Origin of the sequence: Brevibacillus centrosporus, from assembly GCF_003710815.1 — a bacterium.
Classification (GTDB): Bacteria; Bacillota; Bacilli; order Brevibacillales; family Brevibacillaceae; genus Brevibacillus; species Brevibacillus centrosporus.
Genome location: NZ_RHHP01000008.1, coordinates 1 through 57,671 on the forward strand (window position 1 = coordinate 1; position 57,671 = coordinate 57,671).

At 42.4% G+C, this 57,671-nt stretch carries 32 protein-coding genes and 1 pseudogene (1 of these 33 running past the window's edge); 3 read left to right on the plus strand and 30 right to left on the minus strand.

All coding sequences use genetic code 11. The annotated features are described in order from the left end of the window. Positions 1 to 471: 471 nt before the first annotated feature. Both EDM55_RS09130 and EDM55_RS09135 read right to left on the minus strand, forming a co-directional pair. Complete coding sequence (locus tag EDM55_RS09130; RefSeq protein WP_122960143.1) at positions 472 to 1,026, minus strand: cupin domain-containing protein; 555 nt, start codon at positions 1,024 to 1,026, stop codon at positions 472 to 474. Positions 1,027 to 1,221: 195 nt separating this feature from the next. Next, positions 1,222 to 2,205 carry a LacI family DNA-binding transcriptional regulator gene (locus EDM55_RS09135; RefSeq protein ID WP_092267499.1) on the minus strand — a complete coding sequence of 328 codons (984 nt, stop codon included), beginning with the start codon at positions 2,203 to 2,205 and terminating at the stop codon, positions 1,222 to 1,224. 123 nt (positions 2,206 to 2,328) lie between these two features. Here EDM55_RS09135 and EDM55_RS09140 point away from each other — a divergent pair, with 123 nt between their 5' ends. Further along, positions 2,329 to 2,961, plus strand: coding sequence for a YczE/YyaS/YitT family protein (locus EDM55_RS09140; RefSeq protein ID WP_092267327.1), 633 nt, complete (start codon positions 2,329 to 2,331; stop codon positions 2,959 to 2,961). A 129-nt stretch (positions 2,962 to 3,090) separates the two neighbouring features. Here the strand turns inward: EDM55_RS09140 and EDM55_RS09145 are convergent, their stop codons facing one another. The 6 genes from EDM55_RS09145 to EDM55_RS09175 form a co-directional block, all read right to left on the minus strand. Then, positions 3,091 to 6,300, minus strand: coding sequence for a coiled-coil domain-containing protein (locus EDM55_RS09145; RefSeq protein ID WP_122960144.1), 3,210 nt, complete (start codon positions 6,298 to 6,300; stop codon positions 3,091 to 3,093). Further along, entirely contained in the window at positions 6,297 to 6,995 is a 699-nt protein-coding gene (locus EDM55_RS09150) for a hypothetical protein (RefSeq protein WP_092267331.1), read from the minus strand. The genes EDM55_RS09145 and EDM55_RS09150 overlap by 4 nt, the downstream gene beginning before the upstream one ends. Further along, positions 6,952 to 8,358, minus strand: a complete 1,407-nt coding sequence (locus EDM55_RS09155) for a hypothetical protein (protein WP_122960145.1) — start codon at positions 8,356 to 8,358, stop codon at positions 6,952 to 6,954. The genes EDM55_RS09150 and EDM55_RS09155 overlap by 44 nt, the downstream gene beginning before the upstream one ends. Beyond that, positions 8,334 to 9,659, minus strand: coding sequence for a DUF2399 domain-containing protein (locus tag EDM55_RS09160; protein WP_092267335.1), 1,326 nt, complete (start codon positions 9,657 to 9,659; stop codon positions 8,334 to 8,336). Before EDM55_RS09160 ends, EDM55_RS09155 begins: the two co-directional genes overlap by 25 nt. A gap of 227 nt (positions 9,660 to 9,886) precedes the next feature. Then, entirely contained in the window at positions 9,887 to 11,842 is a 1,956-nt protein-coding gene (locus tag EDM55_RS09165) for an elongation factor G (RefSeq protein WP_122960146.1), read from the minus strand. A gap of 221 nt (positions 11,843 to 12,063) precedes the next feature. Then, on the minus strand, positions 12,064 to 12,771 hold the full coding sequence (locus tag EDM55_RS09175) for a DNA alkylation repair protein (RefSeq protein WP_092267341.1): 708 nt from the start codon (positions 12,769 to 12,771) through the stop codon (positions 12,064 to 12,066). Positions 12,772 to 13,180: 409 nt separating this feature from the next. Here EDM55_RS09175 and EDM55_RS09180 point away from each other — a divergent pair, with 409 nt between their 5' ends. Beyond that, positions 13,181 to 13,576 carry a VOC family protein gene (locus EDM55_RS09180; RefSeq protein ID WP_122960148.1) on the plus strand — a complete coding sequence of 132 codons (396 nt, stop codon included), beginning with the start codon at positions 13,181 to 13,183 and terminating at the stop codon, positions 13,574 to 13,576. Positions 13,577 to 14,001: 425 nt separating this feature from the next. Further along, positions 14,002 to 14,469, plus strand: a pseudogene (locus EDM55_RS09185) (alcohol dehydrogenase catalytic domain-containing protein); the annotation flags it as partial. A 31-nt stretch (positions 14,470 to 14,500) separates the two neighbouring features. On the opposite strand, the gene EDM55_RS09190 reads toward EDM55_RS09185, so the two are convergent. The 22 genes from EDM55_RS09190 to EDM55_RS09295 all read right to left on the minus strand — a co-directional run. Further along, positions 14,501 to 15,343, minus strand: coding sequence for an aldo/keto reductase (locus EDM55_RS09190; protein ID WP_246070854.1), 843 nt, complete (start codon positions 15,341 to 15,343; stop codon positions 14,501 to 14,503). 515 nt (positions 15,344 to 15,858) lie between these two features. Next, positions 15,859 to 16,218: a hypothetical protein gene (locus tag EDM55_RS09195; RefSeq protein WP_218033688.1), complete on the minus strand. Its 360-nt coding sequence runs from the start codon at positions 16,216 to 16,218 to the stop codon at positions 15,859 to 15,861. 182 nt (positions 16,219 to 16,400) lie between these two features. Further along, complete coding sequence (locus tag EDM55_RS09200; protein ID WP_122960149.1) at positions 16,401 to 17,150, minus strand: DUF6904 family protein; 750 nt, start codon at positions 17,148 to 17,150, stop codon at positions 16,401 to 16,403. A 259-nt stretch (positions 17,151 to 17,409) separates the two neighbouring features. Continuing rightward, positions 17,410 to 21,867 carry a sacsin N-terminal ATP-binding-like domain-containing protein gene (locus EDM55_RS09205; protein ID WP_122960150.1) on the minus strand — a complete coding sequence of 1,486 codons (4,458 nt, stop codon included), beginning with the start codon at positions 21,865 to 21,867 and terminating at the stop codon, positions 17,410 to 17,412. Between the two features lie 638 nt (positions 21,868 to 22,505). Then, positions 22,506 to 22,817: a hypothetical protein gene (locus tag EDM55_RS09210; RefSeq protein ID WP_122960151.1), complete on the minus strand. Its 312-nt coding sequence runs from the start codon at positions 22,815 to 22,817 to the stop codon at positions 22,506 to 22,508. Positions 22,818 to 22,820: 3 nt separating this feature from the next. Further along, complete coding sequence (locus tag EDM55_RS09215) at positions 22,821 to 23,237, minus strand: hypothetical protein (RefSeq protein ID WP_122960152.1); 417 nt, start codon at positions 23,235 to 23,237, stop codon at positions 22,821 to 22,823. Continuing rightward, on the minus strand, positions 23,227 to 25,071 hold the full coding sequence (locus tag EDM55_RS09220; RefSeq protein ID WP_170184337.1) for a dynamin family protein: 1,845 nt from the start codon (positions 25,069 to 25,071) through the stop codon (positions 23,227 to 23,229). The genes EDM55_RS09215 and EDM55_RS09220 overlap by 11 nt, the downstream gene beginning before the upstream one ends. Continuing rightward, complete coding sequence (locus EDM55_RS09225) at positions 25,068 to 26,897, minus strand: dynamin family protein (protein ID WP_122960154.1); 1,830 nt, start codon at positions 26,895 to 26,897, stop codon at positions 25,068 to 25,070. Before EDM55_RS09225 ends, EDM55_RS09220 begins: the two co-directional genes overlap by 4 nt. Before the next feature lie 12 nt (positions 26,898 to 26,909). Further along, positions 26,910 to 27,551, minus strand: coding sequence for a hypothetical protein (locus EDM55_RS09230; protein WP_122960155.1), 642 nt, complete (start codon positions 27,549 to 27,551; stop codon positions 26,910 to 26,912). 30 nt (positions 27,552 to 27,581) lie between these two features. After that, a complete protein-coding gene (locus EDM55_RS09235) occupies positions 27,582 to 30,113 on the minus strand; it encodes a dynamin family protein (protein ID WP_122960156.1) in 2,532 nt (843 codons plus the stop codon). 268 nt (positions 30,114 to 30,381) lie between these two features. Then, positions 30,382 to 33,474 carry an AAA family ATPase gene (locus tag EDM55_RS09240; protein WP_122960157.1) on the minus strand — a complete coding sequence of 1,031 codons (3,093 nt, stop codon included), beginning with the start codon at positions 33,472 to 33,474 and terminating at the stop codon, positions 30,382 to 30,384. Next, a complete protein-coding gene (locus tag EDM55_RS09245; RefSeq protein WP_122960158.1) occupies positions 33,431 to 34,627 on the minus strand; it encodes an exonuclease SbcCD subunit D in 1,197 nt (398 codons plus the stop codon). The genes EDM55_RS09240 and EDM55_RS09245 overlap by 44 nt, the downstream gene beginning before the upstream one ends. 187 nt (positions 34,628 to 34,814) lie before the next feature. Next, a complete protein-coding gene (locus tag EDM55_RS09250; RefSeq protein ID WP_122960159.1) occupies positions 34,815 to 38,024 on the minus strand; it encodes a DEAD/DEAH box helicase in 3,210 nt (1,069 codons plus the stop codon). Between the two features lie 51 nt (positions 38,025 to 38,075). After that, on the minus strand, positions 38,076 to 38,786 hold the full coding sequence (locus tag EDM55_RS09255) for a hypothetical protein (protein WP_122960160.1): 711 nt from the start codon (positions 38,784 to 38,786) through the stop codon (positions 38,076 to 38,078). Between the two features lie 12 nt (positions 38,787 to 38,798). Beyond that, positions 38,799 to 40,679, minus strand: a complete 1,881-nt coding sequence (gene pglZ / locus EDM55_RS09260) for a BREX-3 system phosphatase PglZ (protein ID WP_170184338.1) — start codon at positions 40,677 to 40,679, stop codon at positions 38,799 to 38,801. A gap of 13 nt (positions 40,680 to 40,692) precedes the next feature. Continuing rightward, positions 40,693 to 43,452 carry a DNA methyltransferase gene (locus tag EDM55_RS09265; RefSeq protein ID WP_122960162.1) on the minus strand — a complete coding sequence of 920 codons (2,760 nt, stop codon included), beginning with the start codon at positions 43,450 to 43,452 and terminating at the stop codon, positions 40,693 to 40,695. Beyond that, entirely contained in the window at positions 43,445 to 47,125 is a 3,681-nt protein-coding gene (locus tag EDM55_RS09270) for a DUF6079 family protein (RefSeq protein WP_122960163.1), read from the minus strand. Before EDM55_RS09270 ends, EDM55_RS09265 begins: the two co-directional genes overlap by 8 nt. Positions 47,126 to 47,145: 20 nt before the next feature. After that, positions 47,146 to 47,604 carry a BREX-3 system P-loop-containing protein BrxF gene (brxF, locus tag EDM55_RS09275; protein WP_170184339.1) on the minus strand — a complete coding sequence of 153 codons (459 nt, stop codon included), beginning with the start codon at positions 47,602 to 47,604 and terminating at the stop codon, positions 47,146 to 47,148. Positions 47,605 to 47,746: 142 nt separating this feature from the next. Next, complete coding sequence (locus EDM55_RS09280) at positions 47,747 to 50,968, minus strand: UvrD-helicase domain-containing protein (RefSeq protein ID WP_170184340.1); 3,222 nt, start codon at positions 50,966 to 50,968, stop codon at positions 47,747 to 47,749. After that, positions 50,961 to 53,870 carry a PD-(D/E)XK nuclease family protein gene (locus EDM55_RS09285; RefSeq protein WP_122960166.1) on the minus strand — a complete coding sequence of 970 codons (2,910 nt, stop codon included), beginning with the start codon at positions 53,868 to 53,870 and terminating at the stop codon, positions 50,961 to 50,963. The genes EDM55_RS09280 and EDM55_RS09285 overlap by 8 nt, the downstream gene beginning before the upstream one ends. Before the next feature lie 586 nt (positions 53,871 to 54,456). Continuing rightward, positions 54,457 to 55,407 (minus strand): helix-turn-helix transcriptional regulator, encoded by a 951-nt coding sequence (locus tag EDM55_RS09290; RefSeq protein ID WP_122960167.1) that lies wholly within the window; start codon positions 55,405 to 55,407, stop codon positions 54,457 to 54,459. A 119-nt stretch (positions 55,408 to 55,526) separates the two neighbouring features. Then, positions 55,527 to 57,671 carry the 3' portion of a pPIWI_RE module domain-containing protein gene (locus EDM55_RS09295; protein WP_122960168.1) on the minus strand. The gene runs 333 nt beyond the window's last position, so the window shows 2,145 of its 2,478 coding nt (coding positions 334-2,478); its start codon lies off the right edge, out of view — the gene reads right to left on this strand; the stop codon is at positions 55,527 to 55,529.

Here is a 57,671-nt window from a genome sequence, read left to right on the forward strand (position 1 = left end):
TCCCAAATACAGATGGTAGCTTAATTCAAATCATTTTTCCGTTCCTCACTAGAGTTTGGGAATAAACCAACAACAGAAGCACGGAGCAGCCGCAGGATCTATTCCGTAAGGGCAACGACCCAGTAAAGGAGCAAGAAGCGGCGTCCACACCTTGAGAGGCAGAACGAAGGAATGTAAGGGCGAAGACCCAGCGTGACATGGGAGGGTAAGCCGTCAGGGGAATGGAGTGGATATCCAAATGTGCGGTCATACGATTCATCCACAGATTGGAAAAAAGATTCGAATCTCTATTCCCGCAACCGGCTTATACAGAAAAATATTCCATAATTACATACTTCACCCACCTCTCTGGAATGTTGATGGTTGAAAATCTAAGAATGAGTGAGTAAACGCGAGAAAAAATTAATTTATAGTGGGAGGGAAGATGTAAAAAAGCACCCTACCCGGGTGCTTTCAAAGGAAAACGACAACTTACGTATGGTTTCTTTCTGAAGCCATAGCAATGGCCTTCGTTTCATGAACGGTGCCAAAGGGATGCTCGGGTGGCGCATAGATCGAGTAAACCTTCAATGGGGTATAACCCGTGTTGATTACATTATGCCATGTACCTGCAGGAACCATAATGGCATCGTCGTCACAGACTCTTTGTTCAAAATCCAATCGATCTTTACGGGGGCCCATTTGCACAAGCCCTTGCCCTTCTTCAATGCGTATGAATTGATCCGTCTCGGGATGGACTTCCAAACCGATGTCATCTCCAACATCGATACTCATGAGCGTTACCTGCAGGTGCTTTCCAGTCCACAAAGCAGTGCGGTACGTATTATTTTGTAGAGAGGCCCGGTTTATATTCACGACTGCTGGCTGTGGCCCATAATCTCTTAATACGAGGCTTCCACCGTAAGAGCTCTGGCTATAGCTCCCATGGTAATAGGGTTGCCCCCAATTGTAGCTCCAGCTACTCGGGCTCCAGCTGCTGGGCATCAGATGATACCACGGGTAGTGGTAATGGATAGGTCGATACATGTCTAAGCTCCTTTCTTCATACCTTGCACGTCATTATCCTATGCACCTGCCCATGAGAAGGTAACCGATTTGGGCATGAGTCCAGTAGCAAAAGAGACGGACCCGACATGTGTCAGATCCGACTGAAAAGATTCTATGAATATCCATGCTCCCTACTTTGTCTGTGCCAATAGCTTGGGTCTGTGCAGACAAACTTTACGTCGATTTTCTCTCTACCAAAACCGGCAGCAGCACCTGCTCTTCTTTCCCCCATACTTTTCCCTGGTTGATGATCCGCTCGTGCAGCATTTCAAATGCGTACTTGCCCATCTGCTTGCTGGAGCTGGAAACGGTCGTAATCTCCAGCAGCTCGCCGATGGGCTGATCATCACAGCCGATGATCGCGATGTCTTGGGGTATGTTTAGGCCCAGCCTGCTTGCCTCTTTGTACAGCCCAGCTGCGATGTGATTACAGGAGACGATCATCGCGGTCGGCCGATTCTCCAGCTGCATGAGCTTGCTGGCGACCTCCATCCCGTCTTGGATCGTCACGCAATCCTCAAAGGCCCACTCAGGGTCTGGAGTCATGCCAATCGAGCGCAGATTTTCCTCGTACGCACGCTTGCGATGCTGGCTGTTGAAGCTGTTTTTTCGTCCCAGGCAGTACCCGATCCGGCGATGTCCCTTCTGGATCAGATACTCCATCCCGATGAGAAACGTCTGGTAGTGGTCGATGTGCACACTCGAGACTGTCGTCGTATCATTGGCTTCACAGGTGATGATCGGTCCGTATTCCGCATACTCCGTGAGCGTATCGCAGGAATTGGCCCTGGAAAACATGATCAAGCCGTCGATTTTTTTATTGGTCAGCAGCTGCAAAATGCTGCGTTCATGTTCAAGACTGTTGTTTGTCTGGCATACCATCATCTTGTAATCGTGAAGAGCCGCTTCCGCCGCGATCCCCTCGAGAATGGTGCTGTAATACTGGTTGTTTACCATCGGAAGCGTCACCCCAAGCACCTTCGTTTTTCCCGTCGAGAGGTGGACAGCGTTACTGTTTTGTATGTAATTGTGCTCCTCGATAATCTGGAGGACCCTCGCTCGTTTTTGCTCGTTTACGTATTTGTGGTTGTTTAGTACACGTGAAACCGTAGAAACCGAAACACCAGCCAATTGCGCAATTTCTTTTATATTAGGCACTCGGATAACCCCTCTGACTTCTCTTTCATCAAGTTCTATCACCATCAAAGCATATTCCGCTTGCTCTGAAAAGCGTTTCACATGGTATGCTCGCCTTATGTAGAAGGAAAGGAGTCATTTATTGTGATTCGCTTAAAGTTTGAATACGTTTTGTTTCTAGTCGGCTTGCTGATTTTGGCGCTCGGCATCAACATGATGACGACCATTACCTCCTTTGGTCTGAGTCCATACGATTCGCTCTTTATTGCCCTCTTTCAAAACTTCGGGATCTCCATCGGCTTCTGGATGTTTGCCATTAACTTTACCTTTGTCTGTATCGTCTTTTTCATGGATCGCAGCTATATTACGGTGGGGTCCCTTTTGGTTATGATTTTGATTTCTGTCTTTGTCGATCTGATCGGGTCGATCGATACGCTCATGGCTGGCATCCGCACATTACCCCCGCTTCTGACGATGGCGCTCGGAAACATCTGCATCGGCAGTGGCATCGGGCTGTATGTATGTACACAGGTGTGCACTGCTCCACAGGAATCATTTGTGCTCGTCATGTCGAAGCGATTGAAATGGACATTCAGACGGACGGAAATTTTGCTGGCTTGCCTGTTTTTGAGCGCCAGCTTTCTGTTAGATGGCCCCATTTATTACGGAACGATCGTCCTGTCCTTTACCACAGGGTACATTATTCAAGCGGCGATTAATGTGGGGAATAAGCTGCTTCAACGGGTAAATGGCGCAAAAAAAGTGCAGGCAGCGTAAAGGCTAGTCTGGAATCTAAAAGCAATGAAGAGAGCCCAAGCGGTTGAAATAGCGATCGCTTGGGCTCTTTGTGTACGTTTTCCTATCCAACTGGATTTTCTCGCTCATTTTCGTACATAGCCAAAGCAATTAGACTCCCTCTACTTTTGCAATCCCTATTACTTTACTTCTTGTTTCAATCGGATCATGGTGCACAACAAATGCCTTCGAAAAACGATTCATATACGATTGTTCATGTGACTTTGGAGTCAAAACGATCATTTTCCTTCCCAGTTCATGCACGTACAAATCAAATACCTTTGATTTCCGATTTTCGTCAAGCGCGCTGTCAAATTCATCGAGAACAATGAACCCCGGAGCTGTCTGGATATTTTGTAACAGCGCCAGAGCAAATAAAAGGGAGCTGAGCGATTCTTCTCCTCCAGATACCCCTTTTCCTACTTTTCCTCCGCGCGCTTTAATGCTGACATCCTCCATAGATCCGCGATGCCCTTCCTTCCGAACCTTTATATACAATTTGAAATGGACACGCTTTTTATGGTCCTCATATGATTCCCAGTTGATGTCCCCTTCAAATTGGAAATGTCCCAAGTACGTCTTGAAGCGCTGCTGGATTTCCAAAACACGCATGTTTATCATCGTCTCCATTTTATCACGGAGTTGTTCAGCTCGTTCCTTGTCTTGCTCAAGCAATATGCTTGTCCGCTTGAACTCGTTATCCAACCGTTCATATTCGGTATTGGCTGTCTCATAATTTGCCGGAGCTGCCGGATCAATGCCGTCTTCCATCCTGGCTTGATTCCAAATCACCTTTCCTCTTTCACGGTCATTTTGCCATTGCTGAAAGGATCCCTTCCTTTCCTGTGGGTTTTCTGCCAGTACCATGGAATACACATCCGGCATCAATCCCTTCATGTCGGTTACTTCTTTGATGATTTGAACAAGCTCTCCTTCTGCCAGCTCTTTTTCATGCTCACAGTTTTCCTTTTGCTTCTTTCTCGAACGAAGACTCGCGTCAATGCTTTCCAGATCGTCGGACATTTTTCTGATTTTACGTTCGGTCTGTTTGAGCTTCGAATCCAAAAGTTCGATTTCTTGCTCCAACATTAAATTCTTGTCGCTTTCTTTCTTCTTTTGTTCCCTTTTCGCATCCGCTTGCTTGTCGAGTTCGTTTCGTTCCTCGTATTTATCTTTCAACTTCCCCAGTTCCTTGTAGAACTGTTCTTCTTCGTGCAATTGCTCCTCCAAAACTCCATGCTTGTATTGAAGGCGTGTATAAATGCCTATTTCTGTTTCCAGCCGCTCTATCTCCTGCTCGAGTGTCGCTTCGTTGTTTTGTTCCTCCTTCCATTTCTTCCTCAATGCTGTCCGCTCATATTGCTTCGTCATGAAGGCTTCCGATTCCCTGACTTGATGGACAATGCTATTTAACTCCTGCAAAGTCTTCGTATCAGCCACAATCTGCTCCTCTAACCATGACAGCTTCTGTGAAAGCTGTTCGCTCATTCTGTGTACTTCCTGTTTTCGGACAGACAACGCTTTTGCGCTCAGGATAAACCTTTCCTTCTCTTGTGGTCCTCGCATCCCTAACGAATCGATCAAGATCCCATTTTGAATGGAAATCCTTTCACCCTTGAAACATTGCTCTACCCACCAGAGCGCTTTGATTGCATGCGGAATCTCTTCCTCCGTCAGCCCTTCCCTGACCCTAATATGAAGATCAGGCAGTTCCGTAACAGAACGGTCCGGCACAAGTTTCATCAAAGGCACATGGTACAGGTCATTAGGCGGATTCACATCGACTCCGTTGAAAAACACCGTGTATTTGATCGCCTGAAACAGCTGCTCGTCTTGTAGCTTGGCTGTTTCGGTCATTTCAATGAGCTCGCGCAAAGGGTATGCCTTCACTTGTCTTGACCGAAACCATTTCATTGATTCCGCTTGACGGGTAGACAAATCGCGGCCTTCTTCAAGTAACACCTGTTCATCTTTTAGCTGACGCAATTCTAGGGACATGCTCCTTTTGATCTCTTTATTCTCGTCGATCGTTTTATCAAGAGCGTCCATTCGCGCCTGCACCATATGGCTGCTTTTATACTCCCGAAGCCTTTCCTGATGCATCGCTTCCTGCCGCTCAGCAGACATCACTTTTTCTTTCAGTTCGGCAATTTGCTCTACCGTTCTCCGCCAGTCCTGCTTTTTCTCTTCTAATGCAGTCTTTACGTGGACATAGGCTTTGTTCGTTTCCTCCTTTTCTATCCACAGCTTTTGCAGGGCAGCTTTGACTTCTTCTTCTGATCTCGTGATTTTGCTCTTGCGTTCGGTAATATCCCTCAGCTCTTTATCCAGCTCTGCCATTCGCTCCAGAATCGTACGGAGTTCCGTTTCGACATGGTCGATATTTTTTCTCGTCTCTTCCATCCATTCTTCCCTTGATTTAATCTCTTCGTTGATCGCTTCCATACTTTCTGCGGTACTTTCTTTTTGACTCAACTTTAATGCTTGTTCTTCGCGCATTTCTTCCATCTCTACTTCCAACTGCTGCATGATATCAAGCAACCTGTCTTTCTCCCTGTAAAAATGGCGCTCTAATCGCAGCAACGATCCAAGATAAAGCCCTCCTCCTTCCCGCAGCCTTTTTTGATTGTCCACATACCGGTCGAGAGCCACCCTTTTCATGGATAGCTCTTGTTTCATTCTCTTTACATTCATTTCAGAAGACCGCAGCGTTTCTTCCGTCTCCTTCAGCTTTTCCATGCTCTCTTCCCAGTCTCGCTGAACCTTGTCGATCCCATGCATTTCACTAAAAATACGAAAGCGTTCCTCCGGGTGCATAACCGCGAATTGATTGACCTCCTGCTGATACCAAATCAGGTAAAATAAATCAGGGTCTATTTTGTATTTTTGCTGCAAGTCTTTTTTGTAAGCCGTAAAATTGTAATAGCGATCCCCTGACGTGTACGAAACCGTCTCTTCCCATTGATCGATATGATCCCCTTTTGAAATCGAAAATTCCTTTTTAACAGGCTGACCCGGTTCCTGGACCATGTAAAGAGTAAATTCGATAAAGGCGGGAGCATCAATCTTCATCAAGCCATCGTTTTTAAGAAGAAAGGATATTTTCGCTCTCCATGTTTCATTAGCCTGCAAATTTCGGGATCTCAGCCCCTCTGCATCTACTTTGGACGAATACAGGACCGCTCCCATGCAAAAGGAAATGGTGGATTTCCCTGCTCCATTCGGCCCTGTAATTAATATGTGACTATCAAACCCAGATAAATCCAGCAAGGTTGGCGGGTAGTCTCTTACCCCAGAAAAAGTAAGCCTCCACGGAATCATTCCTGTTCTCCTTTCGGGTAAAGATTATAGCGCCGGAAAAACTTTAAAACTTCTTCTTTGTTCAGCTGGTGCGATTGGCTGAACTCCACTGTACGACGCAAAAAAGAATCAGAGAACAGGTTCGCCCCTATAGCCGTAAGCTGGTATGCCTTTTCCTGAGAATTGGTGTCGTATTCTTCAATTGCCCCGATCTTCTTTAATGGATCAATGTTCAATAAGATTCGCTGGTTCGCTTTGGTAGTTTCATGCCCCAAAGCGTTCAACAGCTGATCAAACAAAGTAAACTCATGCTGCAATACTTCCTGCTGGTAAAACATGTAGAGGAGAATCGCCAAGCTTTCTTTTGTCAACGTGTTGCGAGCCGCTCGTGCTGGTACCCGCATTAACGCAACAACTTGATCACGCTTCTCATCATAAATCACTCGAAAATACCGACTAACCGCTTGATTAAGCCTGATTAAAAAGGAGTGAAATTTTTCCCCGTCATCTTGGATTTGCAGCTGTTTTTCCACTTCTTTTCGAGAAATACCAAAATTCCCGGATCGAATGGAGGCAGAGGAAGAGAAGAGGATATTCATAAAGGTTAGCTCTTCAGCCTCCGTTAGAACGCCTTTTAATGACTGCATGACATTTAGTGGATTTACATTGATTTCAGCTCTTGCTTCGCTTTCGGATGATATTGGCTCGATCTTCATGATTCATCCACTCCCATTTTCTTTCATACTCACGTAATCCTGTCTCTTCTGTTTTGGTGATTGTCATTTTTTTATTGCCGACTAATGCAGAAATCGCTGTGAGAGCATTCACGGCATCGCTCCACTGGTCGGTCGTTGCTTCTATAACCACCTGTTCAATCAGTGCTTCTTCATGCTTGTTCATATAAGACTCGATCTGTTCCGTTTCGATCATGGCTTTTGTGAGCATCCATTTCGAATCTCCCAGCAATGCTTCCATCTCCTGAATGGAAATTTCTTCTGCAAGAAATATTAATTCCTCTTCGTCATCGACCAGTGGTTCCACATAGGGTTCGTATGTCTCTAAATAGGAGACCGCTTCCTCAATCGCAGCAGCAGAAAGGGGCGCAGCAAACTTGACAGGAAACCACATACCGTCGACTGCCTCTTCTTCATACTGATTCTGCTCCATGAAACTTAGCATCTGATACACATTAGGTACATCAGATTCAAGCGGAGGATCAAACATTTGAATGATAAACTCGCGCACTTTTTCTGGTTGGATCGAGGAAGTTAATGGCGTTTTTTGCATATGAGTAAACTTCAAGTACTTGTTAATCATTCCTAGGCTTAGATTCGTTCCTTCTGCTAGAACGGCTGTCCCGTTTTGCATCAGGTTAGCCAAAACAATACTGTCTTCCAAGGTTTCAAATTGCCGAAGTCGTTCTTGCAGTTTTTGATCAAGCTCCTCCATTAGCTGATGAATCAGCTCGAGCTGCGGGAGGGCATTGCGGTCAGCCAGCATTTCCAGCTCACGCTCCTTCATCAGCTGAATGGCATTTTCGACATTGCGAATCATACTGGCGATCTTGTTCCCACCGGAAATCCCATGATCGTCGTATGCTTCACTGATTTCCGCATCTCGTTTCGCCTGGAAAAGAGAACGGCCTATGTCATCACGCATGTAATACGCCAACGAATCGTTAGCCAGGCGAATCAACGCATCCATCATCCGCTTCCCCAGATCTCTCATCTTCAACTGCCGCGACTGTTTGGAAATCCAGTTGTATTTGACCAAGATGTTAATGACCTGCTCCACACTCTTTTTAGAAGGCGGTTCTGGGTCTTTGTAACGATTCCGATAGCGGTAATAGACAGTCTCTGCATTTTCAATTGGGTCATCTAGACCAAGAGCCTCTTCATTTAATAATTGAATGACACGTAAAAAACGCAAAATTTGACCAGGTACGTGAAACGAAGCATGTGAACCTAACTCGCTTAATATTCCTGACAAAGACGCGATATCCCGCATCGACTGCATGATCTCAGGTCCAGACTCATCAGAATGAAAAATGGAAATCAAAGGGCGATCCACTTTTTCCAATCCTCAGCACCTCCCAGAACTTGTTCCTGTTCTGCTCTATGTTGTTTCAAAAATGCTTTCATGTATTCTTCGTAATCCTCCCAGGAGGTCATTACTTTAAAATCATGGGTAATCCATTTGAAAGCAACCCGGTGATGATCCACAGCTAAATATAGTTCCTTTGCGATAATCAAACCATCAGGATCATAGTCACTCCAGATGATGATTTGCTCCGGTGTTCCGTTTTTCACCAGTTGCCGAATGCAAAGTCTGTGTGAGCTCCTGAGATGCCCATCAGCACAGAGGACGATAGAGTTTGTCTCCTGCAAAAAGCCTTGTTCGGCAGCCATTCGCGTCAGTATCGCCCGATTTTCAACCAGCCAAATTGTCGTTGCTTCCGTCGTGTACTCTTCTTCGACAATTGCCAAATCTGTCAAAGCATGTACGGGTCCAAACCGATAAGCTGAAAACTGTCCCGTAATCTTCCCAGAAAAATAAAGAGGCGTAATCTTCCCCAAGCTGGTCATTCCAAGAGAATCTGCTGGACATTGTGCCCACTCTTCTAATTGAGCGAGAAATTCCCCCTTATAGGAATCAAATGCCTTCGATCCCCCAATCTCCCGATAATAATTGGCCCCAATTTCCTTCCAATCAAAATTCGCTCTTGAAAAGGCTAGACGTATGAATGCCACGATAAAGTGAAGAAAATTCATACGTTTGGAAACAGACCATCTTGCCGGAAAATGAGAGGATGTCCCTAGCTCGCTATGCATTTGACCCGCTATTTCCGAAATCAAGCAGGTCAATGCGTGCAACCCCCTTTTTCTATGAGTCGCATAGGGGATTTCAGAGCTGTCTCCAAAGGTAGCCGCACTCTCTCTCAAGGTTTGAAGCAGCTCCTCAACCGCATATTTTCTCTGCAGAGCTTTCTCGGATTCGTATTTGTAAAAGCGATACCCCCTTCGATATTGCATGGAATCCATTGTTTTTCCATCTTTTTTAAACCGGACTTCCCTGATCACCCAGCCAAGCTCCAACCATCGCATTGTTTTAGGTTCCCGGTCATCTAATGTAATTTTCCTTTTGGATGAGAAGAGCTTTATTAGCTCTTCGTCAGGATGCTCATCTGAAGAATCCGGCTGGCTCGTCGATAGTGTAAGCACTCCTACTACCCGATAAGTTCGTTCTGTCCGTTTGATTATATTTACATCGATAAATGGCAATTCGAGTTGGTTGCTGCCCGTATTCATTTCGAGTTGTTCAGAGCTTTTCAGTATAAATTTTTCAATATAGGATATGAGTAAAGGATCTAGCTTGTCCATGGTTTCCTCCTATTCTTCTATTCCTTATAGTAACAAAACAATTCATTCCCGTTGGGTGGAATATCAGGGAATTTTATGAATACATAACCAAGCATTTTCGACCGAGCCTTGTTAACAGGCAGTGAAGACAAACCTCCTTTTCCCAAATGAAAAAGACGGATCGAAACATACGTCCAGATCCGTCTGAAAAGATTCCTACTCTTGGTTTCGCCATTTCCAGCCTTCTCTCAGAGCAGATGCATCTTGGCCTCCGCTTCCTCCCACGGCACCGAGTAGCCGGCCCCTTTGGCGCAGAAGATCGAGGATGACGTATAGAGAGGATCGGCGTCTTTCTGGTAGCCTTTCCACTCGATCACTTCCTCCGCGTTATGGCAAAGATCGTAACCGCCAAACACGCAGCGGATACTGCCTCGCCCATGCGTAAAGGAGGCGAACTCCGTGCTGTAATTCATGAATGTGGACACTGGGACCCTCCCGGTAATGACTGCATGCGTATCCGACATCTGTGGTGGCTCAAACGTTCCTGCTGCCCGCTGTATATCAGACAGCACTCTTCCCATCTCGTCCATGCCCACCTTGATTTTGACGTCATAATAAGGCTCCAGCAGGAGGTTTTCCGCTTTTTCCAGTCCCTGCCGCAGCGCACGGAAGGCAGCTTCGCGAAAGTCGCCCCCATGGGTATGCTCGTTATGCGCGCGACCTTTTAGCAGCTTGATCTTCACATCGGTGACCGGCATCCCGGTTAGCAGCCCATGATGCTCCCGTTCGTAGAGTTGAGATTCAACCAGATTCTGGTAGCTATAACTAAGCTCGTCCGGATGACAAACGCTCGTGAACTGGATCCCGCTGCCCCGCTCCCCCGGCTCCAGCAGGAGATGCACTTCTGCATAGTGCCTGAGCGGTTCGAAGTGTCCATACCCCGTCACCGCAGACTGGATCGTTTCTTTATACAAAATCTCCGGTTGGCCGAAAGAGACTGCGAAACCGAAGCGCTCCTTCACTACCTGCTCCAGCACTTCCAGCTGGATCAGACCCATGACGCGAATGTGGATCTCTTGCAGGCTCTCTTCCCAAACGACATTCAAAGATGGGTCCTCCGCATTCAGCAGGCGAAACGCACCGAGCACTTGCTGTACGTGCAGGGAGCTGTCGAACTGTACTTTCGACTGCAGCGTTGGCTCAGTCTCATAAGCAAATTTATCAGTGAAAAGCCCCACCCCGTGCCCAGCCTCCGCTTCAGACAAACCAGCGACTGCAAACAAATCTCCCGCTGCCACTTGCTCCACCGGCTGCGATTTGCTTCCGTTAACCAAGAGGATTTGGGTAATCTTCTCTTCATAGGGAACCCCGCCGCTCTCGTAGCTGAGCAGCTCCCTCACCTTTAGTGTGCCACTCACTGCTTTGATAAACGTTAGCCTTTGCCCGTTTGCCGCATGCCGAATTTTATAAATGCGCCCCCCGAACGGAGCCGTTTCGTCATACGACACGGTCGTCAGCAGATGCAGCTGATCCAAAAATTCTACAACGCCCTCATCCTGCAGCGCCGAACCATAGCTGCAGGGAAAGAGACGCCCCTCTCGCACCATCCCCTGCATCGCCTCCAGCCAAAAAGCGGAATCGTCCCTTCCCTCCAGAAACGCTTCGAGCAAAGACTCGTCCCGCTCCGCCATCAACTCCCGGAGCCCTTCATGGATGCTGCCCTCGAGCAAGCTGCCCTTGATAGAACAGACATCCTCCGTCAGCTGACGGCGTATTTCTTCCTCCGTTCTGCCTGCATCCGCCCCGGTCCGATCCGTTTTGTTGATGAAGAAGAACGTCGGAATCCGATGCTTGCGCAGCAGCTGCCAGACCGTCTCCGTATGACCTTGGACGCCTTCTACCGCACTGACAATCACGATGGCGTAGTCCATGACCCCAATCGCCCGCTCCATCTCGGAGGAAAAATCGACGTGTCCCGGCGTGTCGATCAAATAATAAACGTCGCCTTTGTAGTTTATAACCGCCTGATCGGCGAACACGGTAATGCCCCTAGTCCGCTCGATGTCATGGCTGTCCAAAAAGGCATCCTGATGATCCACCCGCCCCCGCGACCGGATGCTGTTCGTATGGTAGAGCAGCTGTTCCGCAAAAGTCGTCTTGCCCGCATCCACATGGGCAAACAAGCCGATTGTTAGACGCTTCATGTTATCCCTCTTCCGTAGCTATTCTTTTACCATTTAAGCATAAGAATCGAGTCGGCAGGTAGAGGTACCCTTTCTTCGATCACGATGGAACGCTGAAGCGTCAGGGAAATGCTCAACGAAAGCTTGAAAAAAACAGGGAAAAGATTGGAGGCAGCTGGTTCCCGTTTTCCTCGATCTTTTCCCCGGAATGAAATTCGTCTTTGCAGCCATCCGTGCATGTATTAACACCTTACATGCTTGCGCTTGAAACCCAGCTGTTTTTTCTCTATCGCCTTTTGAATATTATCTGCAGCAGAAAGAAAGCTGCTTTTTCCCTTGATTCGTTTGCCTTCTACTTGCCCTACTGCTTTTGCCGTTTCTACCGCCAGATCATGGAGCGGTAAATAAGAAACCGCTACGGTGTAAATGAATTGATTCATCGCATACCTGGCTCGTAGGGGTGCTCCGTGAATCGTGTTTTTCACCTTATCTAGCATGTCGGCTATTTTGCTTTCGGAAAACTCACTGTCCGGGCGATTTCCCAAAAGCCAGCAGTAGCAGCTCCATCCTGCTGACATTCGCAGCTCTTCGCCACTCGCAATCCATTTATCGGCAACCTCTTGCGCAATATCCGCTTCCGCCAAGGTGACCGCAACCACATAATCGGACAGCATGTAAAAGTAGGCCCCATCCATCCAGCGATCAAAATCCGCCGCAGTCATCGCCTTTGGATCCGCGATTATCCCGGCAAAGTACATGGCGTCGTAGTTCCCTGTAGCGTAAAGCTCCTCTGCCAACGGTTGATTGATCTTAATCTTCCTCACGATCGGCTTCATTTCACCAGTAGCCACACCAAAAAGCGGTTCGTGCGCGCCGTTGGCCATGTACATTTTCTTTAAGCGTTCCTTGCCGAGTGCTTCCAGCTCCTGCATGACCGTTTCTGCATTCATGGTTTTTATCTCCTTTCTACTTACAGATTGTACGTATATCTCATTGTGGATCTTTCTCATCAGTTTAACACTGGTGGGAACAACAAAAACAGCTGCTGTCGTAGCAACTGTTTTGGAAGGAAGGGCCTTTTCTCGTGTCTAGCTGAGTATTGGAACACAATGAAGACCGGTATGCAGGCTTGCGCCAAACTTTACGGATGAACCAAATGGGTGATGCGGATACCCAAAGAGCAAAAGGTTGCAGAAAACCATAGATTTGGACTTGCTCATATCCATTCCATCCCCTATTAGATACGACCATACTCTTACTCCGTGCATATCGAATTTGTAAAATTGACTTGTAGGAGTATCAAAACTAGAAGTAGAATACACAATAACAAATAAAGGAATAAAAAATCAGGAGGGAATCATGGGAAGATTAGTTCATTTCGAAATTCATGTAGATGATATGGATCGCGCTAAAAAGTTTTATGGAGAGGTGTTTGGGTGGGCATTTGAAGATTGGAGTGAGTATGCCGGAATGCCTTATTTTGGAGCTGTGACTGGTGATGCAACAGAGCCTGGAATAAACGGAGCTTTGATGAAGCGTCAAGGCTCTTCCCCAGAACCTGGCAAGCCTCTGAATGGTTATGCCTGTACAATGGGAGTGGAAGATTACGATTCAACAGAAGCAAAAATCCTGGAAAATGGAGGCAAGGTCGCCCTTCCCAAGTATGCTCTGCCTGGAATGGCGTGGCAAGGATATTATATGGATACCGAAGGCAATATTTTTGGTGTTCATCAGCCAGATGTGAATGCAAAATAGAATTCTCCTATGTTTGAAGAAAGAGAGTACTTCAAAAGAGGTACTCTCTTTCATGTAAGAATGAACATCATTTTGCATGGCAACACCTCACCTCCTTCTTTCTCCCTACATCAAAAACCATAGTGGTCTGAACTAACAAAATTTCAGCTGTCAATCTAATTAATAAGTATCAAATACTTTTGGTGAAGGGTTTGCTACGAATTGAAGTGTCTGGTCGTAATAATCTATAGTTTACATGTTTGAAAATTGCATAAAATAACGGCTTATCTTGTTTCTCCTGCCGACGCTTGTAGCCGTGTGTCCGTTTGTCGATCGAAATCCAGAACAAAAAGGTAGTGTCGGTCAAGTTGTTGACAAAGGGTATTAAGGCATGTCATAGCAGGAGGGCGATTATGAAGGCTGTAACTTTCCATGGTATGTAGAACATGCAAGTGACGCAGGTCCCGGATCCGACGATTCAGAAAAAAGACGGGATTATCGTTAGGATCACCTCGACCGCCATATGCGGTTCTGATCTCCATATATACCAGGGGGCGATTCAAGCCCAAACTGGATACGTGGTCGGACATGAACCGATGGGCATCGTCGAAGAAGTGGGCCCTGAGGTGACAAAGGTCAAAAAAGGGGACCGGGTCGTGCTCCCGTTCAATATCTCGTGCGGCAGCTGTCATTACTGCCAGCATGAAATGGAGAGCCAATGCGACAACTCCAACCCCAATCCCCAAGTAGATACGGGAGCTTACTTTGGGTTTACAGAACGTTACGGGAATTATTCGGGCGGACAAGCCGAATTGCTTTACGTGCCGTACGGCAATTTCATGCCGTTCGTTATTCCGGAGTCTTGCGAATTGGAGGATGAGAATCTCCTGTTCCTATCCGACGTGCTGCCGACGGACCTGCGGAAACTTTCATGTGAAGGCTTTCTTAAATAATGTCGAGCTGAACCTTTCTAGTCGGTTTGGGGAACGCCTCATCCAACATCCCCAAGTCTTCCTCGGTAAGCTTAATCCGTTCCGCCTCCGCATTCTCTTCGACATGCGCTACTGTCGACGCCTTAGGAATGGCAATCACGTCACCGCTTCTAATGCACCAAGCCAAGAGAATCTGAAGCGGCTTCACGCTATGTCGATCGGCAATCTCCTTAACCGCTGGATGCTCAACCAACCCTCTTCGTAAAGTGCCCGCCTGGGCGAGTGGACTGTAGGCCATCGTCGGGATTTTTCGCTCTCTCAACCAAGGAAGCAGGTCGTATTCTATGCCGCGGGAACCGAGATGATACAGCACCTGATCGACCATGCAATGCGTCCCTCGCGCCGCGTCGAACAGTTCTTTCATATCGTCCGTGTCCAGGTTCGAGACGCCCCATCGCAAAATTTTTCCCGCTTCGACCAACTGCTCCATCGCTTCTACCGTTTCACTCAGAGGAATGCTTCCTCTCCAGTGAAGAAGATAAAGGTCGAGGCGGTCCGTCTTTAACCGCTTCAAGCTTTGTTCGCAGCTGCCGACGATGCGATTCAGTCCCGCGTTGTGCGGGTATACTTTGGATACCAGAAACACTTGATCTCGTATCCCTTCGATCGCTTCTCCAACCAAGGACTCGGATCTGCCGTCGCCATACATTTCAGCCGAATCGATCAGGTTCAATCCAAGCTCCACACCGCGTCTTAACGTGCGAAGCTCTTCAATTTTCTTGGACGGCTCATCCCCCATATACCACGTACCTTGACCGATTCTGGGCAAAGTTGTCCCATCAGGAAGGGTTACCACGCGCCCGCCCCCTTATTTTTTATAATATTTTTCCCGCAGCCCCCCGTCCTATTCTCCATAGAGAATAGATTGGGCGATGTTTTTGCAGTGGTCTCCCATATATTCTAAGTTGCTAATATGACGTACAATTGTTTGTATACCATGATCTGGAGTCTTAACAGACAACAAAAAAAGTAGGATATCCTCGGGGTTACGACACCACCAAGAAAGGAACCTACTCGATGACTACTGTACCCAAAACTTGCTTGCCAATCTACGATAAATCTTGGTTCCCCATTATACCTCTCACTATAAAAATTAACTACTGAGAGAGAATTAAACATCTTTACGTTTCCTCGTCCGTATTGACCGGAATTTTCTTTATTCGACAGTGATTTTTCACTATTATACATCATCTTGAAGACAAATTGATGTCAACGAGTATATTCTGCCCTATAGCTATTGACATCCCACAACCATGCTTCTTCACTATGAAACTCACTATCGTATTGTAACCAAATTAATTGATCCCAATGTTAGTTTGTAGCCTTAGGAACCGTAGTGATTTTACTGCCTTTTTTCCCTGATGGACGACAAGCCTTCACTTGATATCGGATTTCAGTATAAATAAAATCATAGCCCTTTTGAACGGCTGTCATCATCTTAATTTGACTTGAATACTCTGAGCATGGACATCCTACTAATCGTGCTGCATCATATTCAGATATCACCGTTGTGATGTGGGGAATAATACCAACTTTTCTTTCCCATTCCAATGCCATTGAAACTAACCGGCTGCGCAATAATTCGCCTGCATCATAAGAAGCTATGCACCTTTCCGGGTCAATATCCTGTTCCTCTACTTTACAAATTTCAATTCCATGTAAATCAAACAAAACTCTTGCCGATTTATCTGCTTCATTAACTCATGGAGAGCGTCAATTGTTGTTCGAGCTTGAACATAGGAGACTTCGGTTATTGAATCGCCATGATAGTCCAACTTATGCTTTATTTTCCACCAATACATTAAATTTCAATCCCCACATGCCTCAAAAGAGCTACTATAATTTCCAACAAACTACCAATCAATAATTTCTGGATACTCAATCGCCGCTTTAATATTATCTACATGCGTGCCATACACTTTAGCGGCTGTCTGAGCCTCTTTCTTAATCTGATTATATTCCTCTCCACGTTCGGCAAGCCTTTTTGCAATTGTTGGTATACTTTTTAGTCGTTTTTCATTGTCCCATTCGAGAAATCGACAGTTTAAGATATCAAGGTATTGCCATGTATACCTCTCAAACCAAGTATAGTCTTTGTTCATCGAATTCATCATACGACTAAATGAAGCTGGGGAAACGGTATCTTTAATGCAAGAAGCAATTGCTGCTTGAAAACCCCGAACCATTGCCAGTGAATGATCCCATATTAACTCTCTACTCAGATAAATATCATATTTCTTTTTGGCTTTCTTTGCAGCATATAACCTTATGAAATCATTTAGTGCCATCGTTACAAATAGAATCTCCGGCCACAAAGCATTAATCTTCAAGTAAACGTTCTTTTCTGGAGTCATGACAGACATTAATTTCATTTTATCCCTGTTCATGCCGTTATCAATAAACTCAATTTCGCGATCACCCATAAGAGCATGGCGAAGATCAAAGCAGACCCCAAGTATTCTTATTCGAGCTGAGCTATAAGAGACAAACTCATCTTCATCTCCAACAACCTCGTGTAATGCATCGTAAAGGTGTTCAAAGTCCAAATGATCACCGTAGATGGCAACTCCAGTGTTATTGGGTGTATTTTTTACAAATATCACGGCAAGCAATCCTCCCGATATATTACTACCACGCACTCCACATGCCCCGTATGCGGGTTAATACAGCTTTACGATACAATCTGTTCTAATCCGCTGAACCCTTGGTATAACTAGATTTTTTGTGTCCACACTCCGTTTTTATATGGTGATTTAGGATGGTTGGTGTTACTGTTTTTCACCAGTTTAACACCAACTCAACACCAATCGTTCTTTAGTTTATTTGAAGATTCATCTTGAGCATAATTTCTTAAAAATGAGCCTACTGCATAGCATAGGAAAATTTATACTGGGTTGCCGTTTTTGACTCTTCAAATTCCTCAATACTATGTGGTCCGTCAATATGCTCGTTTTCCAAATTAACTAAATATATCTCATATGATTCTGCGTGTTTATGTGCAAAATCGTACTCAGCAGATGACATATAAAAGTTATTAACAGCAGCTTTGACTTCAACATAGACAATCTTTCCATCTCTTTGATATTCCATATCATATATAGACGATTGATTTCTCTCCGCTGGAATATCCGAGTTTTCCGATGTCCATCTTAATGTATCGTATATACCTTTTAATTTGTTACGCACTAACTTTTCAGCATCTTTACCATTTTTGCCCTTTGAAGCTTCACTTCTTTCTATCGAGGATCTTGTTTGAGGTTGAGTAAGTTGATTCGTTTTTCCTTTAGGTTTGTTTGGATATACAACGCCTTTCGACAGAGTTGGCTCACTATCTACAGTAGTTGTTATCAATGTAGATACTGAATTGTACGTATTATTAACTAGATTTTCTTCAAATTGTTTTTTGACGTAGTTCACATACTCATCATTCAAGAAGTAAACTAATGATTTTAACTCTAAATGTTCATCAATAAAGTCATTAAAATTTGAATCATGAATCTTACTACTCAATAGACCAAAGTTTTTATTATACACTTCATCTACATCTATTGCGGCATTAATCATTGTAATCGCAGGGAATTTACTCGCCATATATTGGTGTACATCAAAGTCAACAGAATTTAATATATTATCCTTTTGTGGAATAAAGTTTTTAAATTTGTTAATATCCTTCACGAAATTTTTCTGTTCGCTTTGACTATACTCAGTGTATTTTCCAAATAAGTTTGCTTTATAGTTATGTAAATTATTACGGATAAATGATCCTATCGTTTTTGTCCAATAATCTCTTATATCAATATCGTATTCAAAACCTCTTTCTTTTAACGTGTCAATATCTAGATCATGCTTCTTTAACAGGACAATAAATCGCTCATAATTATTGATATTATTGAACTGATTGTAATCAATATTGGCTAGTTCTTCTGAGTCGTAATTCAATTTAAGCACTTCGGCAAAATTTGTGCGTATTGGATTCTTTGATATTTGATTTATTACATCAACGGAACCAAAGTGCTTTTCAACTAAGAATTTTCTACCTTCGCTATCTCGATACAACTCCCCTAATTGATTAGGAATTTCATTACTTGTCGTGTTTGCAATTTGAGCAAATAGTTCCTCTATACATTTTGAAATTTGTCGCTGATCCATCTCTTGAGAAGAGTCCAAATAAATCAACCAGTTTTTCATGCCCTTAATGAGTAAATAATTAGTTGATACGGAATGTTTTGTTCCGTTATCCGCTAGCATAACGTGGGAAACTAAACTCACTCGAATATTATCGATTCGCGTTTTAATATTCGCATTTTTTTCGCCCCACGCTCTAGCGTAAACAATAAAATCAATAAAATTACGTTGAAATAGAGCATCTTCATCATGAGTTTTAATGCTTTCTTGAACGACGTGATAACGCTCCTTAAACTCATTAACCCCAAAGACGCTATTGAATATTTTAAAACTTCCGTTTCTCAAAGGAGTTCTCATAATGTTATAATTCCCGACGTTAACTTGGATACTACTGCTAAAATACGATTCCTTTGCTAAATGATAACTTTTCCCATCGTGGTTTTGTGTAAACACCATTCCTTGATTGACAAACTTCTGATATTGCATTGAATCTTCAAAAGGATCCTCATCTAACTCCGCAATTTCACGGTAAATTTTTTCAGATATTTGTCCACTATGATCTACTTGTGGCAACTTTAGTAACACGCTGTAGAAGTCATTTGATTGCAGTTCTGTTATTTTTTCTTTCACACCAATTTTAACCAAGAATTCTCTCAATTCTTTTTGTTTTATTCCCAACTCATCAGCAAGCTCTTTGATATGTTGGTTCGTGATGGTTGATGACACACTTGAAATATCTAAACCTGAATAAGCAAATACACATTGATTTGGAGCAAATTTCTCACCATCAATTTCAAACCACTTAGTATTCTCAAAAATGAATTTGATATAGCTTTGCATATAATCCGAATAACTTTGAGATCTATCCGCTTGTATTCTTGCTGTAAAATAAAATAAAACAGTCCCCGCATGCTTTAGATTTAGTTCGTCTCGTAATTTAGCGTCTGATTTTATCCAATACATAATATCTCTTATAGACATTTTCTCCAATATTTCTTTTAGATTGTCTACGGTGTTGAATTCAACATTGACGAGTCTCGGAGATCTTTCATCTACATCATTTCCCGGGAGCTTTTCAGATAAGTATTTTTCAGTAAAATTTCTTTTGAATTTATTGTCACTGATACTTTTTGTGCTTATTTCAGGAAAATTAAGCACACCAAGTTTTTCTACAAATAATTTCAAATCAACTTTGCTATCCTCATCGATTCCGATTTCACTAACTTTCACAAATGCTTTATATTTGTCGTCATTAAATAATTTATCACCAATTGCATTGCCGTAATGTTTATCGAAAAATAAATGATTTGAACGTTCAACTGTTTCTTGTTGACTAGGTAAATTGAATCTAATATCTTCAGGAGGTTGCCAATCCGTGTTTGAGGAATAATTATCCCACAACCATTTAGTAAACTTTTTAGCCTTCTCATAATCATCAACTGAACTATTCACTGGAGATAAAATAGTCGATGAATCCGCATCTCTAAATTTTAACTGTGGCATCAAACTATTCCAAACGTTTCCTGAGTTTCGCGCAATTACCCTCTCAAGAATATTTTCATCTGCTAAGTCCTTTTTGATCTTTTCGATTTCCTGTAATTGTCTTTTTAACTCTTCTTCAAATTCTATATCCAGTTGACTAATACTAGCCCACTCAGGAATATCGAGCTTTCTACCACGCACAAAGTACACTGTGTCATTTGCTTTTACAAAACTTTCTTGTGTACTCTTTAATAAATCTGGCAACAACTTAGAATCCTTATATTCTTGCCCCCACCAGATAAATGTTTCAACCTTTTCTGGTGTATCCCAACTTCTTGCAGCCTGATTAATTCTTTGGCACAATTCTTCATCACTAAATTCCAATTCAACATCATTTTTCTCAGCAAGGACTTTTAATAAATCATCATTATCTGTCGTAGGCATATATTCTAATAATTTCCCAAATTCATCACCAATAAAACAATTAGGAAAAGCTGAAGTGATCAATTTTGGGTTATCAGCTATTGAAACAAAATCTCCATTTACTGTTGGAATAACTTTACAATCCTTCAGTAGTTCCAAGTAATAATTGAATAAATCAAAGCCATTTTCATTCCATAATTTGCTTTTCTTATCAGTAGGTGTCAAAGTCTTGATGGGCAATATTCTATCATTTTGAAATATAAGTTCCTTCTCACTTATTGTTTTAATAAACGTTAATAAATGCTCAAATACCGCCTTGTTAATATTATTCAAGGGAACGTCATCCCTACTTGTATTTAAATCAAAAGTAGCGTGCATCAAACAATTCAATTGTGTGGAAAAGTTTCTAATTGGGAAAAAGCAATACAATGAATCATTAGAATAGTCAACTTCTTCGTTTAAAGAAATTGCAACCGAAGACCTGATTTTTCTTTTCTCATTTTTTCCTACATCAAAATATGGCTCATCTGGATTTTGATAAAACAGGTAATTTTCAACGCTCTCTCCTCTATGTATTTCTATTTTTCCATTTTCTTTATTTACCTTTTCCACGACTTTATCAAACTCGTCTGTTCTTATAGTTATCTTTGTAATATTCGGAAGGAAAATCAAGGCTTTATAATCAAACCTTTTAATCTGATTCAATATATTCTGCTGATCACTTTGAAAGGATTCATCGGTTATGATTCTTATGACAGTGTCATAACTTGTTTCAATACTTTCTGCTTCAAATGGGCAATGGAGAACTGGGATAGAAAGGTTTGGAACGTTACGTTGCTGTTCTTTGACAATTTCGGATTCTACAAGTAATTTGCTAAATTCTTTATCAGCAAACTCTTGAGAAAAGCCAACATGGAATTCTCCAGAGTGAATTTCGATTTGCTTCCCCCAGTTTAATAATGATCGAAAACCTGTTCCCTTATTTCCGATAAAATCATCAGATTTATTGCTAGCAGAACCATGACACAATCGTTCGATAGTTTCTTGTGTAAATACTGTCCCATTATTAGCTACTGTGAAAACATTATTTTTGTATTCGAGTAGGACATCAACTTCACTCAATGTTGCATTGACTGCTGCATCATCTACGTTCTGCAATAACTCAAGCAACTCTCTACCATGATAGTCCGTTTTTCTTTGCTCATCTTCTTTGAAATCTGATTCTAGTCTATATTTTGACGTTTTGTATTCATCGAAATATCGGTTTCTTATTTCCTCAACCAAAGTCATCCAAATATGCCCTCCAGAACAAATATTATGACTCTCTATGCTTTGATGGCTTGCCGAAGGGTCGCCAGCAACTTTTTTTCATTGGCAAAGTAAACTCTTCGAAAGAATTAGTCTGCTTCCTCACGTATTTCTGCTTATCGTTCTGCCAATTCCATGAATTCCGGAAGGTTATGAAGAATATCATATGTCTACCCGGTTAAAGTTGCCACGTACTTTTCTCACGTAAATAACCACGGTCACTTATAAACTCCTGATAATCCCAACCACCTTGCGTTGAATTTGCTTCTTTTACTTTAACCCGAATCGTCTATTCCGCTTCATTAACGTGCCCGTCTGGAATAAATATTCCTCCTGAGCAGGCACGTTTTTTCGCCAAACAAAAAATAATTCATCAAGCTACTCGTTAATGGACATCGCCATAAGCATCAATCCCTCTTCAACCGTAATTGCCCGAATCAACAATTTTAAGAGTGATTCTTCTACACAGCTTTACATCTTCAACGTACTTCAAGGCATTGTAAGTCCAAATGGAATATTAAAATGCCCCTTGAAAAATTAAAGAACACCTTTTTTTTGTAAAGCAAAGACTTCAACTAGAGACTTTCTGTTATCCATTCAACATCGTGAAAAACCTGAAATCAATACCTTGCCAATCTCATCTTTTCCATCACGAGCTCTTGACGCTTGCTCGCAAACTTTCCAATGATCTCATCTTCAATCAAATTTTGCTGGCTCACTGTCAACTTCATAAGCTTGCTCTTGAAGATCACTTTTCGGATCACTCTATCGATTTCTTTAATCTGCCTAGTAATTTCTGAAATTTTCTCGCGAGCACCCTGCGTTCGTTTACGCTGAAGCTCTTGAAACGCCTTCTCCCGTATTTCTCTGCACTGTTCCAGAGAGTCTAATCTAATAGTTTCCAGTAGCCCATCAATAACCTCGTCAAACATAGGCTATACCTTAGAGATGAGGGTAGTCATCCAAATATGTAAGTTAGCAGCGTACGTTTCCTTTGCACCCTCTGGCACATTCGCATTCGTCAAAATATCGTTCGCCTTGTCCATGACTTGCAAGATCAAATTGCCTCGCTCGCTTATGGAGAGTCGATCCTCCTGCGCTTTCTTGACATAAGCATCTGCCTCTAATAGCATTTTATAGCCTTCCGCTTCCAAATACTTAACTGAATTATTCGTATCTGCGTGTGTCTTGGCTATATACTCAATCGTGGAAATTACATCGGGTATTTTCCGAACGAGATTTTGTATAGCTTCTTGCTTAAGCGCATTCATATCCCAATCAGTCTGTATACTTTGTCCCGGCATGATGACATCAACCTTTAAATCACTCGGCTTCAAGTTTCTATCTGTCATGGATGATGACTCCTTCACTCAAAATATCACGGAGATGTTCTCGCTCTTGTTGAATCGTTTTGATTAATTCCTCAAAACCTTCAAGCTGTTCTTGATCCTTCTCAAGATGTGCACTTAGCATCTCTTCATGCTCCATACACGTTATATCAAAATGCTCATTCACAAGAACCAGCGTTTCGTCTAAAGATAAATCAAGTTCTTCAACAATTTTTGGATTAAGCTCCTTCGTCCAATTTTTCAGAGACTTATCAATGGTAGCTTTCAGTTTTCCTTGCCATGTGGCGACCCCCCATAAATAAAAGCCAAGCTCTATGAGAACTGCAATCACATTGCCAATTGCCTTGGTACTGGTAGCCCCTAGCTTTGCTAAGATATGAGCCAATTTATTATGAGTTGCTCGTGAGAATGTTTTATTAAATACGTTACCTATTCGCTTTAATGCCATCTTACCAAAATTAGCAACCCCGGCCCCCGCTCCACCTCTGCCTCCAAATCGCTGAAAAAATTGAAAAGCTACATTTTTAAGGCCTTCGTTTAATATTCCCTTCAGAGCATTAGTCCTCAGCTTCTCAAACTTATCCATTATGAAATTTACTTCTTTGATATAGTTACCGATGGCTGTATTCGCAAGCTCCTCGATCTCATCGTTCAATTCTTCTAAACGATAAATCAGTAGCTCCCCTGTACGCTTGCAGGCAAGGTTGGCTTCTTTTGGAAGCACATGTGATTGGATAAAAGCATTGCAATCCGCTGCTTGGGTCCATCGATTAGATGTGGTAATATGCCCATCACATGCTTTAGAGATCTTACTTTGCTCTTGACTAACATGTACTTGCAGTTCTTCAATCATTTCATTCCTGCGGCGTATTACGAGATCCTGTATTTTCTTTTGGTTATCCCGTAACTGTGCAATTTCTACACGTAACCTTTCCCTTTGCTCCGAATCAAGCTCCGCCATTTGCCATTTTGTCACTGTAGCGCTTTCCAGATTTTCATAGATCGATTGCAGAACCAGCTTTGCTCGTTCAAGCCATGCTTTTGTTCGTTCCTGTCTAACCATCTCCTGGCCTAACCATCGCCATACATGCTCTGCTTGGGGAACCGGTGCCCCCGCTTGCTCAGCTACAAGAAACAGCTGAACTTCACTCCCAATGAGAGTCTGTACATGTTTACGAATCTCAGCAACACGACGGTCTGATTCATCCGCTTCGTTAGGAACGCGATTGATGACAAGTAACAAGGGGGGAAGATCGTTCTCAAACACTTGGTATAATAGTTCTAAAAATTGTTTATCCGCTTCTACGATCCCACTTCGGTACATCACGCAAAAAACGAGATAATCCGCTTCGGGGATAAAGTTATTCAGTATCTCCGTATGCTGTTCATAGATAGAATCATAACCAGGCGTATCCAAAATATGGGCCTCTACATCTATGCGCGTAGAAGTCTTAAGTTGTAACCTCCGCAGCGTAGGCAAAGGTTGGACGAATTGTTGGTCAAATTGATCTTTAGATATGTCTTCCCTTTTCCCATCTCGATGTACAATGCCATACGACTCTACATAATCCCTACCGCCAATTACCTCAGTAACAATAGGAGTCGTAGGAGCAGCAGATACTTTTAGCTTCTCCCTACCAATGAGACTATTAATTATGCTCGTTTTCCCAGAGCTTGTTCGTCCAACTAGTGTCATATAAAAAGAAGGCTGCTTTAGCTTTTCTAAAAGAGCAGCTGCCGATCCTTGCATCGTTGAAAAGCCAATTCTCCGAGCAAGCTCGTAAGCTTGCTCAGCCGAGTCTATTAGCAGGCTACGTTCATTTTCAAACGGTTTCACAAAGCGTGCTCTCCCTTCCACATCAGGCGCACATTTTCCCATTCTACTTTACTGTTTTTGATGATTTGTAAAAGTTCCTGTGTGTCTTCATAGAGCTGTTCACGGTAATCGAGACTTTTCTCTAAGATTACCTGACGTTGGGTAAACTCACTTTCAATATGATTCAGTTCTTCCATAAGTAGTTTTTCAAGATCTTGGATAATTTGCTGTTCATAAAGACCTGTTTCCCTCTTCACCAGTTCTTGAAGCTGTTCGATCACCTCTATAACAATAGATTTTGCAGCTTTTCTTGCCCCGGCCCTCCGCTGTTTTTCTACTTCAGATTTAATAGAAAAACCAAGTAGATTACCGATCACTCCAGCTACTACAATCGCTCCGCCGACCACCCAACCAACAGGATTCGATACAATGAGAGGAACTAAAGCTGGAGCAACTGCCATCAGTCCTAAGGAAAGTAGCGCTGGTACTGCACGCTCAAACTTAAAATTTTCTTGACAATCGGCATCAATGGCAATATTCGGGTTCGTTTCATGCACATGTTTGAGGATCGATTCAAAATCCACCAGTATCTTCTTAATTATTTCTCGAATCTGATATTGGAGCTCATTTACGATCAAAAGCTGGGCCTCTTGAAGTTGCTCTGTCACAACTGTCTCAAAATAATGGCCGTCGTATATACCGCTAGATATTTTTTCGTCAATATGTTTCACAGTACCTTCTTCTACTTCTTCAATGAAACGACTCATCTTTCTACGGGCTTCACGGAACAAAGTCTCTGCCTCTGCTTTTAACTCATCAAATTGACTTATAGTCTTTTCTTTTTCCTCATGAAACTTTTGTATTTGATTCCCAAGCTCCAACTCGGCTGTCTCCCTATCTTTATCCAAGTCCTTCAAAATGGACTCATACATACGTTCACTTTCTAGTATCTTCTGCCCGATCCATTCAATATTAACCTTCATGATCTCTTCGGACCACGTCTTCATACTCTCTTCTAGCCGATTTTCAACCAACCTAATACCAGACTTCTCACATAAACTCATATCCTTTGTGTAGGTCGCTTTCACTGCATCTTTTACTTGCACCGGTATAATCTGTTGCTCGTAGCGCACACCCAGCTCCAGAGAAATTTTCTCCAGCGCATCCTGGTTGTGCTTCATGCCACTTTCCAGCTCACGCTCAGTCTCATTCTCCCACCAATTTTGCACAAAATAGGCGTTAGATATTTGTGGCCATACAGCTTTAAGAAACAACGACTCTATTCGAGTAATTGGGGGAATTGTGCGCAAAAGGAAAATAGCACCCGAGCAGGACATGATATACTTCATCGTGGTTTCTTGGTTTGCGGAGCTTAAACTAGCCACCCCGGGCAGGTCGACAAATACGACATCGGGTCGTAGAAGATGCGAATGAATATGTAGCTCAATATGATGGACCCCTAACGCGTTGTCAGGGTTACATTCATGATTCACAAAACGGTTCAATGCTTCTCGCTCAACAGCAACGCTTTCTGTTCGTCCATCCTTATAATGAACAATACCGCGATGGCTTCCATCTGCACTTTTGTGTATTTCAACCGGAATGCAAGTCGTTTCATCCGCTTCTACAGGTAAAATGTCGTCACCGACAACAAGCGCATTCAGAAGAGAGCTCTTCCCCGCCCCCTGAATACCAAGTACCGCAATTACAAATTTCTGAGCGGTCACACTTTGCTTTCTGCTCGCAAGTGATTGGTCAAAAGCGGATTTGACAGACTCCCCTGGAAGGATGTGGCGTATAGCATGAATAAGTCTCTCATCGTTTAGTAAGCGAATGATTGAGGGCATCTAAAAAGCCTCCTATGGACTTTGTTTTTTTCTTGCCTTTTCAAGAGCTTTCTGTTTTCCGAAAAAAAAGGATACATACCCAGGAACAGATTGTATAAGAGCCTGCTCTTCTAGGTAGGCTCTCCATTTCTCTTGCTGTTGTTCGATACGATTAGACATCCGGTCAAGACGTTCTTCTAATCCATTTTGAAGAGAGATCATCTGCTCGTCCATTCCTGAGAAGTGCCCCTGGACTGAGACAGCCGCTTCTTGCATTATCTGAAAGTGCGTTTGATGGCTATCTTTTATTGCTGTTTTTAAATCCTCCAGTTCGTTCAGCAGATGAGCCTGATCGTCCTCCGCTTTCAGTTTAAGCTGCTTGCTGGCCTGAAGATTCTCCTCAGCCTTTTGTAACGTCAAGGTTTTCAGTTGCTCAGTGGTTTCCTGAAGAAGCATTTTTATCTTCTCCATCTTTTTATCGATCGCTTGATCCGTGGTCTTCAAGGTATGAAGCAACGTTTCTTCCAGCTCATCGATTTTAAGTTGCTTCGCTAGCTTGGCCTGTTTTAATACATCTTCCATCCCGCCTTGAACAGCCTGCTGAAGCTCCCCTAAAATCCGTTCTGTTTCCTCATCTACATATAATGTGATCGTATCATCGCTTAGTTTGCTCATCGTGTACAGTTCCTTTCTTTGTCCAAACTTTTAGCTACGGATTGTCAAGGAAATTTCCTTGAAAAATTGACCTGCCTCGTTCCTATTTTTTGCATGATCTAGCCGTGGGAACTGGGTGAAAAGTTGTCGAAGTGCATCCTGCTCTTCCCCTTTACCTGCTTGCCAAGCAAATTGATCAGCCGTGTGAAATAAAGCTGTGTAGAGTGGATTATCATGAATCACGATGCTGGAAGGGTTCTGAATGGATGCGAAGTCCATAAGCTGACGGTAGCTTTTATAAGCCATTGCAAGCCCAGCATCCTGGATATACTCTTGTATCGATTGAATCACGAAAACAAAAGGCATCGACTTCATAATAGTAAGAAACCATTGTCCTGCTAGTAACTTTTGAGTTACCCCTAATTGATGAATATCCAGCTGGATCAATGCAACACCTTGCCTCTGAATGTTCTCATCTACTTCCTGACTAGTGGTCAAAAACGCGTGTCTGATTGGAAGCTTGGTTTCTTTAAGACGCACATGAACCGTTTCGTTATCGGTAAATTGAGGTTGAATCCCAAATATGTTGGTAAAAGCTTGTTCCATCCATTGCTGGTCCTTTCCAAAAAACCAGAGGTCATTTGCCACTTCAACCCCAGAATGGGACTTAAGATGGTTCCAGATGATCGCCTGCGCGTATATTCGTTTCTGCTCAGTTGCTAAAGCGAACAAGGATCTGGACATGGAAAATTGAAGATAGCTCATGGTCATTGTATTGAGTGCTTGAACAGGATGCTCAACAAATGGGAGCTCGAAATTTAGCTCCGGCTCCTCCTCTTTCCTGTCCCGACGTCCATACCCCTTCTCTTCAATGAGTTCAAGATTGTGAATAAAGTCCTCTAGCACTTTTGCGTCCTTAGGCTTGTTCCTTCTCGCGGCAATGATCTCATCTCTTCTCATTGCTTCTTCTTTTATAACAAGGCAACCCTTTTCTTTTTGTTGCTGCCAGGTAATCCGGAAGGCTTCGAGAAGTTTGTCAAAGCGATTCAAATACACTTGGAATTCCTCTAGCGTCTTACGGATGTTAACGACTGAAATCTCCTCTTCTGTCGTAATCGTCTCATAATCACTTTCACTGAATATCCACCGCTTTAATTTTCGCAGGCCTAGAAATCCATTCGATTTTTTCTCTGTTCGAGTCGTGATCTTCGTTTTTGTTTCTTTATAGACTTTAAGAGTCTCGTCCGGAACAAGCTGACCACGATGAGAACGAACATCTTCCAAAGCAAGATTTAATACGTGTAACAGCTTCTTTTCCTTGGAATCCCAAGTGTCCATTAACTGAAGCACATTTTTTTGAACTTGCAACGCGATATCCTTGAGACTTTTTCCAGATGAATGTACCTCATTCTCGCTTATACGTTCCGCATCTAACTTAATATATTGGTTTCTGATCTGCGCAAATTGATCTGAAAGCTGTCTTCTTCCCTTTTGTATTTCCGCATCGAGATGAGCACTAGCCTGTTCAGCTTCATCATGGAAGGCCTCGATCTGTTTTCTTGTTGCGTCCCAGCTTCCGATCACCTCAGTGGTAATTTGTTTATCCTGATTATAAGTAGCTAAGTCTGCCACAGCTCTCTCTTTTATTTCATTCAAATGCCTTAACAGCTGATGTAAGCGTCTCTGAGAACGCTGCCCTTCCATCTGCTCGCAAATCGAATGGATAGAGAGGAGGAGAGGCTCCAAACGGGATTTTTTCCAAGACTCCCCCTGCTTACTTCCTTTCGATTTCAAACCTTCTAAAGCAGAGATTTGAAATACAGGTGCGTTTCTCAAGCTCTTATTGGATGTTTCCTTCAATATCTTTTCGATTCGCTGACGTAGACGTTGCTCTACCTCTTGTGATGTTCGACGTTCACTCCCACCCGATGTAAATTCAGGGGTAACACAATCGATAAAATTTTGAGCGATGATAACAGGCTTATGTTCTGAGGCTATCTGGTTTAAGGCTTGCAAATTAGCTTGATCACTGTTTGCTTTTGTAGTTGTAAGATACAGGACGAGATCAACTGTTGGTACCAACTGTCGTAATGCAATTTCTTCATGACCCTCCAGACCAAAAGCATCGAGGCCAGGAGAATCGACAATTTCGATGTTATTCCCTACTAGAAAGTCAGGAAACTCAAGGCAAATCTCGTCAACTTGTTCCTTATTACCTGGATTGTTTAATTCATCTGCATATTTAGCGATTATTTCTTTGTTTAACTGATGTTGATTAAAATAGCTCGTGCTTCCATTTTTGCGAATAAGGGTACCTTTGCGCATTTTACTTTTCTTGCATGATACTAATACACCAGATGTTGGCCGTGCTTCTTGCGGCAAAATTTCCTCGCCGCAGAATGCGTTAATAAGAGTAGATTTCCCGGAACTGGTTACGCCAAGTACTCCAATGCGCCAACTAGATCTTGTCCAGTTCAAACTTCGCCTTTTAAGCCACTCTAGGTCGCCTTGAACATAAATTGCTGGTATTTGTGGATGAGTCAAAGTCCTCTCTAATTGTTGAATTATCTCTAATTCCTTCATATGTCACTTCCTTAAAAAATGAAAACGGTTCGTTTCTTAAATTTCCGCCAAATAATAAAAACAGCCTCTGCAAAATGACAGAAGGCTGGGAACAAGCAATGCTGCAGTATAATCCCGACTGTCATGGCACGCTTATTTCACACTATTTTTAGCCCTTTTGGCTCATGTACTTTTTTATTTAGATTACGACAAAAAGACTACAATGTCGACAGATTTCTTCCAATCTATGGTAGTAAATAGACTTACCCCAGGAATGAGTTGCCCGAAATTAACTAACACAAAATTTGGTGTAACTGTATCCCTCTCTTGTCTTTTTCACTTCCAGAATGGCCGGAATAGCTTGTTTCAGCTCCTGAACATGAGAGATAACACCGATCATACGTCCGGATTGCTGCAAATCGATCAAGGTATCGATGGCCTTGTGCAAAGACTCTTCATCGAGAGAGCCGAAACCCTCGTCTATAAACATGGTCTCCAACGAAATGCCACCTTCATAGGATTGAATCACATCTGCCATTCCAAGCGCTAGACATAGTGAGGCATTGAACTTTTCTCCACCAGACAATGTTTTCACATCCCGCAGCTGGCCTGTGTAATGATCATAGACATCAAAACCGAGCCCGCTTTGTCTGCCGCGTTTTTCCATGCGATCACTACGAACTAAATAAAATTGCCCACCTGAAATCCGTTGCAAGCGTTGGTTCGCATTGAAAATAATTTTTTCCAGGAATTCAATCTGTAAATATCGTTCAAAGGAGATCTTTTTGGTATTTTCTCCTCGAACAACATCATACAAATCTTTCACGAGCTGGTGCTCATGTTCGGCGTCCTGCCAAGTCTTCTCCGCTTTGAGAATATTAGCCTTGCCTTCGGTACCCTTCCCATAGTTAAGTTCCACTTGAATGTTTTCATTGCGGATGATTTCAAGACGTTGTTCCATCTCACTAAGGCGTTGCTGCATCATGACAAGATCTTGACGTTCTTTGCCAGCAAGTGCTTCTGATAATTCCTCTATTTGTTTCGCTACTGTTTTTGTTGCTGTATGATACGTTTCTATTTGTTGTTTCAATACTGATCGGGCATCATCTGTCATCTTTGCTGCTTTGTAGGCTTCTTCTGTCTGAAACCCTGCCTGTTTCAACTCTTCGAAGTAGCTTCGGTGCGCTTTATCCTTTTTGTCGATGGTCTCCTTTTTCATACCCTCCGCATTGTTACGACTTTCAAGGGCCTTAATGTTTCGTTCATTCGTCTCTTGATATAGTACCTGGGCTTGCTTCCAGGCGGCATCTAACTTCTTCTTGTTCTCTTCTGTGTCTCGGATTTGCTGTTCAAGCTTCTCTAGACTTCGCACCTCTTCTGGTAAAGCTGCTAGCGATTGTTCATAAACTGCCTTCTCTGTTGCAAACACAGTCTTCGTGTCATTGAATAAGGTGGAAGTACGTTCTTTCTGTTTGCGTTTCTCTTCTAATGTAAGATTCAACGCTTCAAGTGCTTGCTTGAGTGGAGTGAGCTTGGCATGATCCTCCTTCAACTCCTTCTCCTCTTTAGCCAGCGCTTTTCCTTCTTTCACTAACTCAGCAAAGACATCTTGAATCCCTTCCATATTGCAACCCTGTTCAAGCACTTGCTGCTGTTTCTCCTGGATCTGCAGTTGAGTTGCATTGTATTTCGCCTTCGCTTCGAGGTGTTTTTTCTCTGCCACAGATTTTTCCTTACGCAACCGTTCAAGTTCTTCTTTCGTAGGAATCTCACCGATCGTAGCAGCCTTTTTCGGATGCTCCACGCTACCGCAAACCGGGCAAGTATCACCGTCATGAAGATGGCTCGCTAGTAAAGCAGCTTGACCTTCAATCCACAGATCCTCTACTACAGAATAAGCTCGGTCCGCTTGCTCGAATGTCTCCAAAAGTTCTCTTTCTTCCCCATGTTCTTCCGTAGATCTTTGTACGAGGGTAAGGTACTCTTGAATGATTGTTGCTTGTTGCCTCAAAAGATTAAGCCTCTCAGTCCTTGCTGGAAGGTGAACAACTTTATCCTCCAAATCTTTTACTAGAACTGATTTTTCCGATCGTTGAGTCTGTAACGTTTCCAGTTCATTCTGTGCATCTGCTACTTGTTTTGTTATGGCTTCCACTTCTGCCTCAAGCTGAAGTACCTTCTGTTGTTTCTCATCAATATCCTTTACTGTTGGCAAATATCCCTGGAGTCGTTCCAGCTCACGCAAGGCTTGCTCTCTTAACTTTTCTTTGCCCTCTTCCTGCTTATAATTCACTTCGGCCGATTGAAAACTTAACTCTGCTTGTTCGCATTCGATCAAAGCATCTTCTAGAAATTTGCTTTTGCGGGTGAGTTCTTCCATCATCTCCACGTGATGCCGCTCGTATACATGCAGGTGAACAGCTTTCTCGGCAAGCGAAAGCCCCACCGTTTTTTGTTGAATATCAAGCTCTTGCGAGGCAAGTTCTTGTCTTGCAGCAACCTTCTGATCCAAAAGGTTAAATTGGTCATTCACATGTTGTGCTTGATGATATGCCGCAGTTTTTTCTTGGTGTTTTGCTGTCTCAGACTGCAGCAACTGCTTCTTTTCTACCATTTGCCCAGCATAGTAATCGATCTCTTTATCTAGCGCTTCCACGACTTGATGCGTATTGTAATGCTGCTGCTTAAAGACGTTATACAGATCAGAACCTTCACGTCCAGCTAGGGAGCCCTTCACATTGCTGATATGATACTCCCGCATTTTGGCCAACTCCGCACAAATTTGCTGCATTTCCTTTCGCTTCTCATTCAATTGGTCTACGACAACCTTATACAAATTGGTCTTGAAAATACGACGCAGAATCTCCTCCTTGTTTTCCGTTTCGGAGGTAAGCAACTTGCGGAATTCCCCCTGCGGCAGCATGACGATTTGACTGAACTGATCCTTCGTGAGACCAATGATTTCACGAATCTTTTCGTCCACTTGCGACACGATAAAGCGGTCAGTTATGGGAATCTCTTCTCCACCCGTGATTTCAAATAACTCATATCTGTCGCCCGTCGCTCCTTTATTCCCTGCTTTCACATGAGCCAACTGCCGGAATACACGGTACGAACGACCTTTCAGCTCAAAAACAAAATCAACAGAAGTGTGCACCTGATCATCAGCAAAATGACTGCGAAGCATTTTACTGTCGTTCCTGTCCTCCCCGCTTGCATCTCCATATAATGCAAAGCAGATCGCATCAAAGATAGATGTTTTTCCAGCTCCCGTATTCCCCGATACGACAAACAAGCGATTGTCTTTCAGTTCAGAGAAATCAATTACTTCTTCATTCTTATACGGCCCGAACGCCGTCATCGTAAGCTTCAACGGTCTCATGGCGCTCACCTTCTTTCTTGAAGATCTCTTGCATCGTTTCAATAAACAGCTTCTCCGTTTCCGGCGAAAGCTCCGTTCCCTTCACTTCTTGATAAAACGCTTTGAACAGCGACAGTTCATCCATCTGGGCCCGTCCGTCTACTGCCAGCGTTTCTCCGAGTAGTCCTGCAACGGCCATTTTTCGTTCTACGTGCATCGCATTTGGATAAACGGAACGAACCCTTTCCATCGGAGACAGCACTAGCGCCTCGTCAAGCAAACGAACAAACACATAGTCCTCATTGATCGGATGCTTCTCAATATCGGCAATCAGCCCTTCTACCGTTCGCATGTCATGTCTCGGCGTAAGGTCTCTTTTCTCAATCGTTGCATTTCCGTTCCCATCCAGTTCGACGACAAGATAACCTTTGTTGTGATGTTCTTCCGAAATGGAATACTTGAGAGGCGAGCCAGCGTATCGAATCGTTTCATTTCCAACATGGTGTGCCTGGTGCAGGTGCCCAAGTGCCGTGTAATGAAATCCATCAAAATGCTTGGCACTCACATGCTCAGCTCCACCGATGGATAGCGGTCTCTCCGAGTCGCTGGTATTATCCTGCGCTTCACCACTCGGTGTCACGAAAGCGTGGCCGACGAACACATGACGGGCATTAGGATCCATGGATGCTTTGATCGCTTCGGTGATTTTGTACATCGCGTCATCATGCGTTTTGATCGTGTCATCGCGGAGCAAATAGCGTACTTTTCCGGGCTCAGCATAAGGAATGAGATGAAAATGAACTTCTCCATGCTCATCGTGCAATACGACAGGCTCAAATGGATGAATCAGTTCACCTGCGATATGTAGCCCCGAAGCTTTCATAATACTGCTGCCGAAATCCAGACGGCTTGGGCTATCGTGATTACCTGCGACTGCTACTACTGGAATTTTCAATTGAAGAACAATTGTCTCCAGCACACGGTCTAGCAATTGCACAGCTTCAGTCGGCGGAACGGCACGATCATACAAATCTCCCGCAATAACGATGACATCTGGTCTCTCTGATTCGACGTCCTTTATGAATTGTTCAAGGATATATTGCTGATCCTCCGTCATGTAAACACCTTGAACCAATTTGCCTAGATGCCAGTCGGCTGTGTGAAATATTTTCATTGCATCACTCCGTCCTTTCTTTTTTTCACCGTATTTACCCCTGTCACCGGTGTCTTCTGTTCTGTTAGTCCTATTATGACAAAAGTTCTCTGACAGCAGGTTGTCAGAGAACTTTTGTTCGCACAATATTTTATTCACGATTCTCGTTACAAACACCCATACTATAGGAGGTAATGCCTTTACAAAATCATACAAGTAATCGTGGCGGCAGTTTCTTTTCACTCACTACAATATTATCTTGTATATAATATATAAATGTATGTTGAGCAACATCTGAAAGATCCTCAAGATAAGCCTCCGACGGAAAGAAATCCTTATTATCAGTCAAAATAATATAACGGGGCTCTCCATTGAAGCGTTCGCTATAGAAATCAAATTTCGCTAATTGAGCGAACATTTTTACATTTATTCGACCATGTTGACGTTCGTAAGCTTCTACGATTTCTTTGTAATCCACGGAAAGAACTCTTTCCTTATTTCCTTTAGGAACAACCTCTAATTGCATGATTAGCTTTGGCGGCCTCATTGTAATGTTCTTCTGTCGTTCAACTTGAGCTAATCGGTTTTCTTTGCGTAATTCAATGTCAATCAAGTTTGCATCCAGTTGATTAATTAATGCACTGTTGCGATTATCGAGATTACTTTGTTCATATTCCGCTCTTCGATCCATAAGTTCATTCATCTGTCTTATAAATGTTTGATCGAGATACAGAAGAACGCGATTTAAGTAATGTTCACGTTTAAGCTTCGCCCGATCTCTAATTGCTATAGTTTCTTGAATTGCAGCAGACCTCATAGACGCGTCTTCTTTAACATCCAAAGTAATAGGTTCTCCAATAAAGTGTTGATGAAAAAGCCAATAATTATCAAGCCTAATAATTAGACCGTCTTCTCTCTTCGCAATGCAAATGATTTCACCATCCAATTCATTTCCTGTTCCATCTACTACACTGGCTAAATAGACATCGACGGTGATAGGCTCTTGAATTGGATAAGAAAACATAAAACGCTGAACTGTCGATTTCTCCTGATCTTTCTGAGCAAATAGCATACTCAGACGAAATAAAGGGTGATCATCAGAGAGAAGCGCTACATTTTCATCACAATACTCAGAATATGCTGTAAAACGAATAGCCTCATTCATCTGGCTGTAAGGAATATGGTGAATTCTGCAAAAGTCTCTTACATGCTTAGGCATTCGATCGATCCGCTTTACTTTGTCGTAATTAGATAAATAAATCCGAATGTTGTTCTTTACTAATGTCTGTTCTGCAAACTCTGCATAGCAGCGGTGAGACAATTTCGATATTGCCATATCGTGTTGCTCACGTCTCATTTTCGGCAAATCAAATACATCTTCTGCCAATCGCTCTTGTTTGACAAACTCTAACAGTCTCTTGTGTTCTTCCGATATCGTTCTCTCCATTGATGCCATTAAGTCATCTAAATTTTCGCGTTCTAATATTGCGGCTTGCATAAGCGAAGGTAGATCGTGATGTTCGCCGTTAAATATTTCACCAATAAAATCATACACAAGATCCGAGCCAAGGTCACTGCGCATGCGTTCCATCTTATCCAGCAAGCGAATCATGACATCGCCTTCACGAGTATTCGTAGCAACGAGATTAAAGACAGCAACGTCATTTTTCTGACCGATACGATGAATTCTACCCATGCATTGCTCTAGCCTATTGGGATTCCACGGAATATCATAATTAATCATCTGATTGCAGAATTGCAGATTGATTGATTCACCACCAGCATCTGTTGCAACCATAACTTGACATTCATTACGGAATAATTCCACTTGTTTTCTTCGCTCATCCATCGAAAATTTACCCACTATTTTCGCAACCCTCGGAAGTCTTTCCAACAACTTTTTTTCCAAATACTCCAACGTATCTGCAGATTCCGTAAACAGAAGAAGTTTCTCTCCTTGGTTAAGCAAGCCGTTTTGTCCAAATAATGTTTGCTCCAACTCATCATACTTCCGTTCAATCGCATTTGTTTTTAGATGGGTTGTCTGTTTAATCAATCTGTGAAGTTGGTCAATCTCAATTTGAAGCTCTTTGGGATCCACTAGATCTACAGATTGTTCTAGCTGTTGCTCTATCTTTTCTTGCAAATCTAGTGCTTCTTCTGAATACTCATCGAGATTCATTGTTTTTGTTTTCTCTATAAATTTCCTACGCTCTATTATCGTAAGCTCTAATAAGTTTTGCAACCGTTTCCTACGACGTCTTAAAGACAAATCAATAGCGGCGATGGATGAACTGAGTCGTCGTTGAAGCAGCATCATGGCAAACGCAGTACTGTTGCTTCCCGAATTGATTGCCCTATTAAAATGATGCTGAACATATTCCGTTACATCCCGATATAATTGAAGCTCTGGCTCGGAGAGTTCGTATTGTACCGTTTTCACAGTACGCTTTGGAAATAAAGGAGTTCCGTCAAAATTCTTTAGGTTCTCTTTCAATCTTCGAATAATGAAAGGATTGGCTTTCTCTCTCAATGTTTCATTGACAGATAAACTAGAGAATATATCCCCATCTACTAGTTTCATCAAGTGACGGAAATTTTCCATGTCTCCCTTATGCGGTGTTGCTGTAAGCAGGATACAATGTTCACTGCGACGCAACAAAAGCTCACCAAGCAGATAGAGCTTGGTCTTGGACGTTTTTTTATTGCTTGTACCGTGCGTATATGCAGCCATCTTGTGTGCTTCATCCACGATAACAAGATCGAAATCTGCTTCGCTTAACATACTTTTTACATCTTCTCGTGCTGCCCAGTAAACAGAAGCCAGACAGTAGTTATGCTCGAGAAAAGGATTTTTGGATACATATTGTCTAACGGTTGAACGATTTATAATAAAGAACTGTTCTCCGAACTTTTCACTCAGCTCCTCTTGCCATTGCTTTAATACAAGTGGCGGTACGAGAATAAGCACTCTTTGGATGCTATCACGAGCCTTCATTTCTTTAATGAGCATACCAGACATAATCGTTTTTCCCGCCCCTGGGTCATCTGCAAGTAAAAATCGAACTTGTGGAGTTTGAAGCATACGACTATATACTGCTTCAATTTGATGAGGAAGCGGAATCAATTTACTATTTCCTAAAGCTCTTTTAGAAGAATACTTGGTATCCATCGAGAAGATATAATATTGTAAATGCCGCTGTAGTTCTTTCGCGTTTGTTATAATTGATACACTGTTTTCATTAAGCTTTTTAATCCTTTCAATACCATGCAGTTCGATCATCAACTCGTAATATTGATTAGATTCTCTACCCACCGCCGAAAGACTAACGAAATGCTCATCTACCCTCTCTAAATGTTTGATCTCCACAGTTTCTGGAAACTGTGGACCACGTACGATATCACCTTTAGTTAACATACTCTACACCCACCTTGCAAAAAGACTCTGTCGCAGCGCGCGCAACAGAGTTTATTTAAGCCCAACCATTAATCGTCCAACGCCTTGACGAGTAATTTCCAATTCATTACCTGAAAGTTCGGATTCCAATACACTCAATTCAAAAGGAAAAATACATGGCTCTCCAGCAATGTGATTCAGTTCAATTACAGACTTGCCCGTAACGATAAGCATGACTTGAACTAGCCATTTCTTTATATCAGTCGAAAATACGTTAATCTGTACCGCGATGGTATGAGTATTACGTTTCTCCATTTCAAGGACACCCCATGAACGAATGGAACTGAGTACTGCATTAACAGACACCTCAACCCGCCGCCGCTCACCATACAGCCCTTTCATCTTCCGACCGATCTGTTCGCTAGTGACTTCATCTTGCAAGTGAAACAAATAACCAAGCTGCTCAATCGTATCCTTGAAGAAAGGGTATGCTAGAAGACACATGCCCCAATGAAGAACAAGCTTCTCTTCCGGGGTTGCTCTTTGAAACATGTCCAATGCTCGATCGCGAAGTTCCATATGCTCATCCGGGACTAAAAACCAAATTTTAAACAAAATCGTACGTGCATTTGCACGCGATTTAGCGCCACCAATGTCCGCCATGAGCTGTTCATCAACCTGCTGATATAATACATCCCTAGATGACATTCTAGATATTTCATTAGCGATAAAATCAAGCTGATGAAGCTGAATTTTTTGATCGAAACCGACTGCTTTTTTCATCGTACACCTACACTATCTTTTTTGAATGTGAACAAACGGAACAATTACCTCTTCAATACTTGTGCCACCATGACTAACCACAATCTCCCCTTCACGAACGAATGCTTCCCCGGATCGGGCGATGAGGACGTGATAATCATCAGGCAAACCAGTACCCGACCATTGCCTACTCGAGTATTGTACTGCAGCTTGATCCCTCAGGACAACATCTCGATATACTCTTACGCGTTCCCCGCGAGTTTCAGGCAAAGTGCCATCACTTGCTCGCCCCACCCCTTTACTTTCCTTATTGCCATGATCGGAGGTAAGATATACATCGTAGTCTGCGTCTAACAAATCTGTAAGTAGAGAATGCAAGTATCCTTGTTTTAACCAGACGCCAATTGCTGCATACAAGCCTAACTGACCTTGTATCGTATGATGAGTGAGTTGGTCAATTGTATCGACGACAAGCCCAGCAACTTTCGTGTTGGACTTGGTTAATGCAGCGATATTCGAGCGTTCATAAACTCCTTGTCCTAATCCCCGTTCGTATGAAACATAACCAGAGGGAACACCATTTCTTTCCCAAGTCGACTTCCATGATTTTTCTTCTTTGGCGGTTGTATTAATGGAATCATAAAAGAACCTCGGTATTTCACCAGAAAAAATAGACTGTCTAGATACAGAGGTTAGTGTAGGAATCCAAGCATAAGAACCATAGACCTCATATTGATAATCATCTGCCAATGTTTGCTCAATTTGGGCCCATTGTACAAAACTCATTCCATCGCAAACAATCAGTGCAACCTTGTCTTTCTCCTTTAGTCGAAGCACTTCAACCGCTTTATGTACCATAACCGGCGAATTTCGATCTGTTAACGTTGCTAATGCTCCATAGTGATCCACCAACCACTGTTCAAAACGCGCTTCAATTTCTTTCTCCATCGCCACTGAAAGGCAACCGTCGTCTTCCTGTAGTTGTAATTCTAACGAGATACATTTAGCCTTCCCATAAGTCCGTGCAATCTGTATCCAAGTACGGCGATCTATGACGGCAGAAAGTAAAGTCTCCAACTGCTTCTCTAACCCTTTCACTGTATCTTGTTTCTGCATCTTACTATCGTAATAGAGTCCCCAGGAGAAAACATTAGGGAAAGAATCATGTTTTATTGAAACCGGTAACAGTACGCCTTCCAAGAAGAGCAAGCTTAGAGCGGAACGTACACTAGGATCCCAGAAAGTATGCGATTTTGGAAATTCTTCTTCTACGAAACGATGCCATTCCTGCTGTAGATATTGACAAAAAGCGTGATATGATGTTATCCACTCTTGAACCGGAATATCTGTTTTTCGACTTTGTAGATATTCAACCAAATATTGTTTAATAACCTCTGGAACATCACAGCGAAGCTCATGCCAGCGCATGATTAGCAATAAACAGTCGGTAAGAGAATGAACAGAATCATAAGCTAATCCGTAAACATGTCTTAATATAAGGTCTATCGTTGCTCGCTCGTAAGATAAATTCCCTTCCATGGATACTCCAGATAGTAAATCCAATGTTCGGGTATCAAGTTGGCGAACAACGTTAACTGCTAGTTGGGGAAACAAATTGTTTTTCCGCAACTCTACTTTCTGAGCGCTGCTCCATAGATCAAATGGAAGGTCTACCAAGTCTGCCGAATTGCTAACAATGATGAGATTCATGCTTTGATCTGGTTTCTTATAATGGCTTTCGTATTCAAAGCGAAAAGAAGCCCGATCCTGAAACTTTATAATTTCAAGCCCATGTTCCTTTATTTTGGAGATGATAATTTCATCATCAAGTAGTTGATCCGGATCGCTAACCAATGTTAGATGGGAGAAAGGTGCTTGAAATAAATCAAGCACCTTTTGACGCCAATGAATCAATATCTTCACTTCCTTACAGCCCAAGCTTCGTTTGTGCATTATCGAAGTATCGAAGAAGTTTCTCATCTTCTTGTAATATAGTTTCCGGTAATCGATTTCCAATCTCGACAATCGTTTGATAGTTTTTCTCACTCCATGCCTTATAAAACCCAACACGAATGGCTTCCGTACGAAACTGCTTTATCCTCTTTTTGCTGTTAGATAGTCCCTCAACATATTGATTAAATTCTCTCAAAAGCGACTTCTCGCGTAGCTTTTCCAAATCCGCTTGCTTGTTCGGATCTGGAACATACCAACGATCCTTCGCTTTTTCTACCAAATCGGGATCATTTTTAGACAAATTACGTAAGTCCTTATAATCTGTGCTTAAATATGTGTGTATTTGACTTGGCACTTCTCCATCACCTTCGTACTTCAGAAAATTTTGCTCAAGAAGAACATCTAGTTCCGGTAATATTTCATGTTTGGCAATATGTTGAATTTCTTTCATGAAGTTTGGATGCAGATCCTGCCGCGTTTGTGGCTTCTTTAGTAACTGCTGACGGAGCCAATCAATAGCACTGTTTTCATCTGAGACAAATAGACTGAGTTGGGTGAACTCCTTAACTAAAATTCGTTTTTTATCATACTCTGCTACTTGTGATTCTAAGAATGCCATACCATCTCGCATAGGGAATCGTTGTGCAATTTCACCTTGGAACTCTGAAGAAGAAATAGGAACAGAAAGCCCTGCTTGTACATAGTAAGCAACCATTCTATCGAAAAGTACTCTTGGGGTCCTTTCGATAATTACAGATGCACTTCCTTTCGAACCCAAAAAAGTTGGAAGTTTTGTTAAGTGCTGTTTCAAAAATGTCCAAACCGATTGGGCATCTTCTTGATTGGAAATCTCAATGATAAAATTCTCATCTGGTTTATAAGCAGAAATTACGAGATCCTGTTTGACCGCGGTAGTTGAAGTGATGGCATTAAAACTACCTTGTTTTTTGTCTAGTACCGCAACATTGGCAACAATAAATCCCGCTCTACTGACAGCTTCCTGAATAGCATTCCAGACACTTGCTTGAGAATTGCTAAATTCGATCGTCATCCATTTTCCAGGCTTTAATAATCGATAAGCTTCTTTAAAACAATCTATCATCAATTCTTTATACATATTTATATTTTTGTTTTGCGATTTATTAACAATCGCCTCATCCCCAGTATTGGTAAAAATTTTAAACCATGATTCCCAAATATAGTTTAATTCCGAGTACATCAAATTCGCTCCAAAGGGGGGATCGATAAAAATATAATCAACAGAATTATCAGTTGCATTATTTATATAAGTCGTACTTTGAGTAGAAATAACAAAACTACGCTTTTCGGTTTTAAGATGATTTTTTAGGACTGATTTGGACTTGTTTTTAATTGCATCAATTAAACTTCTCTCTCCTTGAATACTTGGAATGTAGAAAGTTCCGCTAACAAACCCAAAAGCATATATCCCACCTTTATCTAGAAGCCTGGGAATGTTAACCTTCACCATTTTGTTCGAATATGTCAAACTACTTCTCAGTATATTAAGGTGGAGGTTTTTATATTTGCTTTTTTGTATTTTTTCATTGAACGAAGCCATGACATACAAATTTCTTTTACTATAAAAGTGATGTGCATGGGTAATACCAAGCCTAATAGGTTCTGAAGTCTTATCACCATCAGGTAATTCTTGTTCAGGAATCCAATAAGGTATGCTATGATCTTTTATCTTTAGAAGTAGCTCTTCGTCATAAGCATCTGGTTTCTTATCTTTTTTTGCCTTTCCGGAGCCATAATTAATTAGAATTGGCACTTGTTTGGGTTGTTTGATTACAGAATTTAAGACTTCATCATAAGTTGATTCTAGTACCCTTTCGAGCGTTCTTTTATTAACATTCGAATTGCATTTCGAGCAAAATAAATCATCCCTGATTTCCTTATTTTTCTCATCGATGGCTATATCCCAATATACAATTTCCTCTTGACAATATGGACAAGCAAACACATCACTCCAAACAGCATAGTTAACAGGATGTTCAATACCATCAACCTTTGTTTTGAACATCCAATCTAATTCTTCTTCGACGAGGCCTATTATTTTTCTGAATTCTGTCATGAACTCATCAGCATTAACTGGATTGTTGTAGTTGTATGAAACAAAACTAGCAGTCGGAGACAGATCATTAAGTATTGCCATTCTTGGCCCAACTTTTGCCGAATCATAGACTTCACCTAATAGCTCCTTTACAGTTTGTTTATCCCCGCATAAAGTTGCCGCCACACCAGTCATTCCTGTTCCGGAAAAACCATCAAAGACGATATCACCTGGATTTGTATAATGCAATATATAACGCATAATCGCTTTATGAGGAACTTTTGTATGGTAACTATACATATTGTAAATAGGATCATTTTTCCCTTCGCTCACGTCAGCTACAAAAGGTTCTCTATGGTACAGATTATCGTTGTGGATGCCTGGTTTACTTGATTCCCATTCCCTAATGAAATCCGTGATCCAAGGATTCGGACATGCTGTATAATAAGGCGGGTCAGACAAAGCCAATATATCCTCATCCTCACCGATCGGAAATCCTTCTATTTTTCTAAGCTCCGGTAGCTTTTTCTTCAATTCTTCTGTAAAATATGCACGGCGAGCCGTATCATTTTCAAAAGTCATTCCCAAGCAGGTCACAGGACCTGCTTGGGCTGGTTGATTTTCATTTTGGAACTCAAGTTGCTCTACTTTATCAGCCATTCTCTTCATCACCTTTCTGCAACAAAATCCTTACTCTATTGCCCTGCCCTGTTCCTACATAATCTCTCACTAGTGCCTCGAATCGATTTCGCAACTCATCCACTGTCAACGGGTGCCCATTTCCAGCCATCTCGAATAATTGATCAGCGGAAAGTTCGACTTTATGAATGCCTTCGAATAATTCCTTCAATGTCTGCACTAATTTCAGATTAATAGGTGAAGAGAACTTTCCATCTTTTACGAATTGATCGAGCAATTGTCTTTGATCGTTACCAAGCAAAGTAATACTATCTTTAATCTCGTCATCATTCAATGTGTTGATTACAGTATCCGTCCATGAAGTAGTTAACTCCTCAAGTTCTTCATTTAATTTAGCAATACTAACTTGTTGGACGTATGGTTCATCCTTCGGGCGATAGCGGCAATGAGGACAGATTACAGCATGCTCCAAATCATCTCTCTTAAGGTTCCAGCAGAACTTAAGCTGTTCAAGCTTTGCTTTCCATTCCTCTAACTGTCTTGAAGGTAAGATAGATATGCTCGCGAGTTGACGTAACATTGCGTACCTTCCATCTTGCAGCAGTTGATCCTTCTTATTCTCATCCGAAATACCAAGTCGCGCACTACTATGCATAGCGTAATACAACTCGACATATTTGTCTTTGAGTTTATGCAAGCCTTGAATTTCCTTCTGGCAATCCTCTCCTGCTTTTAGCGCCTGGAGGATGTCTTCCAGCGCCGCTTCAGCTGCAACATGCCACTCATGCTTTACTTGAACGTGATTAAGCGCGTTTACAATATACTGTGCCCTTTGCGTTACTTGGGCAGCCTTTTGCTCCCAACTCCTTAACTGTTTAGCCAATAGAATATGTTCCTGCATAGCGTCAATATCAGGAATCGAGTACTTGAAATTCTTTAATCGAGCAGGCGTGTTATATACATTCAAACCTTGTAGGAACTCGTTAAGCTTCCGTAGTTTCTGCTGATTATCTCTAATGTCAGTATCAGATAATAGGGGGAAATCCCATGTTGGAATTCCAGATCTAATATCCTGTTCAAGCTTAACAATTTCTTTCAACAACTTATCAACTTCCACTTGTAATTGTGCAACCCCGTTAGTTTGGGATTGAGGCTGAAGCAGTCCATGACTGATATTAAAAAGATCAAACAAAGCTCGCAGTTCTGCTAACGGTAAGTCTGAAGGTTTCTTAATGTGACTAAATTCCATGATCCCTTCCGCTTTCAGACGAATTAACTCATCCAGCTTCATCGAATCATAAGTACTACCGTTAATAGTAATGACAATATCTCCACTGTATACGAGCGCCACTAATAATACAGCTAAGAGTTCCGGCTCTAATTTGAACTCTATCGTTCTCTTAACTTCCATTCCACCTGCAATACGATCAATGTGTAGGATTTCGGATGCATTGACAACCTGGTTATGATCTTTGGCATTGATGAGTCGCAATAACCACGCGGCATATCCCGATTTCTCGACATTAATTTTATCGCCATCCAATAACACAAGTCCTTCAAGCAGCGCTCTAGCTGTTTTGGTTCTATTTGCTGAATTAATTGAGCTCAACGCTTCTGGGATATAGGTGGTTTTCATCACATCCCATTTGATGCAGGTCTTATCTGTTCGAAAGACTGGGTAATCTGGGTATTTCTCTTCGAACCATTCTTTCAAGCAATCATCTGCCGCAGTATCCACAATTTCTCGAACGGATGCTTGTGCCGGTGCAGCAAAGCTCCAATCTACCAACTTTTTCGTAATACCTTTATAAGTCATTTTATACGATGTTGGCATGTTTAATTTAAACCACGTCATCAGTTCTCTAATATAATAACTCGCTTTCTCTTCATACAAATTTTTCGTAGCAGTCGAAGCGGTTGATGCCATTTCCTTAGCTCCAGCATACAGCTTCAGATTGTGATACAGCGCTTGATCTTTGGTATCCAGCACAAAGAATACTTCATCCAGCTTCTTCTCGTCCTTAAACTTAGGAACATCAAAGGTTTGTAGAAAATAAATATAAAAATCCCGTTCTGGCTGTGCCGTAGATCGTTCGTTTGGTGCGCCAAAGAATAAATAGCCAGGTCTAGTTGCTTTATGGTTGTACCAATCAAGCTCATGATGCCAAATACGATAACCGGTTACATAGGTAGTAGGAGAACACTCGAGCACTCGCTCCAATACTTGGAAATAATAACGATCTAATTGTTCTCCGCTTAGTGTTTCAGCTTTACTAGCAATATGATCATCTACGGGAACGTCCTTGTCTAAATCAAGATAATACTGTCCATTTTCTTGGTTCATAGATATAAACTGATAGCTAACAGACTTTAATATCTCTTTCAGTGTGGACTCAATCGTTGCATCCAGAAACTCCACATCCATATCACAATTCTTATCAAACAAAAATAGCTGATCCCGCATTTCCAAAGGTGTCATCCCAATTCGAACACGAAGGTCGTCTGTTGTAAGGCGAAATACAGACAGCGCTTGAACAATACGCCTTGCCATTGGTTTGTACGTTGGTTTTTGGAATGAAAATTCGACCCGATCCAACAATACATCAGCTTTCTCCATCACTTCTCGCACATCTGGATCTGAACGCAGTGTACTATCCGATTGGATGTATGTCCAATAGTTATCATATGAGACAACTCCAGGACTTTCCTCAGGGACATCTTGGTCGAGAAGTTTATCGATCTCATCACTAATGGTAGTAAGAGCAACTCGCTTCTCTGCAATCTTGACTTTCTGAAATGCAGATAAATATGCTGGATGAACAGGGAACAACTCAACATGCTTTTCAAGCTGTTCTCCTAACTTGTCATACAATGGAGCGAACTTTTGCAGATGTTCACGAATATAGGCTTTCTGCTTATCGTTCTTCTTAAGAAGTCGCTGTGAAACAACAAATTCAATATCTTCTCGAGCAATGATGGCCTGGACTGTGCGCTCCTTGACCCGTCTTAATTGCTCTGCTACAAAGGCAAAACGCGGATTATCAAACAGCATTTCTTGCACACCTGTCATAAAACGAAACCGTGTTGTCTGCGTAATCTCGCCCATTGCTCGTAAAAAGTTAAGGTCAAGCATGAGTTCTTGTTCTTTCCTGCTACGTAAGTAATCCAACAACTCGTCAATCATTAGAATAAACCCTTGATCTGGATGTACTTCATGGAAGGCTGACATCAGCTTTACCAGTTCATCCTTGTTACTAAGTACTTGAGAAAGTTCAGGCATCTCATAATGAACACCGATGCTCTGTAAGTATGCTGTCATTTCTCTAAACAATACTTCGCGGAATGGCATATCGATGCCATCAAATTCAATTCGCAACACCTTAAACTTACCTTCGATCTCTTTTGCTTTAGCAGCCACTGTCTGATTTTGCAATCGATCGCTTGTACCAGAATGTTCGGCAATAGCAGCAATGACACTCATCAAGTGGGATTTACCTGTTCCATAATTTCCGACAACCATAATGCCTTTATGATCAATAGGACGATCAAATTGTAATTGTTCAATAATGATATCGTTCAATACATCAGCCATACGATCCGATACCACATAATTATCAATGATGCTATCATCTGCTGTTCTTAGTTCAATAATAGATCGAATAGGTTCAAACTGAACAAGCTCACGATACTTCATAGTGCTGAGACTCCTTTATTTTAAATTTCGACTACATAATTCTCGTACGAATTATCGCTCTGATAATACTCGTGATGTTCAGGTGTAGCATATTTTAGAGTACCGTTCTCAAATGTACCTGGCCAGCGGATAATAATGGTCTTATTTCCACTCAAGTTTTCGAAGAGCCTAATGGGATTCTGTTTTAATTCTCGATCAAACAAATACTCGATATGATCCAGAAAGATTTCATCTTTATTTTTTTGTATGACAAGTGTTCTAAGTACTTTTCCAACTTCAAGAGGTCGTCTCTCGGGTGGAAGTTGTCTTATTTTTTCAGATAATAACAAACCAACGTTTACTATCGGAATTTTCATATGATCGATGCTTCCCCGTAATTGATTTAGTGAAACATCTTTTGCTACGATAAATATCATCTTATTGCGTTTTGCTTTCGACGCATCAATTTCAGAGCTAAGTATCGCTTGAATATCTGACATCCGGTCTACTCCGATCATTTATCATCAGTCAAAATAAAAATGAACCCAAAGAACTATATTTCGATTGAACTTGGTCATTTCCTGCCACAAAAGAAAGCTAGTCTACTCCGCAATTATAACAAATTAGAGACAATCCTTGCTTTTATAGTATTACATACTCATTCCCATCCAAAAAATACAGTCCTATCTCTTTCACACGCAAACCAAATGCCCGCTCTAGCTCTTCCGCATACACCTCAACCTGTGGTCGATAGAAATCAACAAATGCCTGCTGTTGACCATCCTCGTACACATCCGTCTTAAAATCAACGATCACCCATCCGTCCTCTTCCTCAAACAAGTAGTCGATAACACCCTTTAGCAATACTATTTTCTCTGTCGCACCTTCTACGCCTACATCCGTACGAACAGTCCTCAAGGGTAACTCATGAATTCTACGTTTTGCCATTAGAGAACGTCTCCATAGAGGATGCTCCGCTACCGCTTGCAGCATTTCCCGAACATCTGGAATCAAGTTGGCATCCATGCCTTCTTCTTCACCAATCATCCGAATTTGCGACTCTAGCTCATCTAACTTTTTGCCCGAACCAAGCAATTCAACACAACGATGCACAGTGCTTCCAAACGCCATTCCTCTGCCTTTAGCTGGTCTAGGCGGTTGTTGCGCTCCGATTTTTGCTAATTCTGTCACGGAAGACGTCTTGTACGTCGGCTGCGCCAGTCGGTTTCTCCATTCACGGCTCACCGCTTCATCTACTGCCTCGTCATGAACCTCTTCGTAATCAGAACGCAACACGGGAGACACCTCAGGAACCTCTAACTCAACCCCTTCCCGGATACCACTCTCAAAACTACTCCAGGGATCAATCGCTGGTCGATCTGGGTATCTACTGATGATCATCAGTTGCTTCGCACGGGTAGCCGCAACGTACAGCAACCTTTCCTTCTCTGCATTCAAGTACTGCCGCTCTTTTTCTGTGAGCTCTATCCAGCCGGGCGGGTGAGCAATCATTTCATCCTGAAATAGCTTTCTTCGCGTAATACTGAAATAGCCTCGAGCAGGATCATCTGATCGATCTACGTGCTCCGTAGCATCATGGTCGGATTCCCCACATGGACAAGCCAAAAGGACCACAGGGGCTTCAAGCCCTTTTGCTTTATGGAGGTTCATAATACGGACAGCATCCTGTTGACCAGCAAACAAATCCCCTCCTTCGATCTTCGCTTCCTCCGCCATCTGCAGCAGACGTGAGCAAAGTTCAGGCCAGCTTGTTACGATACGGTTATCTTTTTGTAACACATGCAAGAGCTTGATTAGTGTTCCTGCGCGTGCCCTACCGGTCGGTCGAACGGCAGCTAGTGGGATCATTCCCAGATCTTCCATGATGTGAATCAAAGCAGACAACGCTGGTAGCTCGCGGATAATACGCGCATATTCCTTGAGTTTTTCCAGTGCCTCGTATACTGGCGATGCCACCTCTGATACCTCGTCCGGATCCGGCAGATAGGTATAGGAAATCGGAAACCCTTCAATCTTGTAGTGGAATAGCTCATTATCGCTGACGGAAAAAAACATTCCCTTCAGTACCGCAAGCAGGGCTATTCGATCTCCTGAGTCGTTCAGGCTACATGCCAGTAAAGAAAGAGCGCCTATTTCCTCATACATCGTGGTACTTCCCGTAGCGATAGAGGGGACACCATACTCCTCCAATTTTTCTGCATAGAGGTGGAGAAACTCTCTACGTTTCAAAAGAACCAGAAAATCACCGGGAGATGCGTCTCGCAGGACATAGTTTCCGTCAACTCCAGGTTGCTTCTCCTGAATTTTGAGTTGACCCTCACAAGCCCAAGCAATATATTGCGCTATTCGGTCCGCATCTGTCTCTGCAATTACCGCCTTACCCCCAGACATCTTCGCATGAGTGATCGTGTAAACCCCATGTAAGACCTCGCTCTTCGGGTTATCGTTTTTTGTCTCCATTCTTACAAATCCTGCTTGATGCTCCGTCTCACTTTCGGGAAACCGATTGGCAAATTCATCGTTCACAAACTGACCGATTGCATGAACGGAGCGGAAGTTTGTCGTAAGCTGAAGTACATCACCGCATGACCTGATTTTGTTTTTTACCCAATTGTAGGTAGAAATATCTGCGCGGCGGAACCGGTAAATAGACTGCTTGGGATCGCCTACACCAAAAAGAGAGCCTGGTTTTGGTGTGGTACGTCGCCAATCTGATTCATTCGGATCCTCACCTGTCAGCAGAAACATAAGCTCAGCCTGTATCGGATCGGTATCCTGGAACTCATCGACAAACAGGCGCGTATATCTTTCAGCGAAATATCGCCTCACGTCTGTATGTTCGCGTAGTAAAGCTGTTGCTCGCATCAATAAATCCTGAAAATCAAGCAAACCCATTTCTCTGCGCCTGCGTGCACCGTACTCAACTGCTGGTCGTACGAAATCGATTAACTGTGGATACAAATATTCTCGCCACGCGCGTAGAAACGGGTACAAAACGCTGTTTTGCCACTCTTGAAACTGTGCTTTAAGCGCTTTAGCCATATCCTTGTTTGTCCACCTGTTTAAGGTTGCATCGACTTTCCGATCATATAACAGCGCCAGCTGCAAAACCCGCATATCGTCTTGAAGTCCGTGTAAAGCAACCATCCGAGACCCGTCTCGTACCAGCGATTGCAAGGCATCCCATCCCTGAGTCGGCTTCGTGGTCGGAATGTAGCGACTTGCTTCTTGCATCATTGGCGGCAGTGAAAGTCGGATCAGGTCAAAATCCGGTCTAGAAGTGGGAATCGACTCAATCTGAACATCTGTGTACTCGCACATCCGTCTGTAAACCTGACGCAAATCTTCTACGTTTACCTGAAGGGACAACAGCTCTGCTATACTTGCCTCCTGACCACTTTCGATCAATCCCATCAAGTATTCATCCCAACACTGATCACGCAACAGTGCGACTTCCTCTTCCTCTAATTCACGGAACATAGGATCAAGTCTGGCTTCAATCGGTCTTTCTCTCAACAGTCTGCCACAAAAAGAATGAATCGTTCCGATGTAACAACGGTCTATATCCTGTAACGCTTGTTGCAGCAATTGGCGTTGCGATTCTTGTGCAGTACGAATCTTTCGTTCCAGCTCTAATCTAAATCTACTCTTCAGTTCGTCTGCTGCTTTTCGTGTAAAAGTAATAGCTGCGATTTGCTCAGCCACTGCACTTCCAGTCTCAATCAAAGCGATCATTCTTCCGACCAATGATGTCGTCTTTCCGGAGCCCGCTCCCGCTTCTACTAAAAACGTCTGGTCTAGGGCATTTGCTATACGTTCTCTTGCTATCTGATCGTCATGCAAAACGCTCAACCTCCTTCAAACTGTGAAGTCGCGGGGCATTCTCTGCCAAATCCCATTTTTCCTTAGCTCGCTCCGATTCATTGCCGCAAAAGCTGCGGTAATCACAGTAAGTGCACCTTTTTGTCTCCTTAGTCGCTACATACGTTCCTGTTTCTATAGATGTCAACAGATGCTCGACCAACTCAGATAGTTCTGTTCTCCGGTTTTGAATACGAGAAACTTCTTCTGCCTTCCCTCGCTCTGTTGGAAAGTAATACGCTGCCTCTACCACATGTGCCTCTGTGTCGATTCCCGTTTCTCGCAGCCACTGCTCGACCGCTACTGCATAGATCGCATGCTGGAGCTGCGTACCCTGCGAGAAGTACTCATTCACGTCAAACTTGGAAGGACTTCCAGTCTTGTAATCGTATATTTTGTATGTGTGTGGCCCGAGCTCATCCACCCTATCAACAAATCCCTTCATCCTGATCACAAGACCGTTACCTAAGTTGACTTCCATCGGTTCGCCCTCTCTCGATAGCTCCAGCTCAAAATAACGTGGCCGTCCGTTGCGCTGTTGTTCCATCTGGTAGAATATCGCTACATCTCTGCGAATAGATTCACATTCCTTCTGAAAAATATGGGGGCTAGGTGGCGGTACGAGAGTTTGGTATTCTCTAATTGTCTGCTCGGTGATTTCCTGGAGTCTGTGTTCATGATGGATAAGTGAAACACCACTAGGAGTAGACTCGGACATCTCATCCAAATAGAGATAAAAGATGCGATGAAGCAATCTCCCCCTGCTTGCAGCATCCAACCAACGGGTACGGTCGAAACTCGTAGTATCTTTCATTCGGACATTCAATACGGTAGAGAAGAAAAACTTCTTGGGACATTCGGCGTATCGCTCTAACTGTGTGACACTGAGATGCACCTCTGGATTATTCCGATAACTGACAGAGAAGACGTCTGTTTGAATTATTCCCTCGTATTCAGATAATAAATTGTTGTCTACCTGTGATTTAGATCGTTCTAAACGAACTACAGAGCGAAAAGCCTGTTGCAGAGAAGGATAACCATTTTGTACAATCCCGTTATCTGTCAATCGATCCAGCCAACGGTCCGTCCCATCCAAAAGATATCCCCCATGTTTGCCAATGGAGAAGTAGCCTATCGTTTTTCCTAGGACGTGCTCGAGTCCTGTCATATCCATATGAAAATCACCTGATACGATCCGGGCGACCTGTAAGAGTTCGTAAGCTGGACTCATTTCCTTTTGGTCTGTTGGATCATAGCTGGTATAGCTAAATGTCACTGTTCCCGAGATCATACCAAGGCGCGCGGCACGTTCACGATAGATATACTCCGCTTCCTCATTAGAAAGCAACAAGCCACCAATACGGCGACGTTCCTCATCTAATAGCACAGGGTCTTGTCGAAGTTCTGTGGACCATGCATTATTACTCATGCCCATCATGAAAGTGTGATGCCTGCCCGATTGACCACCATCCTGAAGAGAAGAAATATGTAGTTTTCCAGAGCTAGGTCCTTCATGATTGATACGGATGTTCTCCACCATTTCTTTCACATACCGCAGTGAACTTTCATTTGAAAGAGAATGAGGAGATACCATTTCCAGTAGTTGTGCGTGATCATGGAGTGCATGAAGAACTTTATTGTCTATCTCACTGAATAGATTGCTACACCTTTTGAGAAAATCAATCAAAGCATGAAGAATCGTCAATGGAGTCCACGATTCATCCTGTGAATCTGAAAGTTTTTCAAAGAGAGCCGTAACTATTTTTCCTAATAACTCATCCATTTCATCGGTTAACTCGTCGTCTGTGTGTGCTGTTGAGTTTTTCAGTATGAAATACCGCTCTCTTCCCCAACCGATTCCGCTTTTCTCCAATGCACGTATGAGATCAGACGTTGTAACTGACTCACCGAAGTGACGGAAGGACAGATAACCATGTCGCAGTCCCTTGAGAAGACAATCCACGTCATAGTTGGATTCCAGCCATTCGAGATACACAAGCGCCGCTTTCCCGGTCTTCGTGCAAGAGACAGGTAGCCCTTTGGAAAATGTACAGGGAATATCGAGTACCTGGCTTAACGTATAAATCGCTGTATAATAAGCTGCATAATCGGAAACAATGATCTCCGTCTGGTCAAAGGGAATTTGCTGATGACAGATACGTCGGAATACTTCACGAATTTCGGCAAGGTTACCTGCAGCTCGAAATAAATGGATGTGGTGACTGTCCATGTCTTCCAAAGACCTTGGGAAAGGAGGTGCCGGTCTCAGCACAACTAACTCGCTTCCTGCAATACGCCTTACCATTTCCAACTTTACTGGAGGTAGCCTATCAACATCCCGCATGATGAAGAGATCATGATGGACAGCATCATTTGATTCCGGCAGATAGTTCAATAATCCCGCAAAATCTGTGCAACGATTTTGCTTCAGCCATTCTTCATACATTTTAAGCAGTTCAATAATATAGATTCCTTTTTTGACGTTATCAAAAAGATTATGGGAAAGATCGTATGAGTGGATACCCGCTAATCTAAGATCCTCTATTGCCTGATGGAAGCTTTTTACGATACCCGGTGTCACCATTTCACCAGGAATATAGTCCTCCATTTGATTAGATAGACTGAGCATCAAGTTTTGCACGATCCAAAACGTTTGCTCGCTATTTAACAGTTGAAATCCTCGACTTATTAGCTCCAACTTGGTGCGTTTTACAACAAGTGACTGTAATGTCTCCGTTTCTACTCCTAGCAGTGGGCCGCATTCTCTTGTTACTCGAGCTAACCATTGTTCGGCCTGATTGTGACTATCTGCGAGAAGAATCTTTCTTTGAAAAGGATCTCTTTGGCAAATTTCATACAGATCTACCAGCCATCTATGGTTCATTGGACCCACTCCTTCCGACTCTTTCTGTATTTCGAGGAAGTCTATCCATATCCTCCCTAATTCACATTTTATTTACTGATAACTTTTTTCTTGTATTTGAGGGGCCTTCTTTTAATTCGATTGGTTTTCTTTTTTTCGTGCGTCACTCATTTACACAAGCTTATGAACTCCAGAATTCCTAAGCATGTGATAAGTATCATCTGTCCTCTTAAGTCATCGAGTTCGTATCGCCAATAGGCTCGGTACAAATAAACTGCTGGGCTGCCCTTCCACTCCAAAAAACTCATCTCTATATTAGCTTTTCTGCGTAAAAGTTGTTTGAAAATCGTAATATGCCGTATGGTCGTTACTTCCTATTTCATATAATGCTTGGAGGCATGTTTCGTTAGAATCAGAGTCAGAGTCAGATTCATCATTCACCTCGTTTAAATATGACTTGATTCATGTTGTGGCATTCTCACTTGATCGTCCAATTCTACTAACTACATAATGCATCTGTGATCATGACATGAGCCTGTCAGCGAATATTTGTTCGTCTCAAAAAATAAAAAAAGAAGACCCTTTTCAAAGAGCCTTCGCACGTTAATTAATGATACATTTGTTTCCACTCATTTAATTGTTCCTTCAATGAAGAGCGAACGGACTGTGGTTCTAGAATTTCTGCTGCAGGTCCATATTGCAAAATCCATCTGATGAACTCTTTTTCGTTATTTACCGTGACTTCGAAAATCATACTACCGTCTTTCTGATCTTTCATACGTGGATGGACAAACAGTTCCTCTTCTTTGATATAGCGAGCAACTGCTGCATTAAAACGCACTTTGAAAGTAATATTCTTATCTCCCTGTTCAATCGACCATGTGTTTTTCAGATACTTCTTTATATTGAAGTCTCCTTTGTCAAATGACTGAGTTGTAGGATCAATCTTCAGAAAGCGGCTGATTCGAAACGTACGAATTTCTTTTTTCAAATGGCAATAACCAATCAAGTAGAACCGTTGATCACGTGGCACGAGGTAATAGGGATCAATTTTACGCTCAGTGGTTGTATTACGGTATTGAGTATGATAAACGCTGTCGATTGTTCTTTCCTCTAAGATCGCTTGTATGATTGGCTGCAGGAAATTTTGGCTTTCTTGGCGATAAGCGGGTGTTCCCATCTGAATAATGCCAGCTATATCCTCAATAATTCTGTTTTGCTGTGATTTTTCCTTACGATGCGTTCCCATCACTTTATCATATGCAGTCTCAAAGCCAGGCGGTAAATTATCGATATCTAATACGGAAGGTAACAATGAAAATGCTAGAGCTTCCTGTTCAGTGAAGTTAAGAGGGTACAAAAAAAACTTACCTAAAAAACGATACCCAGTGCCTCTACCTTCGTTGGTGACAGGTGCTATTAGGCTGAGAATATCCAGATCCCTATAAATGGTTCGGATATTCACGTCGCATTTCTGAGCTAGGTCAGTTGCGGAAATTCCGGGATTTGCTTGAATAGCGTTTATAATGTTAAAGATACGGATAACTTTATCGATCATGGCAATTCCCCTCATTATTAGTAGCCAATTCAATAAAGTTTATATTTCGTCACTATCCAGTCCTTTCCTTCCTGCTCGTTGCCTATGTATCTTGTTCGCTATTAATGCGGAAACAATTTCTATTTTACCTCTACCATGCCTTCCTCTGACTCCACTTCCACTTCTTCATCAAACTCTGCATCGTAATCATAATTGTCTTCATTACCGGTTATGTATTTTGATAAAGAGTTCAGGACACGCATCGTATGCGGAAGAATAGTGTGCTTATCATAAGTCAATCCTAATCGTCTTAAATGATCCGCTAGAATTGCTAGGTCATCCATTTCATTTTTGTCCTTTGCTCCTAAGGGAATGTATTCAACAGCCCTTTGCTGAAGCAAAAGCTTCGACGGCGATAAAAACTTAGTTGCATCATTAGCAATTCCTTTCCAAGCACTTGGTCTTCCGCCCACACCATAGTACGCACCGATAGAATCTTTAAAAATTCCTGATGCCTTATTAAATTCATTCCATACATCATTAATAATAATCCGATACTGAGGGACATCGTCTGTTGCATTGATGCGAATAAACTTTAATCGAGATTCATTGTACAGGCGTTCATTGATAACAGGAGTTCGATCCCATTGTATTTTGGTATTACCAATTGATCGCATCCAATTGTTCCTTAAGGTAGCATTCACCAATACAATTAGTTGTCCCTCACACCGATCTAATTCATTTTCGATCACTTTTGTGATAAATGCATCAAATACTTCACTGCTTCGATTTTCTTTACGTGGATTATCGAGGAATTTGGAATCATCCATTTTCAGTGCTGCATCCTGTAAGGACATCCAAGAATTGTTGCCTAACATCTTTATACTTAGATCAGTACCGATTAATCTTGAAATTGCAGGTAAATATTTATTGCCTGCTTTCAAGACAGTGATAGATAACAGCGTTCCAGGAATATTGATTTTATTGACATTATCACTGAGCAAACCGTAGTCATTGAAGAGGTCCAATGTAGCATTAATAATTCGGGAAACATCCCCAGTCTCATCATCTGCTAATGGATAGATGAATTGAGTGAGACGTCCCGTTTTTTTCATTCCTTCCCTGATGGCCTTCTTTGGATCAGTGCCCTCTCTCCATTTAACCTTTTCATCGATTTCTACGAGAGCTACGACCGGATTGTCCCGTCGTTCGGCATTGAATAACTGCTTGGCAATCTGATTGATACGTTTGCTCTGTGCAAGTGATTTATCCTTGTATTTGTCTATCTCTAGTTCAGCGACAATTCCTTCGGGAATGCAATGAACAAGTTCAACAATAACCTCTTTATCACAATTGAGCCTAAAGAGGGAATCAGAAAGTTTATCAAGGATAACAACGTACTCAATTGATTTTTGTGCTGTAGACAGCACTTCCTTGATCTTCTTAAACATTTTTTCAGAACTATAAATCTCGATAGTTAGTCTTTCTTCATTCGGAGTGACCATTGGAAAGCGACTGTCATTCATACCTCGACGAGTAATGTCTGGGATCAGCTGAAGCTCCTTTGCACCAAAGCCTACTAATAGGCTTTTGATCAAGTTAAACAAGGCACTTTTTTCAGGGAGGCCAATTCCTGCTTTCACACTATTCCCTTTAAAAAGATTGTTATTTACGACATAAGCAGTAACATCGCCATTTCCTTCGTAATAGATCTTTGGATTTACGAGCAATAAATCAGAATCGAATGACTCCCCATTTATCACATCCCAGTACAACCCGTCCAAAGCGGTCTCCCAAGTAGTAAAGGAAGAGCTACTTCCAGAATGCCTCTCAATTTTTAATTGGGAAAAAGATCTGTCTGTATTAGTTTCATATGGATTTTTTACTGAGACAAGTACTGAACAGGCATGACTTGATCTCATAAAACATTTTCCATCTTTTATTTGTTCATTCCTTAGATATCTTCTTGTTCCAAGTGAGACCGTTAATAAATATCGTCCAGCATCTCCTCCTCGAGTCTTCAAATCAAGCCGAATCACATAAGAAAACGGATCATGACGATGGGATTTTCGAATCGGACTAGAAATGCATTCATGCTTACCATTGAAAATAACATGATAGAATTTTAGTTCTGTACGCAGCTCATTTCCAAGATCAAGAAACTTTGGATCTTCACAAAACTTGATTGCAGCCATACCTGGAACCCATTGATAGTTATCTACGAATTCGTGGATATCACCGAAAGTACATGACACCCAAACAGGATGCGAATCCCTTACATCTTG

What these genes read in the sequence shown, in the direction of transcription:
- EDM55_RS09290 (WP_122960167.1), bottom strand. Translation starts at nt 55,407, where the DNA reads ATGATCGATAAAGTTATCCGTATCTTTAACATTATAAACGCTATTCAA.
- EDM55_RS09210 (WP_122960151.1), bottom strand. Translation starts at nt 22,817, where the DNA reads ATGTTTGACGAGGTTATTGATGGGCTACTGGAAACTATTAGATTAGAC.
- EDM55_RS09145 (WP_122960144.1), bottom strand. Translation starts at nt 6,300, where the DNA reads ATGATTCCGTGGAGGCTTACTTTTTCTGGGGTAAGAGACTACCCGCCA.
- EDM55_RS09240 (WP_122960157.1), bottom strand. Translation starts at nt 33,474, where the DNA reads ATGAGACCGTTGAAGCTTACGATGACGGCGTTCGGGCCGTATAAGAAT.
- EDM55_RS09160 (WP_092267335.1), bottom strand. Translation starts at nt 9,659, where the DNA reads ATGGACAAGCTAGATCCTTTACTCATATCCTATATTGAAAAATTTATA.
- EDM55_RS09235 (WP_122960156.1), bottom strand. Translation starts at nt 30,113, where the DNA reads ATGAAGGAATTAGAGATAATTCAACAATTAGAGAGGACTTTGACTCAT.
- EDM55_RS09165 (WP_122960146.1), bottom strand. Translation starts at nt 11,842, where the DNA reads ATGAAGCGTCTAACAATCGGCTTGTTTGCCCATGTGGATGCGGGCAAG.
- EDM55_RS09175 (WP_092267341.1), bottom strand. Translation starts at nt 12,771, where the DNA reads ATGAATGCAGAAACGGTCATGCAGGAGCTGGAAGCACTCGGCAAGGAA.
- EDM55_RS09285 (WP_122960166.1), bottom strand. Translation starts at nt 53,870, where the DNA reads ATGAACCATAGATGGCTGGTAGATCTGTATGAAATTTGCCAAAGAGAT.
- EDM55_RS09230 (WP_122960155.1), bottom strand. Translation starts at nt 27,551, where the DNA reads ATGAGCAAACTAAGCGATGATACGATCACATTATATGTAGATGAGGAA.
- EDM55_RS09180 (WP_122960148.1), top strand. Translation starts at nt 13,181, where the DNA reads ATGGGAAGATTAGTTCATTTCGAAATTCATGTAGATGATATGGATCGC.
- EDM55_RS09225 (WP_122960154.1), bottom strand. Translation starts at nt 26,897, where the DNA reads ATGCCCTCAATCATTCGCTTACTAAACGATGAGAGACTTATTCATGCT.
- EDM55_RS09150 (WP_092267331.1), bottom strand. Translation starts at nt 6,995, where the DNA reads ATGAAGATCGAGCCAATATCATCCGAAAGCGAAGCAAGAGCTGAAATC.
- EDM55_RS09255 (WP_122960160.1), bottom strand. Translation starts at nt 38,786, where the DNA reads ATGAAAAAAGCAGTCGGTTTCGATCAAAAAATTCAGCTTCATCAGCTT.
- brxF (WP_170184339.1), bottom strand. Translation starts at nt 47,604, where the DNA reads ATGTCAGATATTCAAGCGATACTTAGCTCTGAAATTGATGCGTCGAAA.
- EDM55_RS09130 (WP_122960143.1), bottom strand. Translation starts at nt 1,026, where the DNA reads ATGTATCGACCTATCCATTACCACTACCCGTGGTATCATCTGATGCCC.
- EDM55_RS09245 (WP_122960158.1), bottom strand. Translation starts at nt 34,627, where the DNA reads ATGAAAATATTTCACACAGCCGACTGGCATCTAGGCAAATTGGTTCAA.
- EDM55_RS09215 (WP_122960152.1), bottom strand. Translation starts at nt 23,237, where the DNA reads ATGACAGATAGAAACTTGAAGCCGAGTGATTTAAAGGTTGATGTCATC.
- EDM55_RS09250 (WP_122960159.1), bottom strand. Translation starts at nt 38,024, where the DNA reads ATGTTAACTAAAGGTGATATCGTACGTGGTCCACAGTTTCCAGAAACT.
- EDM55_RS09205 (WP_122960150.1), bottom strand. Translation starts at nt 21,867, where the DNA reads ATGACTTTGGTTGAGGAAATAAGAAACCGATATTTCGATGAATACAAA.
- EDM55_RS09265 (WP_122960162.1), bottom strand. Translation starts at nt 43,452, where the DNA reads ATGGCTGATAAAGTAGAGCAACTTGAGTTCCAAAATGAAAATCAACCA.
- EDM55_RS09270 (WP_122960163.1), bottom strand. Translation starts at nt 47,125, where the DNA reads ATGAAGTATCGTGAGCTTGTTCAGTTTGAACCTATTCGATCTATTATT.